Here is a 53,280-nt window from a genome sequence, read left to right on the forward strand (position 1 = left end):
GCGCGGCGGGAGAAGGATGGCATGGACCGGGCGGTGAGGCTCGCGGCGGGCAGCGTGATCGTGGGCCTTGGCGTCCTGGGCCTGAAGGGCCTCGCCTGGTGGCTGACGGGCAGCGTCGCCCTGCTGGCCGATGCGCTGGAATCCATCGTCAACGTGGCGGCGGCGGGCGCGGCTTTGGTCGCCGTCACCCTCTCCGCCCAGCCTCCCGATGCCAACCACCCCTACGGCCATGCCAAGGCGGAGTATTTCTCCGCCGTGCTGGAGGGGGTGCTGATCGTCGTCGCCGCCCTGCTGATCCTGAACGAGGCCTGGGGTGCCTGGCGGAACCCCCACCCGCCGGAGGCGGTCGGGATCGGCCTGGCGATCTCCGCCCTGGCCACGGTGATCAACGCCGCCTGGTCGCGAGTGCTGTTCCGCGCCGGGCGCGAGATGCGCTCGCCCGCCCTGCTGGCCGATGCGCGGCACCTGCTGGCCGATGTGGTGACCTCGGGCGGGGTGATCCTCGGCGTCGGCGCGGTGGCCGCCACCGGCCTGCTCTGGCTGGACCCGCTGCTGGCGGCGCTGACGGCGCTGAACATCCTCGTCTCGGGCTTCCGCCTGCTGCGCGAGAGCGTCGGCGGGCTGATGGACGAGGCGGTGGAGCCGGGCCTGCTGAACCGGATCCGCGAGCTGGTCTCGCGCGAGGCGATGGGGGCGATCGAGGCGCATGACCTGCGCACCCGCCATTCCGGCCGCACCACCTTCGTCGAGTTCCATCTTGTCGTTCCCGGCGAGATGCGGGTGGCCGAGGCGCACGAGATCTGCGACCGGGTGGAGGCGGCGCTGAAATCCGAGCTTGGCGCCGCCATCATCACCATCCATGTGGAGCCGGAGATGAAGGCCAAGCACCAGGGGGTGCTGGTCCTCTGAACGCGCGGCGGCAAGGGAGGCGGGGATGGTGCGGCTGGATGTGATCACCACGCGCGGCGGCGATGGCGGCCAGACCTCGCTCGGCGACGGCAGCCGCGTGGCCAAGGATTCGGCGCGAATCGAGGCGATCGGCACGGTGGACGAGGCCAATGCGGCGATCGGCCTGCTCCGCCTGCACACGGAGGGCGGGCCGGACGCCATGCTGGCCCGCATCCAGAACGATCTCTTCGATCTCGGCGCCGATCTCTGCGTGCCCGGCGGCGGCGAGGCGGCGGAGCGGCCGCGGCTGCGGGTGACGGATGCCCAGTGTGCCCGGCTGGAGGCCGAGCTGGCGGCGATGAATGCCGGGCTGCCGCCGCTGCGCTCCTTCGTGCTGCCCGGCGGCACCCCGGCCGCGGCGCACGCGCATCTGGCGCGGACGCTGGCCCGCCGGGCCGAGCGCGCCGCCGTCGCCCTGGCCGCCGCCGAGGCGGTGAACCCCGTCGCCATCCGCTACCTCAACCGCCTGTCGGATCATCTCTTCGTGCTGTCGCGCGCCCTGAACGCGGGGGGCGACGTGCTCTGGGTACCCGGCGGCGGGGCCACGCCGGGCGGAGAGGCCTGACCCGCGCGCTTCGCCCCTTGCGCGCCGCGCCGGCACGGCGATCCTGGCCGCGGCGAGGCGATCGGGGGGATACGCGATGCAGGATGCCGGATTGCGCCGGCCGGGCCTGTCGGAGCTGTTCACGGGCTTCCTGCTGCTCGGGCTGACCGGCTTCGGCGGCGTCCTGCCCATGGCGCGGGCCATGATGGTGGAGCGGCGGCGCTGGCTCAGCGAGGCCGGGTTCACCGACCTGCTCGGCCTCTGCCAGTTCCTGCCCGGCGGCAACATCATCAACATGTCGGTCGCCGTGGGGCTCCGCTTCCAGGGCGCGCGGGGGGCGGTGGTGGCGCTGCTGGGGCTGATCCTGGCGCCCAGCGCCATCGTCATCGGCCTGGGCAGCCTCTATGCCCGCTTCCAGGACCACCCGACGCTGCGCCATCTCTTCGCCGGCCTCGCCGCCGCCGCCGCGGGGCTGCTGATCGCCACGGCGGTGAAGATCGCCCGACCGATCTGGGGCAGGGCGGTGCCCATGGTCATCGCGGGGCTGTTCTTCCTGGCCATCGCGGTGCTGCGCCTGCCGCTGCTGCCGACCATCCTGGTGCTGGCGCCGCTCGGCATCCTGGCCACCTGGTGGGCGGGGCGCCGGAAGGAAGCGGGGCGCGCGGCATGACCGGCACGCTCCTCGCCCTGGCCCTGATCTTCACCCAGCTCTCGCTGCTGGCCTTCGGCGGCGGCAACACCATTCTGCCCGAGATGCAGCGGCAGGTGGTGGAGGTGCACGGCTGGATGTCGGCGCGCGACTTCACCGCCCTCTTCGCCCTGGCCCAGGCGGCGCCGGGGCCGAACATGATGGTGGTGACGCTGGTCGGCTGGCAGGTGGCGGGCTGGCCCGGCCTGCTGGTCGCCACCCTGGCCAAGTTCGGCCCTTCCTCCCTGGTCACCGCCCTGGTGCTGGGGGTGTGGGACCGCTTCCGCGACCGCCCCTGGCGCAAGGTCGCGCAGGCCGGTCTGGCGCCGATGACGGCGGGGCTCGTGGCGGCCAGCGCCGTGCTGATCACCGAGGCCTCGGTGCGGGACTGGGCGCTGGGCGCCGTGACCGGCGCGGTGGCCCTGGCGGCGCTGACCACGCGGCTGCATCCGCTCTGGCTGCTGGCGGGCGGCGCGCTGTTCGGGCTGAGCGGCATCGGCCAGGGGTAGGGCCGGAGGTGAGGCCGGGGGTGGAACGGGAGGTGGCCTCAGCCGCCGAAGCGGGGCGTCCTGTAGACGATCGGCACCTGCAGGGAGAGGTGGTCCCCGCCCTCCAGCGCGAAGTCCGGCGGCGGCGGCAGCGGGCTGGTGTTCAGGACGGTGGTGAGGGCGGCGGCATCGAGCAGCGGGCTGCCGGACCCCTCCACCACCCTCGGCGTATAGAGGCGCCCGTCACGGTGGACGCTGAATTTCACCAGCACCCGCCCCTCCGGCACCAGCATCGGGTTCCGGTCCGGGTCCCGTGGGTAGTAGCGCTTCTCGTTCAGCTTGCGCACCACCGCGCCATGCCAGGTGGCGAGTTCGGCGCGCTGTGCCGGGGTCAACGGCCCTGATGCCGCGCAGCCGGCCAGGATCAGCAGGGAGAGGGCGATCAATCCTCGGCGCATCATCAGCTCCCGGTTGAGAAGGCGATGATAGCCAGGCCCAGGCCTGCCGCAAAGCCATGCCCGGTTGCCCCGGACCGTTCCCGGGGCCGGTTCCTCGGAGCCTCAGAACATCAGCCCCAGCGCGCGAACGCCGAACCAGGCGAGCGCGCCCAGCACGCAGAGGGCGAAGAGGCAGCCCGCCAGGGTCAGCCCCAGCCCCAGCCCGACCACCCGGTTATCCTGCTCCACCACGCCCAGCGCCATGACGATGGTGCCGAAGGCGGGCGGCCCGTTGGTGCCGGGGCCGGGCAGGATCAGCATCAGGGCGGCGAGCGCGGTGGACCAGCCGACCAGCCGGTCTCCCGCCGGGCCGGTGAACCAGCCCGGCCGCGGCCGCACCACCTTCTCGACCAGCCGCAGCCCCTTGCCCGAGGCCGAGGCGAGGCGCAGCAGATCGGTCCGCTTCACCGTGCGGTCGGCCAGGAAGCGGGGCAGCACCGGCACATGCCGCCCGAGCCCCATCTGCACGCCCAGGATCAGCATCGGCAGGCCGAAGACGCTGGCCATGCCGGGCAGCAGGCTGGGCAGGCAGAGCAGCAGGATCAGCAGGCCGAAGGCGCGGTCGCCGAAGGCCTCGGCCATCTCGCCCAGGCTGATGCGCTCGCCCGGGAAGGTCGCCGCCACCTCGGCGATGATGCGCGTGATCGGGGCGTGGACATCCCCCGGCAGGGGGGGCGTGTGGTCCGGGGCGGGATTCAGCCTGGCCTCGCCCGGTGCGACGTGTGGCGCGGAAGCACCGGCAGTTCCATCCATCATTCAGCCTCGCTGTCACGCACGTGCCGCCCGCCGCCCATTCCCCACGCGCCGCCCCCGCGCGCCGTCCGGGGCGGCACGGGGCAAGGGAGCAGCTTTCCGGCACCGAGGCAAAGGAAAGCCACGGGGCGCGGAAGGACCGGGCCCGGAAGCGGCACGGCACGGCCTTCGAGATGAGGACGCGGCGGGCGGGATCAATGGGCGGCGCCGGACCGGCCGCCGCTCAGCTGGCCGGAGGCCGCTTCACGCCGGGCAGGGGCTCCGCCTCCGGCAGGCGCTCGGCGGGCACGACGCTCAGCGTGCCCTCCGTCTCCAGCACCACGGCGGCGGCCTGCTCCGCCCGCGCCAGGCCCTGCCCGCGCAGGGCGGCCAGGACATCCTCCCGTGTCACCCGCTGGGCCCGCAGCGCCCTGTCGAGGAAGCGGCCCTGGTGCAGCAACAGGACCGGCTCGGACTTGACCAGCGCATCGAATCGCGGCGAGCGCACCGAGAGCCAGGCCACCCCGAACTGCAGCCCCGCCAGGAGGATGATGGCCAGGATGCCCTCCAGCAGCGCCACCGACTTGGTCAGCAGGACCGTGGCCAGGATGGAGCCCAGCGCCACGGTGACGACCAGGTCGAAGGCGTTGAGCTTCGCCAAGGTGCGCTTGCCGGAGGTGCGCAGCAACAGCACCAGGGCCGCGTAGGCCAGGGTGCCGACGACCAGCACGCGGGCCAGTCCGGTCCAGGAATCGAAGAACACCGGTCAACTCCCGCGGATTGTGGGCAGGACGGGGATGGCGTCCTCCCCGGCGGGGAAAGCGCGGCGCCTCGCCGTTGCGGGCAGAACGGGCCTCGCCGCGGATGGTTCAGGTCCGGACCCGATTTTTGCCCGCCTTGCGCCCTGGCCGGTCTCCGGGCCTGATGGCGTCCCCGATGGGGGCGCCCCCGATGAGGAGGGAGGAGCTCATGCAGCCCGTGGACCTGGCCCTTGGCCTCGCCGTCGATGTCTCGGCCAGCGTCGATTTCGACGAGTTCGGCCTGATGATCGGCGGCCTGGCGGGCGCCTTTCGCGAGCCCGACATCGCCGCCGCCTGCGCCGCCGGGCCGCGCGGCGCGGTGGCGGTGGCGGTGCTGTTCTGGTCGGCCGCGCAGGACGTGGCCGTGTCCTGGCGGCGGATCGACGGCGGCGAGGCCGCGGCGGCGCTGGCGGCGGCGATCGAGAACGCGCCGCGCCTGCCGCAGCCCGGCGCCACCGGCCTCGGCCCGGGCATGGCGGCGGGGCTGGCGCTGCTCGGGCGCTGCCCGGCCGAGGCGGCGCGGCTGGTGCTCGATGTCTCGGGCGACGGGCGGCACAATCTGGGCCGCGCGCCCGGCCCGGTGCGCGATCTCGGCGTGGCGGCGGGCGTCACCTTCAACGCGCTGGCGGTGCTGAACGAGGAGCCCGACCTGCTGGCGCATTACGAGGCCGAGGTGATCGGCGGCCCCGGCGCCTTCGCCATGAGCTGCGCCGACTATGCCGACTTCGCCGAGGCGATCCGCCGCAAGCTGCGGCGCGAGATCGGCGGCGGGCTGATCGCCTGAGGCCGGGAGGCATCAATCCCGTTGATGGCGCCGTCAGAATTTTTGCGGCCCGCGCAGGGCTGTGGCGCCCCCGGCGGGGGTTTCCTTTCCCCGGGCGGCGGTGCAGCCTGCGGTCGGCTGTTTGTGCAGAGGCGCGGACCGGGAGAAGGGAAGCCCGGGCGGCTTCCGGGCGGCCTTTACCGAAGAGTGCGTCAGGAACCGTCCACATGCTGCTGTTGATCCCCGGCCCCGTGCAGACCCGCCCCGAAGTGCGGGCCGCCATGGCGGTCGACATCGCCCCCTGGGACCGTGACTTCGCGCCCGAATACGCCGCCATTCGCGACAAGGTCCGGGACCTGGCGGGCGGCGAGGCCGGGCGCCACGCCTGCCTGCCGCTGCAGGGCGCCGGCCATTTCATCACCGAGGCGGCGCTGCGCACCTTCGTCCCGCCCGGAACCGGCCGGATCCTGATCCCGATGAACGGCGCCTATGCCGAGCGCATGGCGCGGCTGGCGCGCGAGGCCGGGCGGCAGGTGGTGACGCTGCCGGCGCCCGACACCCAGGGCGTGCCGCCGGCGGCGGTGGCCGCGGCCCTGGCGGCCGATCCCGCCATCACCCATGTCGGCGTGGTCTATTCCGAGACCGGCAGCGGCATCGTCAACGACGTGCCGGCGATCGGCGCCGTGGTGCGCGCGGCCGGGCGGCGGATGCTGGTGGACGCCGTCTCGGCCTTCGGCGCGCTGCCCTTCGACCTGAAGGCGCAGCCCGAGGTGGATGCGGTGGTCTTCACCTCGAACAAGTGCATCGAGGGGCTGCCGGGCATCGGCTTCGCCATCTGCCCGATCGACCGGGTGGAGGCGGCGGCCGGCCAGGCCGGCTCCTGGTCCTTCGACCTCGCCGACATCTATGCCCACGCGCTGCGCAGCGGCTGGGGCAGCTTCCGCTTCACGCCGCCGGTGCAGGCGCTGCACGCCTTCGGTGTCGCGCTCGACATCTTCCTGGCCGAGGGCGGCCAGCCGGCGCGCCTCGCCCGCTACCGCGAGAACTGCCGCATCCTCCACGAGGGCGCGCGCGCCCTGGGGCTGCGGCCCTATCTCGACTGGAAGGACCAGGGCCCGATCATCGCCCTGTTCCACCAGCCGGAGGCACCGGGCTTCACGCTGCAGGGCTTCGTCGACGCGCTGAAGCGGCGCGGCGTGCTGATCAGCAACTTCTTCAACACCGGCGCGCCCACCATGCGCATCGGCTGCATCGGCCATGTCGGGCCGGACGAGATGCGCTTCGCCCTCGGCGCCATGCGCGGCGCCCTGGAGGAGATGGGCGCGCTGCGCCGCGACGCCGCCTGAGGCGGCGCCGCTCCGGCCTCAGACCGCCGGCATCCCGGTCTCGTCCTGCCGCCGCTTGTCCAGCTCCTCGCTGTACCGGCGGAGCAGGAAGGCGACCGTGAGCAGGCCGACGACGCGCGAGGTGTCGCGCTGGTCGACGACGGCGAGCGCCTCGGCATCGGCCGCGTCGAACACCGCCATCGCCTCCTTGGCGTTCCAGGCGGGCAGCAGCACCTGGTCGCGGAAGTGCAGCAGCCGCGCCACCGGCTCCTCCGGCGCCAGCTCGCTGCCATGCGCCTCGGCCACCAGGATCAGCCCGGCGTAGCGCCCGGCGGCGTCAAGGGCCACGACATGCGTCGTGGCGCCGAGCGGGAAGTCGCGGCGGAAGGCGGAGAGGCGGGTGTCGTCGCGCACGGTGCGGACATCGCGCCGCATCAGCCGGCCCACCGAGAGATCGCGCAGCCAGCCGATGTCGTGCGCGCTGCGGATCGCCTCGCCACGCAGGTGGAAGCGCCAGGTGGCGAAGGAATAGCCGAAGAGACGCCGCACCGTGACGGCGGAGACGATGACCGCCATCAGCACCACCCCGGTGATGTTGAAATCGCGCGTGGTCTCCAGCGCCATGAAGCTCATGGCCAGCGGGGCGCCGATCACCGCGGCGCCGAAGGCGCTCATGCCGACCAGGGCGGCGAGCAGCGGGTCCGTGACGATGCCCGCCATCGCCATCGGCACCGCCGCCAGCTTGCCGAGCAGCGCGCCGAGCAGCAGCGAGGCGAAGAACAGGCCGCCGCGGAAGCCGGCGCCGATCGAGATGGCCGAGGCCGTGGCCTTCAGCAGCAGCAGCCCCAGCAGCGGCAGGGCGTCGCCCTCCACCACCAGCGTCAGGTGCAGCGCGCCATGGCCGGCGGAGAGCACGGCCGGGGTGATCAGCGCCAGGGCGCCGACCAGCAGGCCGCCCACCGCCGGGCGCAGCGGCGCCCAGGGCATCAGGCGGCGCATCCCGGCCTCGGCATAGGTCACGCCGCGCATCAGCGCGATGCCGGCCAGGCCGCAGAGCAGGCCGATCGCCAGGGAGAGCAGGCCGTTGTTCCAGTCGAGCGGCGACAGGCCGGCGGCGTTCAGCACCGGCGTGCCGCCGCCGAGCAGCTCCGCCACCAGCGCCCCGGCCACGGCGGCGCCCAGCACCGGCGCCAGATGGGCGATGGCATAGCTGCCGATCACCAGCTCGAAGGCGTAGAAGGCGCCGGTCAGCGGCGCGCTGAAGGCGGCGGCGATGGCGCCCGCGGCGCCGCAGCCGACCATCAGCCGCAGGTCGCCGCGCCGCAGGCGGAACTCCCGCCCGAGATGCGAGGCGAGGCCGCCGCCCATCTGCGTATAGGCCGCCTCCAGCCCGACCGAGGCGCCGAAGCCGTTGGAGAGCAGGGTCTGCCCGGCCACCACGGCGGCATCGTTCATCGACATGCGGCCGCCATGCAGCGCATTGGCCTCGATCGGGTCGATCGGCGCGCGCGGCCGCCAGCGCGCCAGGGCGAGGCCGAGCAGGCCGAGCAGCAGCCCGCCCCCGGCGGGGACCAGCAGCAGGGCCAGCGGCGCGGCCTCGCGCAGCGCGCTGAGGCCGTGCCGCCCCTCGGGGCCGAAGAAGGCGGTGTGCAGCAGCCGCGCGGCATGGCCGAGCCCGGCGGCCAGCAGGCCGCTGACCAGCCCGGCCAGCACGCCGAGCAGGATGATGCCGATCTCGCTCTGCCGCACCCGCTCGCGGAAGGAGCGCGGGCCCCGGCGCTCCAGCAGCCTGCGGGGCAGCAGCCTCACGCCGCCTCCGTCCAGCCGCAGGCGGCGAAGGCGGGACGCAGCGCGGCGGGGACCGGGGCGGTGACCTCCAGCGGCGGGTCGAGCGGCAGGGCGATGGCGCGGGCCAGCAGGTGCAGCCCCGCCGGATGCGGCCTGCCGTAGACGGGATCGCCCAGGATCGGCCAGCCCTGGCTGGCGCAATGGACGCGGAGCTGGTGGGTGCGCCCGGTCTCCGGCCGCAGTTCCAGCCAGGCGAGATCCCCGCCGGCGCCCGTCCCGCGGCCTCTCACGCGCCAGCGGGTCAGGGCCGGCTGGCCCTCGGGGTGCGCCTCCATCCGCCAACCGGCGGCGGCGGAGCTGACCTTGCGCAGCGGCGCGTCGATGCGCCCGGACCGGGCCGCCGGGCCGCCGGCGACGATGGCCCAGTAGGTCTTGCGCGCCCGCCCCTGGGCGAAGATCGCCCCTAAGCCGGCCAGGGCAGGCCGGGTGCGGCCCAGCACCAGGCAGCCGGCGGTGTCGGTGTCCAGGCGGTGGGCGGGCTGCGGCGGGCGCTTCCGGCCCGGCGCGAGAAACGGCAGCAGGTCCTCCAGGCTCGGGCCGCCGCGTGGCCCGGCATGCACCGGCAGCCCGGCCGGCTTGTCGATGACCAGCACATCGTCGCGGCACAGCAGGATGGGGGGGAGGGCCAGGGGAGGGACCAGGGGAGGGGCCAGGGGAGGGGACGCGGCGGCGGGGCGGGCCCCGCCGGGGGCGGCCTCGCGGGACACCCGGCGGGGGGCAGGATGGAAGGCCGGGCGGCCGCCCCTGGCCATGCCGCGTCAGGCGGCCCGGGGCAGCAGCCGGCTGGTGCGCTCGGCCCAGTCGAAGTAGAGCTGCCGCGCCTTCTGGCCGAGCGGCCCGGCCGGCAGGGCGCGCCCCTCGAAATTGGTGCAGTACTGCACCTTGCCGAAATTGCCGGTCGAGAAGATCTCGTCCGCCTCGTGCAGCATCTGCGGCGTCACCACCGCCTCGCGCGCCTCGATTCCGGCCTCGCGCAGCAGGGTCAGGACGCGGTGGCGGGTGACGCCGGCCAGGAAGGTGCCGTTGGCCTTCGGCGTCAGGACCACCCCGTCCTTCGCCAGCATCAGGTTGGAGGTGGCGAACTCGGCGACATTGCCCTCGAAGTCGCGCATCACCGCCATGTCGAAGCCCTTGTCGCGCGCGGCGGCGGCGGCGCGGGAGGAGTTCGGGTAGAGGCACGAGGCCTTGGCGTTGGTCGGCGCCATGTCGGGCGCCGGGCGGCGCAGCGGCACCAGGCAGGCGGTGAAGCCCTTGGCGGGATCGGGCAGCGGCGCCTCATAGATCGAGAGGATGAACTCGGTGCTTTCCGGGTCGGGGAAGGCGGCGCCGATGCCGCGGCGGACGAAGAACATCGGCCGGATGTAGAGCTCGGCATCGGCCGGCAGGCGCGCCACGCCCTCGCGGCACAGCGCCTCGATCGCGTCGGCGGGGAGCGTCGGCTTCATCATCATCGCCTCGGCGCTGCGCACGGCGCGCTGGCAGTGCAGGTCGAGGTCGGGCACCAGGCCGCGGATGGCGCGGGCGCCGTCGAAGATCACCGAGCCGAGCCAGAAGGCGTGGTCCATCGGGCCAAGCACCTTCGGCTCCTCGGTCAGCCACTTGCCGTCGTGCCAGAAGATGCCTGCCATGGGGATGATCCTTCGTCGGTCGCGGGAGAGAACGCGGCGCCAGACTGGCACGGGCGCCGCCGGCTTTGAAGGGCGGGCGCCTCAGCCCGCCGCGCCGAAGGTCGCCGGATAGCCGAACAGCCCGACGGCGCCGCCGGTGTGCAGGAAGACCACATTCTCGTCCCGGCCGAAATGGCCCTTGCCGATCAGGTCGATCAGCCCGGCCATGCCCTTTCCGGAATAGACCGGGTCGAGCAGGATGCCCTCCTGCTCGGCCAGCAGCCGCACCGCCTCGACCATGCCCTCCGTCGGCACGCCGTAGCCCTGGCCGACATAGTCGCAGTTGGCCACCACATGCTCCGCGCGCAGCGTCTCCTCCGGCAGGCCGAGATGGGCCGCGGTGCGCCGCGCCAGGGCCAGCACATTGGCCTCCTGCCGCTCGCGCGGGGCGCGGACGCCGATGCCCAGCACCGGGATGCCGCTGTTCAGCGCCACCAGCCCCGTGACCAGCCCGGCCTGGGTGCCGGCGCTGCCGGTGGCATGCACCACGTGGTCGATGCGCAGCCCGGCCTCGGCGGCCTGGTTCACCAGCTCCAGCGCGGCGTTGACATAGCCCAGCGCGCCCACCGGGTTGGAGCCGCCGCCGGGGATGACATAGGGCCGGCGCCCGGCCGCGCGCAGCTCGGCGGCCAGGGCCTCCATCTCCGCCTGCATGTCGGCGCCGCCGGCGCGGTGGGAGATCCCGGCGCCATGCAGCCGGTCGAGCAGCACATTGCCCGACCGCGTGTAGGCCGGGTCGGTCGAGCCGGTGCGGTCCTCCAGCAGGATGTGGCAGGCGAGGCCGAGCCTGGCCGCCGCCGCCGCCGTCTGCCGGGCGTGGTTGGACTGCGTCGCGCCCTGGGTGATGACGGTGTCGGCGCCCTGGGCGAGCGCCTCGGCTACCAGGAATTCCAGCTTGCGGGTCTTGTTGCCGCCGGTGGAGAGGCCGGTGCAGTCGTCGCGCTTGATCCAGAGCCTCGGCCCGCCGAGGTGGCGCGTGAGGCGTTCCATGGGCTCGAGCGGCGTCGGCAGGTGGCCGAGGCGGATGCGCGGGAAGCGGCCGAGATTCATGACTTTCCTCCGTGCGGGCGGTGCCCTTGCGGCGATTGTCCGGGCCGGGCGGCGGATTGGCAACCGCCGCGCGGATGCGCGCCGCCGCCGGCGGTGCTATCGGGCGGCGCATGCAGCCGCCCCGCCCGTCCCCGCCCGAGCCGGACCGCCTCTGCGGTCCCGCGGCCGTCGCCGCCGCCTTCGCGCACCGCCCGGACGCGATCCTGCGCCTGTTCCACACCGCCTCGCGCCGCGCCGAGGCGGGCGGCTTCTGCGCCCGGCTGGCGCGCGAGCGCAAGCCCTACCGCGAGGTGCCGCCGGAGGAGCTGGCGCGCATCGCCGGCACCACCCATCACGGCGGCATCGTCGCCATCGCCACGCCGCGCCGCGTGCCGGTGCTGCCCGACCCGCTGCCCGCGACCCTGCCGGAGCCGATGTTCCGCGGCGGGCTGCTGCCGGTGCTGGATGGCATCGGCAATCCGCACAACCTGGGCGCCATCGCCCGCTCGGCGCCTTCCTCGGCTGCGGCGCGCTGATGCTCTCGGGCGATCCGCGCCAGGCGGGGCTTTCGGACGCCGCCTGGCGCACCAGCGAGGGCGGGCTCGAGGCGCTGGGCCTGGTCCGCGCGCCGGACCTGCCGGCCGCCCTGGCGCGCCTCGCGCCGCACTGCCTGACGGTCGCGGCGGTGGCGCGCGGCGGCGAGCCGCCGGAGGCGGTGCTGCGGTGCCGCGCCGGGCGGCCCGTGGCCCTGGTGCTCGGCAACGAGGAGCAGGGCCTGCCGCAGCCCACCCTCGCCGCCTGCGCCGCGCGGGTGACGCTGCCGGGCTCGGGGGCGGTCGAGAGCCTCAACGTTTCGGTGGCGGCGGCGGTGCTGATCCACAGCCTGGCGCGGGGCGGCTGAGACCGGGCCATAATGAGACCGGGCCATAACGCGCTTGCCGCCGTGCCCGCCACGCGCCAGAACCCGCCGCGGACCGTACCGGAGGCTCCCAAAACCATGACCATCCGCCGCCGCGCCCTGCTGGGCACCGCCGCCACCTTCCCCGCCCTTCCCGCCCTCGTCGCGCCGCGGGATGCGCGGGCGCAGGACACCTTCCCCTCCCGCACCCTGCGGCTCGTCGTGCCCTTCGCGCCGGGCGGCTCGGTGGACATGACGGGCCGGCTGATGGCGCAGATGCTGCAGCCGGTGCTGGGCCAGACCGTCGTGGTGGACAATCGCGGCGGCGCCGGCGGCAATCTCGGCGCCGCCGAGGCCGCCCGCTCGGAGCCGGATGGCCACACCATGCTGCTCGCCTCCGCCTCGATCCTCGCGGCCAACAAGTTCCTCTACACCAAGTCGATGCCGATCGACCCGATGACCGACCTCGCCCCGGTGACCCGCGTCACCACCGGCACCGTGTTCATGACGGTGAAGGCCGACAGCCCCTACCGCACCTTCCAGGACGTCATCGCGGCGGCGAAGAAGGACCCGGGCGGGCTCACCATGGGCTCCTCCGGCACCGGCACGATCAGCCACCTGACCATTTCCAAGGTCTGCCGCGCCACCGGCGCCGATATCACCCACGTGCCCTATCGCGGCGGCGCGCCGGCCCTGCAGGACCTACTGGCCGGCAATATCGACATGATGTTCGACGTCATCCCCCTGGCCATGGCGCATGTGCGGGAAGGCCGGCTGCGGGTGCTGGCCGCCGCCAGCGCCGAGCGCGTGACCTATGTGCCGGAGCTCAGGGACGTGCCGGGGATGAAGGAGCTGCTGCCCGGCGCCGGCATCGACATGCAGTCCTGGTACGGCATCAACGTGCCCGCCGGCACGCCGGAGAACCGTATCGCGGCGCTGCACAAGGCCATCGTCTCGGTGGTCGATACGGCGGAGTTCCGCGAGAAGATGGAGCCGAACGGCTTCACCACCATCGTCGATGCCTCGCCGGCCGCCTATGGTGCCTACACCCGGTCGCAGGAGGCGGTGTGGAAGGCGCTGGTCGCGGAATCCGGCGCCAGCCTGGACTGAGGGCGCGGGGCCCCTCTTTCCCCGGCGCCCTTTCCCGCTCAGGCTGCCGCCCGGATATCCAGCCGGGAAAGACGCCTCCATGACCGCACGACGATCCCTCCTCTCCCTGCCCCTCCTGGCGGCGGCCGCGCTGCCGGCCGCCGCCAGGGCGCAGGCGGTGGCGGAGGGCCGTCCCCTCCGCCTGATCGTGCCCTTCCCGCCGGGCGGCGCCATCGACATCCTCGGCCGCCTGCTGGCCGAGCGCCTGGGCGCCGCGCTAGGACAGACGGTGGTTGTGGAGAACCGCGCCGGGGCCGGCGGCGTCATCGGCGTCGACGCCCTGGCCAAGGCGCCGCCGGACGGTTCGACCATCGGCGTGCTGGGGCTGACCACCTGGACCGCCATGCCCTCGATGTTCAGCAGCCTGCCCTTCGAGCCGGCGCGGGACCTGCAGCCGCTCAGCCTGGTGACCGCCGGCGCGCTGCTCTGCGTGGTCAATGCCGAGACGGCGCGGCGGCGCGGCTGGACCGACTTCCGCGCGCTGGTCGAATGGGCCCGCGCGCATCCCGAGCAGGTGACGATGGGCTCCTCCGGCACCGGCACCTCCTCGCATCTCTGCATCAGCGCGGTGAACCAGGCGACCGGCGCGCGCATCCTGCACGTGCCCTACCGCGGCGGCGGCCCGGCCATCCAGGACCTGCTCTCCGGCACCATCGACATGATGTTCGACGTCATGCCGGCGCTGATGCCGCATGTCCGCTCCGGCGCCTTCAAGGCCCTGGCCGTCTCCTCGGCGCGGCGCGCCGGCGGGCTGCCGGAGGTGCCCGGCATGGCCGACTTCGCCGATCTGGGCCTGGACCAGGTCGACATCGTGACCTGGAACGCGGTGGCCGGCCCGGCCGGCATGCCGGCGGAGGCCGTGGCCCGGCTCGCCGCCGCGATCCGCGCCATCGTGGCGCAGCCCGGTTTCGCCGAGCGGCTGACGCCCCTCGGCTACGACCCGGTCTCCAGCGAATCCCCCGAGGCGCTGGCGGCCCTGATCGCGCGGGAGACGCCGGTCTGGGCGCGGCTGGTGGAGATCTCGGGCGCGAAGCTGGACTGAGCGGCCGCAACCGGATGGAAATCCCGGAGCGGTTCCATCCGGCCGGGCGCTGCTCTAGCATCGGCGGAAACCGCCGGAGGACTCGCCCGATGCGCCGCGCCCTGTTCGCCGCCGCCCTGATGGCTCCGCTCGCCGAGGGCGCTCCGCCGGCCTCCGCCGCGGCCGCCAGCCCGCCCGCCGCGCTGACCTGCCCGGACGACGCGGCGATGCAGGCGATGGCCTCCTCGCTGCTGGCCCGCGCGCCGGTGCAGGCCTTCGGGCGCGAGCTGAGCCTGGAGGACGGGCTCTGCGCCCAGGGCAAGCTGGTGCCGGCGCTGAGCAGGCAGCTCGGACCCACCGTCGGCTGGAAGGTCGGACTGACCAACGAGGCGGCGCAGAAGCGCTTCGGCGTCAGCCACCCCCTGGCCGGGCCGATCTACGCGGCGACGGTGCGGGCGAAGTCCGGCGCCACCCTGCCGGCGGACTTCGCCGCCGTGCCCGTGGTCGAGGCCGATCTGATCGTGCGGGTCAGGGATGCCGGCATCAACGAGGCCGGCGCGGACCATGTCGAGATCCTGAGGCATCTCGACCAGGTCATCCCCTTCATCGAGATGCCGGACCTGGCCCTGGCCGAGATGGGCCGGATGAACGGGCCGAACCTGCTGGCCATCGGCGTCGGCGCGCGGCTGGGCGTGGTGGGCGAGCCGATCGCGCCGGAGGCGACCGAGGATTTCGCCCGCCGCCTGGGCAGCATGGAGGTGCGCTTCACGGCGCGGAAGGGCGAGGCGGAAAAGGAACTGGCCAAGGCCCCCGGCAGCGCGCTGCTCGGCCATCCGCTGAACGTCATCCCCTGGCTGGTGAAGGATCTCGCGGCGCGCGGCACGGCGCTGAAGCCGGGGGACCTGATCTCGCTGGGCGGCTTCTCCCCCGCCCTGCCGGCCGAGGCCGGCACCACTTACGCGACCACCTACACCGGCCTGCTGGCCGAGCCGGTCGCGGTCAGCGTGACGCTGGAATAGCCGGGCCCCCGCTCCGACGCCTGATCCTGGCCCCTTGACCCTGGCCGCGACCCGGCGCATCGCACAACGGTATCCATTGCAGCCTGAGGTGATGCCCCGATGCTTGCCCTGCGCGTCATCCCCTGCCTCGACGTCAAGGAAGGCCGCGTCGTCAAGGGCGTGAACTTCGTCGCCCTGCGCGATGCCGGCGATCCGGTGGAGCAGGCGCGCGCCTATGACGCGGAGGGCGCGGACGAGATCACCTTCCTCGACATCGGCGCCACGCACGAGAATCGCGATACGATGTACGATGTCGTCTCGCGCACCGCCGCCGAGGTCTTCATCCCGCTCACCGTCGGCGGCGGCGTGCGCTCGGTCGAGGATGTGCGCCGCCTGCTTCTGGCCGGCGCCGACAAGGCCAGCATCAACAGCGCCGCGGTGAGCGACCCCGATCTGGTGCGCCGCGCCGCGCAGGCCTTCGGCAGCCAGGCCATCGTCGTCGCCATCGACGCCCGCGCCGTCGGTCCCGGCCGGTGGGAGATCTTCACCCATGGCGGCCGCAAGGCCACCGGCATCGACGCCATCGCCTGGGCCGAGCGGATGGCGAGCCTTGGCGCCGGCGAGTTGCTCGTCACCTCGATGGACCGGGACGGCACCAAGTCCGGCTTCGATCTCGACCTGCTGCGCGCGCTACGCGCCCGCGTGCGCCTGCCGCTGGTCGCCTCGGGCGGTGTCGGCCAGGCGCGCCACTTCGTCGAGGGCGCGCGCGCCGGGGCGACCGGGCTGCTGGCCGCGAGCGTGTTCCATTACGGCGAGATGCGGATCGGCGAGGCCAAGGCGGCGCTCGCCGCCGCCGGCCTGCCGGTTCGTCCCTGCCCCGATCTGAAGGTTGCCTGAGCGTATGGCCAAGGAAGTGAAGAAGAAAACGGCGAAGGCCAAGTCGAAGCCCGTGGCCGCCAAGAAGCCGGCCGCGAAGGCCTCGCCGCGCAAGGCGCTGCCGCTGCCGGACAGCATTCCGGCCGGCGCCAAGCCGCGCAAGGCGGCGCTGAAGGCGGAGGCCCGGCACCTGGAGCCCCTGCATGTCGCGGCCAAGGGCGATGTGGCGGTGCTGCGGCGGCTGTGGGACACGGTGGAGGCGCGCCGGCAATCGGGCGACGCCGCCCAGTCGCATTCGGCCCGCCTGCTCGCCCGCGGCACGCCCAAGGTGGCGCAGAAGCTCGGCGAGGAGGCGGTGGAATGCGTCATCGAGGCGATCCAGGGCAACCGCGCCGCGACCGTCCTGGAAAGCGCCGACCTGCTCTATCACCTGATCGTCGTCTGGGTGGATGCGGGCATCGCGCCGGAGGAGGTCTGGGCCGAGCTGGAGCGCCGCGAGGGCATCTCCGGCATCGTCGAGAAGGCGTCCCGTCCGAAGGGCATCGTCCGCGCCGCGGAGACCACCAAGCTGCCCTGAGAGCGGGGCGGCGCAGCAGCAGGAGAGGAAGCACCATGCCCGTGTCCGGCATGCCGCCCTACGACAACGGCAATATCTTCGCCCGCATCCTGCGGGGCGAGATCCCGGCCAAGAAGGTGCATGAGGACGAGCATGCCCTGGCCTTCCACGACATCGCGCCGCAGGCGCCGGTGCATGTGCTGGTGATCCCGAAGGGGGCCTATGTCTCGGTGGCGGATTTCTCCGCCGCCGCCAGCCCGGAGGAGGTGGCCGGCTTCTGGCGCGCCGTCGGGCTGACCGCCCGGCTGCTCGGGCTGGAGGACCAGGGCTACCGGGTGCTGACCAACATGGGGAGCGATGCCGGGCAGGAAGTGCCGCATTTCCACGTTCACATCTTCGGTGGGCGGCGTCTCGGCCCGATGCTGGCCAGGCCCGACGCGCAGTGAGCGCTTGACCCGGCGGGAGCCGCTCGCCATGCCTTCATCCCATGGAGGACCTTTCATCCGCCGCTGAGGCACGCACCGCTTTGGAGGCCGCCGGCGCCCTGCCGGATGCCGAGCTCGATCTCGCGGCGGTGGCGCTGCAATTCGCCCGGATCGACGCCCCGGCGGCCGACTGGCGTGCCGCGGAGCATCACCTCTCGGACCTCGCCCGCGCCGCGGTGGCCGCCGCCGCGGCCGATCCGGCGGCCGATGGCGGCGAGGTGGCGCGCCGCGTCGCCCTGCTCGCGGCGCTGCTGCATGAGCGCTTCGGTTATGCCGGCGACGGCGAGACCTACGATTCCCCCGCCAACGCCAACCTGATCGAGGTGATCCGCCGCCGCCGGGGCCTGCCGGTGGCGCTCGGCCTGCTCTGGCTGCATGCCGCCGGCGCGGCGGGCTGGCCGGCGCACGGGCTGGACTTCCCCGGCCATTTCCTGATCGGCCTCGAGGGCGCCCGCGGCATGGCGGTGGTCGATCCCTTCCATGGCGGGCGGCTGCTGGAGGCGCCGGAGCTGCGCGCCCTGCTGAAGCGGATGGAGGGCGAGGCCGCCGAGCTGCGGCCCGCCGTGCTGGAGCCGGTGTCGCGCCGCGCCGTGCTGCTGCGGCTGCAGAACAACATCAAGCTGCGCCGGCTGCAGGCCGGCGACCTGCCGGCCGCCCTGACCTGCACCGAGGATATGCTGCGCATGGCGCCGGAGGCCGCCATCCTGTGGCGCGAGGCGGCGGTGATGAACCAGCGGCTGGACCGCATCGGCGCCGCCCTGGCCTGCATCGACCGCTTCCTCGCCCTGGTGCCGCGTGGCGAGGCCGCCCAGCGCGCCCGCGCCCTGGCGGTGGAGCTGCGTCAGCGGCTGAACTGAGGCCGCGCCGGCGCCAAGCCCGGAGGCCGGGCCGGGGGCGGCCGGCTCAGTTCACTTCCTCGCCCGCCTGGAGGCCCCAGATCGCGCTGCGCTGGATATAGCCGCGGTGCCCTTCCACCTGCACCTCGCACCAGTTGCTGCCCGCCTTGCAGCTGCGGATGCGCCCGACCACGCCCGGCATCAGCCGCGCCACGACCGCGCTCGCCTCGCCCTCGGCGCTGTGGAGGCTGCGCTCCTCGCCGCGCACCAGGAAGGTGCGGCGGCCGGCCAGGGTGGACTGGTGCACCCAGCCCTCGGTGCCGTCCATGTCGCGGATGCGGCGCCACTGGTTGTATTCGCGCAGGATCTCCACCGGCAGGTCGCGGCGCTGATAGGTCCACTCGATCGGAAAGCGCGTGTCGGGGCCGATGCGCAGATTCACCTCGTCGCTGCGCAGCGAGACGAAGCGCGGGATCGGCAGGCCGGTGGCGCTGCCCAGGCTGGGCTGCTGCAGCTCCTGCGGGCTGGGAGCGGGGGAGGCGGGCGGCGGCGGCGCGCTTCCCGCCGCGCCCGTGGCGGCGGCGCCGGCCGCGACACCCGCCGCCGCGCCGGCGGCCCGGGCGGCGGGCGGACGTTTCACCGGGGTCGGCGGCGCGGCCTGGGTCGGCGGGGCGCGCCGCGGGGTCGGGGTGGCCTGTGGACGGTTCGGCTGGGCCGGGCGGGCCTCCGGGACGGGGCGGGCCGGCGCCGGCCGCGTGGCCGGCGGCGTGGCGGGCCGTGTGGCGGACCCTTGGGGCGCCGCGCCGGCCGGCGGCCGCAGGACCTGATCCGGTGCCGGCCGGAGCGGCGCGGGCTGCGCCGGGCGCGGCGGCTGCAGCGTGCCCGGCCCGCCGGAACCGCCGCCCGTACCCTGGGCGCCGCCGAGGCTGGACTGGGCGGCGAGGGGTGTCGAGACGAGAAGAAGAAGCAGGGCGGAGGCAGCGGGGCGAAGCCGGATCATGCGTCGATCTGGCCCGTATTCCCTGCCCCTGGTCAAGCACCCGCTTTGCATCGCAGCATCGCCTCCTGCGGTCGTCCTCATGCGCGTTGTCATGGCGGTGGCCTCCGCCGTCGGGGCGGGGAGCGGCGCCGGAAGCGGGCCTCAGAGGGCGAGCATCTGCCCCTCCGCCACGGCGGACAGGAAACTGACCACCCCGGCCACCTCGACATCGGGCGCCAGGGCCTCCGGCGCGATGCCCTCGGCCCGGAGCCCGGCCTCGCAGGCCATGCGGCGGATGCCGAGATCGCAGGCCGCGGCCAGCAGCGATTCCAGGCCGGCGACGCCGCGCCGGCCCAGCAGCGCCTCGCGCGGGTCGGCCCTGAGCGGCGTGTCGCGCAGCAGCAGGGCGCAGCCCGCATTGGTGGCGAAGAGCAGCACCGGGCGGCCGATGGCGGCGGCACCGGTCGCCAGCACCAGCGCGTAGTGCGCCGCCTCATGCCCGCCGGAGCGCAGCAGGATACCAAGGGGCCTTCCGCTCATGGCAGCGCGCAGGCGGGGGCGGGCGCGGCGGCGGCATGGGCCGCGAGGTCATGGATGCGCGGCGCGTCGCCGCAGAGCGCGCAGGCAGGGTCGCGTTTCAGCCGCACGGTGCGGAAGCGGCTGTCCAGCGCGTCCCAGAGCAGCAGGCGCCCGGCCATGCTCTCGCCGATGCCCAGGATCTCCTTCAGCACCTCGGTCGCCTGCAGGGTGCCCATCACGCCGGTGATGGCGCCGAGCACCCCCGCCTCCGAGCAGCTCGGCACCAGGCCGGGCGGCGGCGGCTCCGGATGCAGGCAGCGATGGCAGGGGAAATGGGGGCCGAGATGCGACTTGAAGACCGCGAGCTGCCCCTCGAAGCGCAGCACGGCGGCCGAGACCAGGGGGCGGCCGAGCAGGTGGCAGGCATCGCCGAGCAGGAAGCGCGTCGGGAAATTGTCGGTGCCGTCGCAGACCAGGTCGTAGCGCGGGATCAGCGCGGCGGCGCTGCCGGCGTCGAGCCGGTGCGGATGGACCTCCACCCGCACCTCCGGGTTGAGGCGCCGGATGGTCTCGGCCGCGCTCTCCGCCTTGTTGCGGCCAAGGCGCGCCGTGTCGTGCGCCACCTGCCGCTGCAGGTTGGACAGCTCGAGCCGGTCGTCGTCGATCAGGCCGATGGTGCCGATGCCGGCGCCGGCGAGGTAGAGCGCCAGCGGCGAACCCAGCCCGCCGGCGCCGACCAGCAGCACCTTCGCCGCGCGCAGCTTCGCCTGGCCCACCGCCCCCACCTCCTGCAGCAGGATGTGGCGCGAGTAGCGGTGCAACTCGTCATCGGTGAAGTCGAGGTCCATGGGCCGACATATGGGCGCGGCGAGGGGGGCGGCGCAATGCCCCGGCGCGGCGGGCGGCGGCCCAACGACGGTCCAATGGCGGCCTGGCGGCAGGCAGGAAAATGGGCCGTGGCGGGGGACTGCCACGGCCCATGGCTGGGACCGGTTTCTCCTGGGGGGAAGGAGGCGGCCGCGGCCCCGGGGGAGGAGGCGGCGGCCGGCCAGTCCCGGCGTCTCGTCAGCCGACGGGGAAGGCGTCGTGCCCGTCGAAGCGCCCGAACTGCAGGTAATGCAGCAGGGGGTCGATGCCGGCCTCGGCGACATCCGCATGGGCCTGCAGGTACTTGGCGGTGGAGAAGGCGGCGCTCGGGTCGCGGCCCTCCTGCCAGCCGAACTCCATGTAGTGCAGCAGCGGGTCGATGTCGGCCTTCCTCACGTCGTCATACCGCGCGAGATAGTAGCTGACGTCGAAGAAGGCGTTGGGGTCGCGCCCTTCCTGCCAGCCGGAGGCGGCATAATGCTGGCCGGCGTCCATGCCGGTCCGCGCCACATCCGCATTGGCGGCGTAGTAGAACCCGGCATCGACCAGCGGATTCGCCGTGCTTGTCGCATGCGGCGTGGCGGCGGCGATGGCGCGGTCCTCGCCCTGTCCGTAGAGCAGGTAATGGAGCAGGGGGTTCATGCCGACCTCGGCCACATCCCCGTTGAGCGCCAGATACGCCTTGCTGTCGAAGTCGAGGCTGGCGGCGCGGCCCTCGCCGCCGCCGTTTTGCAGGTAATGCAGGAGCGGATTGATGCCGGCCGCCGCCACATCGGTGTTCTGGTTCAGGTAGTAGGTCGTGTGGAAGAAGGCGTTCGGGTCGCGCTGTTCCTGCAGGCCGAACTGCATGAAGTGGGTGAAGGCGTCCACCCCGGCCCGCGCCACGTCCTGGTAGGTGCTGAGGTAGAAGGCGCTGTCGAACAGCGGCATGGCGGCGGCGAAGTCCGCCAGGTCGCGCGGCGCGGTCACGGTGAAGTCCAGCGCCACCGCCTCCGAGACATTGCCGGCGCGGTCGGTGGCCAGGGCCGTGACGGTGTGGCTGCCGGCCTCGAGCGCCTGCTGCAGCGTGAAGGACCACTGGCCCTCCGCATCCGCCGCCACGGTGCCGAGCGCCTCGCCCTCCAGGTGCAGCGTGATGCTGCTGCCGGCCTCGGCGGTGCCGCTCAGCATCGGCGTGGTGTCGCGCGTGGCGCCATTGCCCGGGGAGGGCGCGTCGCTCGACGGGTCGAGCCGCAGCGTCATCTCCGGCGCGACGGTGTCCACCGTCATCACCGCCGCCCCGGAGCGGGCGGAGACCAGGCCGTGCGGGCCAACCGCCTCGGCGGTGAAGCGGTGCTCGCCCTCGGCCAGCGCGCTGGCGGTGTAGCTCCAGTGGCCGTCGGTGACGGCGATCCCCTGCGCCAGCAGCGTGCCGTCCAGGTAGAGCGAGACGGTGCTGCCGGCTGCCGCCGTGCCGGTCAGGGACAGGTCGGCATGGCTGGTGATGCCGTCGGTCGCGCTGACGCCGCTGTCCTGGCCCTCGGCGAAGCCGATCAGCGGCGCGGCGGGCGCCTCCGCCGTGGCGGTCACCGCCTCGGAGGTGGAGAGGGCGACATGGTGCCAGATATCCTCCGCCGGGACGTTCGTGCTCTCGCCCGCGACGTTCCACTTGGACTGCGTGGAGGAGACGGCGTAGCGGTGCGGCCCGTCGCCGGTGACGCCGGTGACCTCGTAGGTCCAGCTGCCATCGGCCTTCACCTCGGCATAGCCGATGATGTTGGCGCCCTGCATCTCCGGATCGGGGATGGAGAGGTCGCGGATGGCGACGAAGACCAGATCCTTCCGCGCGGCGGTATCGACCGCGTCCGGATAGATCTCGCCGGTGCCGCTGAGCAGGACGCGGGTGGCGCCGCCCTCGGTGGCCAGGCGGGCGCCGGTGATGGCGGCGCCGTAGTCGAAGTCGTGGTGGTCGAGATCGGCGAGGCTGAGCGGGATGGTCCGGCCGTCGGCGTCCTGCAGGCCGGAGCGCAGCACCAGGGTCTGGCCGTCGCCCAGGTCGATGCGGATCTTGCCGTCGATCACCTCGGCGCGCGCCAGCACGTCGGAAAGCTGGCGGAAGCTGTCGCCGAAGCCCACCAGGCGGATCACGTCGCCGCCATTCGCCCCGGTGGCGTTCAGGTTGGCGCCGGGCCGGAAGTCGGTGATGACGTCATTGCCGTCGCCCTTGCGGATGACGAAGGTGTCGCCGACCGGGGCGAGGTGGCCGGCCTGGTAGTCCGAGCCGCCGCCGGTCAGGATGTCGTCGCCCTTGCCGCCGTCGATCACGTTCGACCGGATATTGCCGGTGATCATGTTGTCGAGGTCGTTGCCGGTGGCGCGCAGCCAGCCTTCGCCCTCCAGCACGAGATTCTCGACATTCTCCGGCAGCACATAGTCCTGCAGCCAGGTGCGGACGGTGTCGATGCCCTCGCCGGCCTTCTCGACGACGGTGTCGCCGGTGCCGATCGAATAGGTGTCGTCGCCCAGGCCGCCGGCCAGCACGGTCTCGGCGTCGTGGCCGAGGAAATGATCGTTGAGGGTGGTGCCGGTCCACTCGGCCTTGCTGCCATCGACCGTGATGTAGCTGACCGGCTGGCCGCCCGGATGCGCGCCCTCGACCGGCGCGACGGTCAGCCTGAAGGGCTCCGTGACCTGGTTGCCGAGGGCATCGAGGGCGACGATGCTGAGCGCGTGCTCGCCCGCCGCGAGGCCGGCCGCGAGCGGCGCGGTCCAGCTGCCGTCCGCGCCCGCCGTGGCGGTGGCGATGGTCTGGCCCTCGGCGTCCAGGATGCGGATGCGCGCGCCTTCCTCGGAGACGCCCGAGATGCTGGCCTGGCTGCCGGACTGGCGGCTCGCGAGGCCGGAGAGCGGCGGCGGCGTCAGGTCGGCCTCCGGATCGGCCACGATCTCGAGCGGGAAGCTGCCCTCGGCCTCGTCCATCAGCGCGGCCTGGATGTAGTAGACCCGGCCCTCCTCCGCCCGGAAGGAGACCGCCGGCAGGAAGTCGCCGCTGACCTGGTTGTTGGTGACGTTGCGCAGATCGGCATGGGTGATCTCGCCCGCCGGAATCGCGGCCTCGGCCCATTGCACGATCAGCGTCGTGTTCGCGCCGGTCTTCAGCGTGACCACGCCATCGGCCGCCGGCGCATAGCGGTACCAGACGGTGCGCGCGCCGAACCAGCCGACCTCGCCCGCCTCGGCATCGGCGCCCGTGGTGCTGCCGGTGACGGCGACGCCCAGCGTGAGGGCCTGGGCCTGGGCGATGTCGTCATTGACGGGCGTAACCGGCACCGCCGGCGTCTCGGGCCCGGTGGGCACTTCCGGCTCGGTGGGCGTCTCGGGCTCGGTCGGCGTGACCGGATCGGCCGGCGCCTGCCCGGACTGGTCGGCGGGAGCGTTCCCCGCAGTCTGCTCGGATGACGCGAGGGTCTCGGGCGCGTTTGTGGCGTCGGTCGCGGGCATGGGCCGCTGCCTCTTTATCGGTTGTGAAGACACCTCCATAAAGTCTGAATGGGACGTTTCAGTCAACGAGGCATGGGTTATTTTAGAGACAATTCCTACGTAAAGAAAGCGTTACTGGAACACGCGCAAGGCGTGCGACGCGGTGGACCGCGCGCCCCGCGCGTATCGAATTCCGGAAAGAGTCTGTCGCGCCGCAGCCGGGCGTCCAGGGCGTTTTCCGTTCGCAGCGGCGCACTGCAAACGCTCTGGCCGCTTGTTTTCGCGAGTATCTTCACCCGATCCGGTGAATCCTACCGGATCGGGATCTGCCCTAGCGCTGGCCCGTGCTGCCGAAGCCGCCGGCGCCCCGTCCGGTCTCGGGCAGGGTTTCGACCTCGCGCCAATGCCCGCGCATGACGGGGGCCAGCACGCCCTGGGCGATGCGCATGCCGCGTTCCACCGTGAAGGGCGCCGTGCCGGTGTTGAACAGGATGACCTGGACCTCGCCCCGGTAGTCCTCGTCGATCGTCCCCGGGCTGTTCGGCAGCACGATGCCATGCTTCAGCGCCAGACCCGAGCGCGGCCGGACCTGCAGCTCGTGGCCTTCCGGCAAGGCCATGCAAAGGCCGGTCGGCACCAGGGCGCGGCCGCCGGGGGGGATTTCCAGCGGCGCCGTCACCGCCGCCAGCAGGTCGAAGCCGGCGGCGCCGGCGGTGGCATAGGCCGGCAGCGGCAGCCCCTCGGCATGCGGCAGGCGCCGCACCGCGATCTCCCGGCTCATGGCGCCGTCACCGCGCGGGCGATGCGCGCCGCCAGGCGCCGGGCCACCTCGGCCTTGGGCAGGCGGGGCCAGTCCTCCACCCCCTCCGCGCTGACCAGATGCACCGTGTTCTCGGCCCCGCCCATCACATCCCCCGAGACGTCGTTCGCCACGATCCAGTCGCAGCCCTTGCGCTGCCGCTTCGCCATCGCGTTCTCCACCACCGTCTCCGTCTCCGCCGCGAAGCCCACCACCAGCGCCGGCCGCCGCGCGTGGCGCGACAAGGTGGCCAGGATGTCCGGGTTCAGCGCCAGCTCGAGCGGCGGCGGCGGCTCGCCCGGCACCTTCTTCAGCTTCCGCCCCGCCTCCCGCGCGGTGCGCCAATCGGCCACGGCGGCGGCGCAGACCGCGATCTCGGCCGGCAGGGCGGCCTCGCAGGCGGCGAGCATCTCGCGCGCGCTCTGGACGCGTACCACCGCCACCCCCGCCGGGTCGGCGATCGTCACCGGGCCGGAGACCAGCGTCACCCGCGCGCCCAGCGCCGCCAGGGCGCCGGCGATGGCGTGGCCCTGCTGCCCGCTGCTGCGGTTGGCGATGTAGCGCACGGGGTCGATCGGCTCGTGCGTCGGGCCGCTGGTCACCAGGGCGTGCCGTCCGGCCAGGGGGAGGGCCGGGGGAAGGGTCAGGGGGAGGGCCAGGGGAGGGGCCAGAAGAAGCCCCTCGCCGGCGGCCGTCAGCGCGGCCTCGATCGCCGCCAGGATCTCCGCCGGCTCGGAGAGGCGGCCGGGGCCGCTTTCCGCCTCCGCCATGGCGCCCACGGCGGGGCCGACCACCCGGACGCCGCGCGCCGCCAGCGCCGCCATGTTGGCCACCGTCGCCGGATGCCCCCACATCGCCCAGTTCATCGCCGGCGCCACCAGCACCGGGCGGTCGGTGGCGAGCAGCAGGGTGGTGGCGAGGTCGTCGGCCAGGCCATGCGCCATCTTCGCCAGCAGGTCGGCCGAGGCCGGCACCACCGCCACCAGGTCCGGCAGGCGGGCGAGGCGGATATGGCCGATCTCGGCCTCCGCCTGCAGCGACCAGAGATCCTGGTGCACCGCCTCGCCGGCGATGGCCTGCAGGGCGTGCGGCGTGACGAAGCGGGCGCCGCCCGCGGTCAGCACGGGTGTCACCCGCGCCCCCGCCTTGCGCAGCAGCCGGATCAGCTCCAGCGCCTTGTAGGCCGAGACGCTGCCGGAGACGACGAGGAGGATACGCTTGTCGGCGAGCATGGGTGACAGGCTAGACCGGCCGGGGCCCAGCCGGAAGCGGGGTCGGAAGCGGGGTCGGAAGCGGGGTGTGCGCTGTCACCGAAGCGTCATCATCCGCATCGATACCCGCCATCAGGCCAGACAATTGGCCAAACCGGTCCGCGGCCGCCATCTCTCTCTCCGGAAAGACGGCCATTCCAGCCGCCAGTCGACAACAAGGACAAGAACAATGCTTCGCAAGATCCTGCTCTCCAGCATGCTCATCGCCGGGATGGCCGGTACTGCCATGGCGGCGCCGCTGACCGTGACGTCCGAGGGCGAGAACTTCCACGTCGAGTATTCGAACGACGGCGGCAACATCCTGGGCGGCGGCCCGGTGCAGGTGATCGGCCGGGGCCAGACCGCGCGCTACCTGCACGCCCCCGACGCGCCGGCCCAGCGCGGCTGGTACGCCGAGTTCCAGGGCCAGGGCGAGAGCGGCGCCATCGTCTATGTGCCCGCCCCCGGCACCGACATGGCCACCAACCCGCATCCCCAGGGCTGATACGGGCTGGGCTGATACGGGCTGGGCTGATACCGGCTGGGGCGGGGCGGCGCGCCTCAGCCGCGCCGCACGTTCCAGAACAGGGACGGCCCGCCCTTGAGGACGCCGGTGATGCCGCGGCGGTAGGCCTGCTGCGGGCGCTGAAGTCCCAGGGGGATGAAGGGCGCCTCCTCCCACACCGCCTGTTGCAGCGCCTCGGCGATCCGCTTCTCGGCCGCCGGGTCCGTGGCCTCGAACCACGCGTCGCGCAGCGCCTCGCGCCGCGGGCTGGTGGGCCAGCCGGACCAGGCGCCGGCGCCGTTGCCCCGCAGCGGCTGGTGGCTGCCGGGGACCGAGGTGTCGAGCCCTTCCCAGGTGGTGCAGAAGGCGCTGAAGCCGCCCTGCTCGACGGGGCCGCGATTGGTGCGGCGCTGGATCTGCGTGCCCCAGTCCATCGCCACCAGATCGACGTTGAAGCCGACGCGCCGCATGACGTCCGCGGCGACCTCCGTCATGGCCTGGAGGTTGGGGAGGTCGGTGGCCGAGAGCAGGACCACCCGCTCGTTGCGGTAGCCGGAGGCGCGGAGCAGTTGCCGCGCCTTCTCCACATCCCGTGGGCCGGACAGGATCTCCAGCCCGGCGTCATTGGCCAGCGGCGTGCCGGGGGTGAAGGCGCCGGCGGGGATCTGGTACAGCGCCGGATCGGTGCCCATGGCCGCCTGCATGAAGGCTTCCTGGTCCACCGCCGGGAACAGGGCGCGCCGGACCGCCGGATTGTCGAAGGGCGGATTCAGGTGGTTGAAGCGCAGCACCCCGAAGGCGCCGAAGGTGTTGATCGTCTCGACCACGATCTGCCGGTTGCCGCGGAGAACCGGCAGCAGGTCGGGCAGCGGCGCCTCCCACCAGTCGGCCTCGTTGTTCTGGAGCGCGGCGGCGGCGGTGGCCGCGTCCGGCATCACGCGCCATTCGACACGGTCGAAATGCACCGGCTTGCCGCCGGCCAGCAGGTCCGGCGCCTCCTCGCGCGGCTGGTAGGCGGCGTTGCGCGCGAAGGCGGCGAGGCTCCCCGCCACCCACTCGTCGCGCAGGAAGCGGTAGGGGCCGCTGCCGACGATCTCGGTGATCTGGGTGAAGGGGTCCGTCCGCGCGACGCGCTCGGGCATGATGGCGCAGATATTCGCGCCCGCCTTGCCGAGCGCCCAGGTGAGCCCGCTCCAGGGCCGCTTGAGGGCGATGGTGAGGCGCTCGTCCGAGACCGCCACCATCTCGTTCAACAGGAGGTCGAGGCGCTGGCCCAGAACGTCCCGCTTCGACCAGCGGCGGATCGAGGCGATGCAGTCGCGGGCCCGGACCGGCTCGCCGTCATGGAAGCGCAGGCCGGGGCGCAGGGTGACGGTGTGGGTCAGCCCATCCGCCGACACCGCGTGCGCCGCCGCCATCTGCGGCCGGACCTGGAAGTCGGCGCCGATGCCGAAGAGCGTGTCATAGACCATCAGCCCGGCATTGCGGGACAGGACCGAGGTGCCCCAGATCGGGTCCATGCTGGCGAGGTTGCCCTGCGGCACGAAGCGCAGGGTGCGCGCCGCGCCGCCCTGCGCCAGGGCCGGCGCGGCCATCCGGCCCGCCGCCAGGGCCGCGGCGGTGCCGGCCGCGGCCGTTCTCAGGAGCGTCCGGCGAGAGGCCATGCCCGGTTCCCTTCTCAGAGTTTCCAGCCGGTGTGGATCGCCACCACCCCACCCGAGAGGTTCTGCCACTTCACCCGCTCGAAGCCGGCCCGCTCCATCATGCCGGCCAGCGTCGGCTGGTCGGGGAACATGCGGATGCTCTCGGCCAGGTACTGGTAGCTCCCGGAATCCTTGGCGATGCGCGCGCCGATCGCCGGCAGCGCCTTGAAGGACCAGGCATCGTAGAGCGGCCGCAGCGCGTCGATCTCGAGGCGCGAGAATTCCAGCACATGCATCCGCCCGCCGGGGCGCAGCACGCGGAAGCCCTCGCGCAGCACCGCGTCCTTGTCGGTGCAGTTGCGCAGGCCGAAGGCCATCGAGACCTTCTCCACGCTGCGGTCGGGGAAGGGCAGGCGCTCGGCGTCGCAGCAGACATAGGCGAGGCCCTCGGCCAGCCCCTTCTGCAGGGCCCGGCCCTGGCCGACGCCCAGCATGGCGGCGTTGATATCGGCCAGGATGACCCGGCCGGCGCCGCGCCGCTTCGCCAGGAAGGCGACGTCGCCGGTGCCGGCGGCGAGGTCGAGCAGCGTCTCGCGCGGGCCGGCGCCGATGGCGGCGACGAAGGCCTGCTTCCAGGCCCGGTGCAGGCCGAGCGACATCAGGTCGTTCATGACGTCGTACTTGGGCGCGACGCTGTCGAAGACCTCCCGCACCATCGACGCCTTGGCGTCGCGGGGCACTTCGCGGAAGCCGAAATCCGTGGTCTGGGTCATGCGCGCAGGATAGCGGCTTGCGGCCCTCCGGGAAGAGGCCTTGAAGAGGCCTTGAAGAGCCCCTGGGAAGAGGCGCCGCCCGGCTCTCAGCCGCGGCGCATCCGCCGCAGATCCTGCAGCCGTAGCGCGCCGAGCGCCTGGGTGGCGCCGAAATAGGTCACGAGCCCGGCCCCCACCAGCAGGCCGAGCGCCAGCAGCTGCCACAGCCCGCGCGCCGGGAAGAGCAGCGGCGCCAGCACCGCCAGCACCGCCGCCATCAGCAGGGTCGCCGCCGCCAAGCGCCAGAGGTTGCGCCGCAGCCGCCGGTCGGCGATCCAGTGGCCGCGCCGCGCCAGGATGCCCAGCAGCAGCAGGGCATTGGCCCAGGCCGCGGTCGAGGTCGCCATGGCGATGCCGACATGGCCGAAGCCCAGGCCCAGCACCAGCGTCAGGCTGGCGGCGAGGTTCAGCGCCACCACCGCGATGCCGATCTTGACCGGCGTCGCCGTGTCGCCGCGGGCGAAGAAGCCGGGGGCGAAGGCCTTGATCAGCACGAAGGCCGGCAGGCCGGCGGCATAGGCGACCAGCGCATCCGCCACCGCATGCGCCTGCGCCACCGTCAGCGCGCCCCGCTGGAACAGCACCAGGACGATCGGCTCGGCCAGCACCATCAGCGCCGCCGCCGCCGGCAGGGCCAGCGCCAGGGACAGCTCCGCCGCCCGGTTCATGCTGCGATGGGCCGAGAGCGCCTTGCCGCTCCGCAACTGGCGCGACAGCACCGGCAGCAGCGCCGTGCCGATGGCGGCGCCCACCACGCCGAGCGGCAGCTGCGCGACCCGGTCGGCATAGTTCAGGTAGCTCACCGCGCCCGCCGGCAGCAGCGTCGCGATGAACATGTCGATCGCCAGGCTGAGCTGCGAGATGCTGGCGCCCAGGATGCCCGGCAGCATGGTCCGCACCACCCGCCGCGTCTCCGGCGTCAGGCGCGGCCAGGTGAACAGGCGGAAGCCCATCCCGGCCCGGTGGCAGGCGAGGGTGACCATGGCGAGCTGGGCGAGGCCCGAGGCCATGCTGCCCCAGGCCAGCGCATGCGCCGGCGTCGCGACGAAGGGCGTCAGCGCGAAGAGCGAGACGATGGCGAAGAGGTTGAACAGCAGGGGCGCGCCGGCGGCGAGGGCGAACTTGTCGATGGCGTTCAGCACGCCCGAGACCAGCGCCGTGAGGCAGATGAACAGCAGGTAGGGGAAGGTGATGCGCGACAGCTCGACGACGAGGTCGAAGCGCAGCGGCTCGTCGATCAGCCCCGGCGTCAGCACCGACATGACCTGCGGCATGAAGACCATGCCCAGCACCACCAGCAGCGTGAGCCAGAGGCCGAGCAGGGTGGACATGTGCTCGGCCAGCTCGCGCGCCTTCCTCGGCCCCTCCAGCGCCAGCGTGCCGGCGAAGGCGGGGACGAAGGCGGCGTTGAAGGCGCCCTCGCCGAACAGGCGGCGGAACAGGTTGGGCAGGCGGAGCGCGATGAAGAAGGCATCCGCCAGCGGGCCGGCGCCGATCATGGCGGCGATCAGCATGTCGCGCAGGAAGCCCAGGATGCGGCTGGCGAAGGTCCAGCTGCCGATGGTCAGGATGTTGCGCAGCATGCTCGGGGCCTGATCACGGCGGCGGGGAGGGGCGGCGCGGGGCGGCCGGAAGGCTCCGGGGCCCCGCGCCGGTCAGTCAGGCATTGGCCACGGGGGGCTGCGGCTGGCCGGCGGCCTGGGCGCCGCGCCGGCTCTGCCACAGCGCCACGAAGTCGATCGGCGAGAGCAGCACGGGCGGGAAGCCGCCGTCGCGCGTCACATCGGCCAGGATGTTGCGGGCGAAGGGGAAGAGCAGCCGCGGGCACTCGACCAGCAGCAGCGGCTCCAGCAGGTTCGGCTCCACGTTCACCGTGAAGATGCCGCAATAGACCAGCTCGGCGATGAAGGCCGTCTGGGTGGCGCCGTCCTGCGTCGGCGCCTGGGCGTCGGCGCGGATCTGCAGCGACACCTCGAAGACGTTCTGCCCCTGCGGCAGCGGCCGCGCCTGGACGTCGAGCGCCAGGTCGATGCGCGGCTGCTCGCGCAGCGTGGCGAAGATCTCCGGCGCGCCGGGCACCTCGAAGGAGAGATCCTTGGTGTATTGCAGGTTCAGCAGCAGCGGGCCCTGGGGCGCGGCCCCGTTGGGGGCGCCGTTCTGCGGCGGGAGGGCGTCGGGTGGAAGGGTGTCGGACATGCGGGCCCCTGGATGCGGTTCCGGTTTGGGCGCGGGGTAGCACGCCCGGCCCGGCCTGTCACAGCGCGCCGGCGGCGGCGGGCCGGCGATCGCCGCCTCAGCGGTGCTTCCAGCTGATCCGCTCCGGCGCCGCCGCCTCCAGGTCGCAGCGCAGCCACTGTCCGTTCGCCACCGACTCGCCGGTCATCGACAGGATGAAGCCCCAGTGCGAGACCACCACCGTGTGGCGCCAGTCCGCCAACGCCGCCATCTCGGCGCGGAACAGCCTCGCCCGGCCCTCCACCTGGTCCGCCGGCTCCTCGACCGCGGGCCACCAGACCTCCTCGACATGGGCGAGGTCGAGGTCGGGCCATTCCAGCTTCAGCGTCGTGCAGGGCGAGCCGATGTCGCAGCTGAAGGCATAGCGCTCGCGCACCAGCGGGTGCACCAGCACCGGCAGGCCGAGGCGGCGGGCCAGCGGCGCCGCGGTCTGCAGCGCCCGCGTATAGGGGCTGGCGATGATGCGGCGGATGTCCTCCCCGGCCAGGGCCTGGGCGGCGGCCTCCGCCTGATGCTGCCCGAGGATGGTCAGCTTCGGGTCGTGGATGCCGGGGTCGCGCCGGGTGGCGGTGAAATGCAGGTTGAACTCGCTCTGGCCGTGGCGCAGCAGGATCATCGGGGACTCCGTGGCGGGGCGGCGGCGCCGCGCTCCCCGCCTTTTGCGGCAGGCCGCGCCGTCGCGGCAAGGGCGCCGCGGCGCCGGCCCCCTCCGCGCCCGCCCGCGGGACGGTCCCCGATGGCATTGCGGTGACGGGCTGCCGCCCCTAAGTGTTGCACATGAGGAGAATGCAATGTCCGGCGGCTTTCCGGTCGATCTGATCCTGTTCGCCATGGTCGCGGCCTTCCTGGTGCTGCGGCTGCGCAGCGTCCTGGGCCGCCGCCAGGGCTACGAGCGGCCGCCGCAGGAGCGCCAGGCTGCCGCCCCGCCGTCGCACGGGCCGGTGGAGGCCGAGCCGCAGCCGGGGCCCGCGCCGGAGCATGCCCGCCCGGTGGTGCCGGATTCGCGCACGCCGACGGGCCAGGTGCTGGAGCGGATGCGGCAGGCGGATCCCGCCTTCGACCCGCGCGGCTTCCTGGCCGGGGCGGAGGGGGCCTTCCGCATGATCGTCGAGGCCTTTGCCCGGGGCGACCGCCAGACGCTGCGCGACCTGCTGGCCGAGGAGACCTATGCCGGCTTCGAGCAGGCGATCGCCGCGCGCGAGGCCGCCGGCGAGCGGCAGCGCACCGAGATCCGCGCCATCCACGAGATGCGGATCGAGAGCGCCGATCTGCGCGGCACGGTGGCCGACATCACGGTGCGCATCGTCTCCGATCAGGTGAACGTGACCAGCGGCGCGGGCGGCGAGATCGTGGCCGGAGCCGAGGCCGTCACCGAGCTGAACGACATCTGGACCTTCCAGCGCGACCTCAGCAGCGGCGACCCAGCCTGGAAGCTTGTCGGCACCCGCTCGGCCTGACCACCGCCTTGCCATCCACCGCCAGGACCCGGCGGGGCGCCGGTCGCGCCGCGTTGCTCGCCCTCACCCTCCTGGCCGGCTGCGGCGGACCGCCGCAACGGCCGGCCGAGCTGCCCGGCTGGGGCGAGGACCGGCTGTCGCAGGCGATTCCGCCCTTCGTCGCCGGCTGCCGCCCGCCGGCCTTCCCCGAGCCTCTCTGCGCCGAGGCCGCCGCGCTGCCCGAGGATGACGACGTCGCGGCGCGGGCCTTCTTCGAGCGCCGCTTCGGCCTGCGCCATGCCGGCGAGGGGCTGATGACCGGCTATTTCGAGCCCGAGCTGCGTGGCGCCACAACCCCCTCGCCGGATTTCGCCACGCCGCTGCGGGGCCGGCCCTCGGACCTGGTGGAGGTGGATCTCGGCCGCTTCTCCGAGGAGCTGCGCGGGCGGCGCATCGCCGGGCGGGTGCGCGAGGGCCGGCTGCTTCCCTATCCCGACCGCGCCGCCATCGAGGGCGGCGCCAGCGATGCCCCGGTGCTGCTCTGGGTGGATGATCCGGCGGGCAAGTTCTTCCTGCAGATCCAGGGTTCCGGGCGGGTCGTGCTGCCGGACGGCTCGGTGCGGCGGATGGGCTACGCGGCCCAGAACGGCCGCGCCTATGTGCCGATCGGCCGCCTGCTGGCCGAGCGCGGCGAGATCCCGCGCGAGCAGGTTTCGATGCAGAGCATCCTGGCCTGGCTCCAGCGCGCCGGCCCCGAGCGGGCCGCGGCGCTGATGGAGGAGAACCCCTCCTACGTCTTCTTCCGCGAAACCCCGGCCCGGCCGGAGCAGGGGCCGACCGGCTCGCAGGGCGTGCCGCTGACGCCGCTGCGCTCGATCGCCGTGGACCGGGAGCACATCCCGCTGGGCAGCCCGGTCTGGATCGTCACGCGCCATCCGGTGAGCGGGGTGCCGCTGCGCCGGCTGGTGCTGGCCCAGGACACCGGCGGCGCCATCCGCGGCGAGGCGCGGGCCGACCTCTTCTGGGGCTGGGGCGAGGAGGCCGCCGAGGCCGCCGGCCGCATGAAGGAGAGCGCCGACCTCTACGTGCTGGAACCCTTGCGGGAGGCCGGCGGCCCGTCCTGAGGCGACTCCTCCTCCAGCACGGCGCGCAGCCGGGCGACGGCTTCGGGCGGGAGCTGGCGGATGCGCGTGGCCAGCAGATTGGCCAGCTCCGTCGCGGCGGGGGACAGGCCCGAGGTGTCGAGGATCACCCGGGGATGCGAGAGGCGCGCCAGCCGGACCATCTCCTCCGCATCGTCCCAGATCAGCCCGAAATACTCGTTCACCTGATGCACCAGACCGGCCGTCGGGCGGCCGCGCCGGCCATGCTCCAGCGCGGAGAGATAGGCGGCCGACACATGAAGCGCCTCGGCCATCTGCCGCAGCGTCACGCCCCGCGCCCGGCGGAGGGCCCGCAGCCGCGCACCGAAGGGTGTCACGCGGCGCGGCGGCGGCGCAGCAGCAGATGCACCACGCCCTGGTTGGGGGCCGGATGGGCGGCGCCCAGCAGCAGCGGGCGCAGCTCCGGCGCGTTCAGCCAGTGCGGCAGCTCCCGCCGCAGCACCCCCCCCTCCGGCGCCGGGCCCTTGCCGGTCACCACCGCGACGCAGCGCACCCCATCGGCATGGGCGGAGAGGAGGAAGCGGCGCACGGCCAGCCACGCCTCCTGCGCGCGGCGGCCGTGCAGGTCGAGCGTCCGCTCGGGCCTGGTCAGGCCCCGGCGCAGCTCCTTCCAGCGGCGGTGGTCGAGACCGCCGGGCTGGTGGCCGACATGCAGGGAGGCCGCGGCGCGGGGCGCCCGTGGCGCGGGCGGGGAAGGGTCCGGACCGCGCGGCGCGGGCGGCGCCTCGGCCGGCGGCGATGCGGTGGGGGCGAGCTCATGCCCGGGCAGCGGCGTCACCGTGGCGGCATAGGCGCGCCAGAGGGCTGCGTCGGCGGGGGTGAGCGAACGGCCGCGGCGGGATGGCATGGCCGCTCTGATGGCATCGGCCGGAAGGGAAGGCCAGGGTGAACTGTCGGGGAACTCACGATCGGATCGGAGCGGGCGGCCCGGCCTCCGGTGAGACCGGGCCTGGCTGGGCTCAGCGGGTCGGCGGCACGGGCTGGTCGCGGCCCTGCATCGGCCCCGAGCCGGCGGTCGGCGCGCCGGGACGGGCGGTGACGGAGGGCAGCAGGCCGGCACTGGTCGGCGCATCGGTCGAGCCGCGCTCGCGCGCTCCGCTGCCGGCGGCCGGCACATCGCCCTGCAGGGTGTTCGACTCCCGGATGGTCTGGCTGGTGCTGGTCGGCGGATCGGTCCTGGCGTCCGGCGGAACCGGCGCGGGGCGCTGGCCGGGGCCGCCGCAGGCTGCGAGGGCGAGGGTCAGACCGGTGATGGCAACGGCGGCCATGGGTTTACGCATCGGCGATGCCTTTCCTTGTCGGGCGCTCGTGAGCCGGCCAGGCAGGAAGGCCGATCGGCGCCGTGCCGATGACAAAGCACGGACAAGCCAAAGGTTGCCAGAGCTTTCTTTCCGGAAATTTATGATGCCGGAATGATATGGCGGAACGTCGGGCACGACGTCGTCGATCACCTCGGATCGCGTGTTTTCCGCCGTGGGCCGAGCCTCCCGGCAAGGTTCCACGGCGGATGTCAGGATCGGAGAGGTTTCAGCGGCCCTGCATCGGCCCGGTGCCGGCGGTCGGCCGGCCAGGCATTTGGCTCAGGGCGTTGGGCAGGGTCGTCGCGCTGGTCGGCGCATCGGTCGAGCCGCGCTCGCGCGCTCCGCTGCCGGCGGTGGGGACGCCCGGGATGCGGGCCAGCGTATTCGGTGCCAGGGTGGCGCTGGTCGGGTCGTCCGTGGTCCCCCGCTGGCGCGTTCCGGTGCCGACGGTGGGGGCGTTGCCGGGAAGGCTGGAGGATTCCCGGATGGTCTGGCTGGTGGTGGTCGGTGGATCGGTCCTGGCCTCCGGCGGAACCGGCGCGGGACGTTGACCGGGACCTCCGCAGGCCGCCAGGGCGAGGGTCAGACCGGTGATGGCAACGGCGGTCATGGATTTACGCATCTTTGGACGTCCTTCCTTCGCGGGCGGACCGGAGACGCCCGGAGGAACGCCCTGCCTGTTTCAAAAGCATGGACAAGGCGAAGGTTGCCAGCGGTTTGCGGCCATCAGCTCATGGCGGAAGTTGCCGTCGGACGGCGGCTCAGTTCGCGTCCTCGGCGCCGGGGGGGGTGAGGGCGGCCAGAAGCGCCGCGCGAAGTCCCGCCAGCTTGCGCTCGTTCTCGATCTTCAGCCCGAACACGTCCTTGACGTAGAAGACGTCCACCGCCCGCACGCCATAGGTGGTGATGTGGGCCGAGGCGATCTGCAGCCCCTGCTCGCTGATCGCCGCCGTGACATCGTGCAGCAGGCCCGGCCGGTCGCGCCCGTTCAGCTCGATGACGGTGTGGGTGTTGCTGGCGAAATTGTCGATCACCACGCGCCCCGGCACCTGCACGGCGCGCAGCCGCGCCGGCTCGCGGCGCACCTTGCGGATCTCCTGCGGCAGGTTCAGCCGGCCGGAGAGCGCCTGCTCGATCAGCACCGAGAGCTTCGCCAGCTTGTGCCCGGCCTCGAAGGCGCCGCCGACATTGTGCGCCTGCGCGTCCTGCACCCAGAGGGTGTCGAGCGCCATGCCGTTGGTCATGGTGTGGATGCGCGCATCGACGATGGTGGCGCCCGCGACCGCCAGCGCGCCGGCGATGCGGCTGAACACGCCCGGATGGTCGGAGCAGTAGACCGTCACCTCGGTCACGGCGCGGGCTTCCAGCACGCGGGTGGAGATGGTGAGCGGCGCGCCGGTCGCCTCGGCCTCGCGGATCATCGCGGCGTGGCGGGCGTGGCTCTCGGGATCGAAGGAGAGCCAGTAGCCGGGATAGCCGAGGCTGAGGAAATGCTCGACGCCGGCCCTCGGCTGGTCGGCCAGCATGGCGGCGGCGGCCTGCTTGGCGCGGGCCACGCGCACGTCCCGCTCCGGCACGGAGAGGCCGCCGGCCAGGACCTCGGCCACGCGCCAGTACAGCTCGCGCAGCAGTGTCGCCTTCCAGGCGTTCCAGACCTTGGGGCCGACGGCGCGCATATCGGCCACGGTCAGCACCAGCAGCAGCCGCAGCCGCTCGGGCGATTGCACCACCTCGGCGATGTCGAGGATGGTCTTGGGGTCGTCGATGTCGCGCTTGAAGGCGGTCTGGCTGACCAGCAGATGGTTCAGCACCAGCCAGGAGACGGTCTCGGTCTCCTCGGGCGAGAGGCCGAGGCGCGGGCAGATCTCCTGGGCGATGCCGGCGCCGAGCTCGGAATGGTCGCCGCCCCGGCCCTTGGCGATGTCGTGCAGCAGCACGGCGACATAGAGGGCCCGGCGGGAATGCAGCTGGCCCACCACCTCGCTGGCGACCGGCACGGCCTCTTCCAGCTCGCCCCGCTCCAGCTGGTTCAGCACCTCGATCGCCTCGATCGTGTGCTCCTCCACGGTGAAGACATGGTAGGTGTCGAACTGCATCAGCCCGACGATGCGGGCCCAGTCGGGAATGAAGCGCGAGAGGAAGCCGACCTCGTTCAGCACCCGGATCCAGCGCGCCGAATCGCGCCCGGTCAGGATGTCGAGGAACAGGGTGTTCGCCTCGTCCTGGCCCCGCAGCGCCTGGGCCAGATGCGCGCTGCGGATCAGCGCCCGGTGCGCCAGCGGGTGCAGCTCCATGCCGCGGTCGCGCGCGGCGCGGATCAGCCGCAGCATGATCACCGGATCGCGCTCCACCGGCCGGTCGGGCGCGAAGAGCAGCTTGCCGTCGGCCACCGCGATGCCGGCGGCGGTCAGCGTCGGGTCGGCGGCGCGACTCAGCGCCGGCAGGCCGAGCGTCGCGCGCTCGATCGCCGGCTCCAGCAGGCGCGACAGGCGCACCACGTCGCGCGCCGTCAGGAAGAGGTGCTTCATGAAGCGCTCCACCCCGTCCTGCTTGCCGTGCCGGGTGTAGCCCATGCGGGCGCCCACCACGGGCTGCAGGTCGAAGGTGAGCCGCTCCTCGGCGCGGCCGGTGACGTAGTGCAGGTGGAAGCGGACGGTCCAGAGGAAGTCCCAGGCGCGGCGGAAGGCGCGCGCCTCGCGCGCCGTCAGCAGGCCGCCGCCGGGGCTGTCGGGGCCGACCAGCTCGGGCATGCGGCGCGCCCCGAAGGCGTAGCGCGCCAGCCAGTACATGGTCTGCACGTCGCGCAGGCCGCCGCGCCCCTCCTTCAGGTGCGGCTCGACCAGGTAGGGGCTGTCGCCATAGCGCTTGTGGCGCGCCGCGCGCTCGGCGCGCTTGGCGGCCAGGAACTGGCCGACGCCCCATTCCTGCCGCGCGCGGGCGAACTCCTCCTCGAAGCGGGTGAAGACCGCGAGATCGCCGGCGATGAAGCGGCCGTCGAGCAGCGCGGTCTGGATGGTGGCGTCGCCACGCGCATCCTCCAGGCATTCGCGGATGCTGCGCGTCGCGTGGCCGACCTTCAGCCCGAGGTCCCAGAGCAGGTAGAGCATGAACTCCACCGCCCGCCGCCCGCGCGGGCCGAGCGGCCGGTCGGACAGGAACAGCAGGTCGATATCGGAATAGGGCCCGAGCACGCCGCGGCCGTAGCCGCCGGTGGCGGCCAGGGCGAAGGGCGGCTCGGTGGTGGCGGCGAAGGCGTTGCCGCCACCCTCGGCCTGTTCCGGGGCCACCTGGGCCAGGGTATAGGCATGGATGGCGGAGATCAGCCCGTCGGTCAGCTCGCCCAGCATGCGGGCGGCGGTCAGGCCGGAGAGGGCATGCGCCTCGAAAACCTCCTGCACGCGCGACTGGATGCGGCCGAGCTGCCGGCGCAGCAGCGTCAGCGCGACCTCGCGGGGCACCGGTTCGCCGGGGCGGGGGATCAGGTCGAGGGCGACATCGGGAAGGGGGCGCAGCGGTGCCTGAGGCACCGGGGCCTGTTCCGCTTCATCCATGTGGGCATCTGGCAGATCGCCGGAGCTTCTCATTCGACCGATGTTATCCCGCACTGCGCCGCAGCAACAGCGCCGTCATGGGTTTTGTTGACATCATTTTGATCGCGCAGGGACTTGAGGCGATAAAGCGCCTCCAGAGCCTCGCGTGGCGTGAGTCGATCCGGGTCCAACGCATCGAGCGTTGAGAGGATGCGGCGGTCCTCCATGTCCGGTTGGGCCGGGCGCGCCGGCGGAGGGCGGAACAGCGGCAACTCGCCGGCCAGCGGGTCCAGGCCCCGCGCCCGCTCCTCCAGCGCGCCGAGCACCGCCTGCGCCCGCGCCACCACCTCGCGCGGCACGCCCGCCAGCCGGGCCACGTGCAGCCCCCAGGACTTCTCCGCGGCGCCCGGCCCGACCAGGTGCTGGAACACCACCGCGCCCCGGTGCTCGCGCACCCGCATGGTGGCGAGCTGCAGCTCCGGCAGCCTGGGCTCCAGCGCCGTCAGCTCGTGGAAATGCGTGGCGAAGATGGCGCGGGCCCGGATGCGGTCGTGCAGCGCCTCCAGCACGCTCCAGGCGATGGCCAGCCCGTCCCAGGTGGCGGTGCCGCGGCCGACCTCGTCCAGCACCACCAGCGAACGCGGCGTCGCCTGGTTCAGGATCGCCGCCGTCTCGGTCATCTCCACCATGAAGGTGGAGCGGCCGCCGGCAATGTCGTCCGCCGCGCCGACGCGGGAGAACAGCCGGTCCACCAGGCCGAGCCGGGCGGCCTCGGCCGGGACGAAGAGCCCGGCCTGGGCCAGCACCACCATCAGCGCGTTCTGCCGCAGGAAGGTGGATTTGCCGGCCATGTTCGGCCCGGTCAGCAGGCAGAGCCGGCGGCCGGGCGAGAGGTCGGCGTCGTTCGGCACGAAGGCGGGGCCATGGGCACGGGCGAGCGCCGCCTCGACCACCGGATGGCGGCCCTGGCGGACGACGAAGTCGGGCCGCTCGACCATCTCCGGGCGGCACCAGCCGCCCTCGGCGGCCAGCTCGGCGGCGCCGGCCTGCAGGTCGATCTCGGCCAGGGCGGCGGCCGCCTCGTCGATCGGCCGGGCCGCCGCCAGGCAGAGGCCGCGCAGGTGCCGCACCACCATGGCCTCGCGCCGCGCCGCCTGCTCCCCGGCCGCGGCGAGCCGCCGGTCCAGCTCCGCCAGGGCGGGGCAGGTGAAGCGGTGCGCATTGGCCATGGTCTGCCGGTGCACCGGCGCCCGCGGCGTGCCCTCGAGGCCGCCGGGCGGCTCGCGCAGCAGCCTCTCGCCCGCCGCCGCCGGCATCTCCGCCAGGAAGCCGAACTGCTGGTGGTGGCGGATCTTCAGGGCGGCCACGCCCCAGGCCTGGGCCAGCTCCATCTGCAGGGCGGCGATGGCGCCGCGCGCGTCGTCGCGCAGCCGCTTCAGCGCGTCCAGCTCGCCATCATAGCCGGGGGCGATCAGGTTGCCGTCCTCCAGCCGCGCCGGCAGGTCGGCGGCCAGGGCGCGCTCCAGCTCGGCGCGCGGCGAGCCGGCCGGGCGCAGCGCGGCGCCGGCGGCCTCCAGCAGCGCGGGGAGCGGCCGGCCCGCCTCCAGCGCCGCCGCCATGGCCTCGGCGCGGCCGAGCCCCTCGCGCAGCGCGGCGAGGTCGCGCGGCGCGAAGCGGTCCAGCGCCAGCCGGGCCAGGGCGCGGGCCATGTCGGGCGCGCCGCGCAGCCGGCCGCGCAGCGCCGCGCGGAGCGCCGGCGCCGCCAGCAGGGCGGCCACCGCGTCGTGCCGGGCGGCGATGGCGGCGGCCTCGGTCAGCGGGGCGGCCAGGCGGGCGGCCAGTTCGCGGCAGCCGGCGGCGGTCAGGCCGCGGTCCACGGCGGCGAGCAGGCAGTGCCGCGTCTCGCCATGCTCGCTCCGCAGGATCTCCAGGCTGCGCCGGGTGGCGGCGTCCATGCGCAGCGTCCCGCGCCCGCCCTGCGGCTCGGGCGGGCGCAGGCGCGGCGCCGCCTCGCCCTGGGTGCGCCGGATGTAGTCCACCGCCAGCGCGGCGGCGGCGCATTCGGCCGGGGTGAAGCGGCCGAAGCCATCCAGCCCGGCGGTGCCGAAGAAGCCGGCGAGCAGCCCCGCCGGATCGCGCGGCGGCACGGCCCTGCTCGGCCGCCCGGGCAGCGCCGCCAGCGGAACACTCTCCGCCGGATCCTCGGGCAGCTCCTCGGGCAGGACGACCTCGGCGGGGTCGAGCCGCGCCAGCAGCGCCGGCAGCTCGGCCTCCGGCAGCGCCTCGCAGGCGAAGGCGCCGGTGGTGAGATCGGCCCAGGCCGCGCCCCATTCGCCGCCCACGGGGGCGAGCGCCAGCAGCCAGGCGGAGCGGCCGCCCTCCAGCAGCGCCTCCTCCGTCACCGTGCCGGGGGTGACGAGGCGCACCACCTCGCGCCGCAGGGTGGGCGCCTTCCGCGCCCGGGCCTGCTCCGGCGTCTCGCGCTGGTCGCAGATGGCGACGCGGAAGCCCTGGCGGATCAGCCGGGCCAGGTAGTTCTCCTGCGCATGGGCGGGGACGCCGGCCATCGGCACCGGCCGCCCCTGATGCTCGCCGCGATGCGAGACGGCGAGGCCGAGCGCCGCCCCGGCGGTGACGGCGTCCTCGAAGAACAGCTCGAAGAAATCCCCCATGCGGAAGAAGACCAGGGCGTCGGGATGCGCGGCCTTGGCGGCGAACCATTGCGCCAGGGCTGGGGTGGCGCCCTCGGCCGAGGGCAGGGTTCCGGCGGGCGGCGGGGCGGCGGGGCGGCGGCTCATCGGGCCTTCCTAGAACAGGATCCGGCACGGCGGTATGGCCGAAAGCCCGCCATGCGCCGCCCGGGGGGCAGGGGGTTGCCCGGACGGCCGGCCTCGCGCAACGTCCGCCGCCCGAAAGATCCGAGGAGGCCTTCATTGTCGATGCACCGCCGCAGCCTGTTGAAGACCGGGGCCCTGGGTGGCGCCGCCCTGCTGGGTGGCGCCGTCGCGTCTCCCCTGGCGCGCCCCGCCCTGGCGCAGGATGCCCGCGCGGCCACGCTGCGCTTCGTGCCGCAGGCCAATCTCTCGGCGCTCGACCCGGTCTGGACCACCGCCACCGTCACCAGCAACCACGGCTACTACGTCTTCGACACGCTGTATTCGCTCGATGCCACGCTGCAGCCGAAGCCGCAGATGGCCGAGGGCCACGAGGTGCTGGAGGATGGCCGGCTCTGGCGCTTCCGCCTGCGCGAGGGGCTGCGGTTCCACGACGGCGAGCCGGTGCGGGCACGCGACTGCGTGGCCAGCCTGAAGCGCTGGATGGCGCGCGACGCCTTCGGCCAGCTCGTGGCGGCGATCATCCGCGACTGGCGCGTGGTGGATGACCGCAGCTTCGAGATCCGGCTCGACCGGGCCTTCCCGCTGCTGCTGACCGCGCTGGGCAAGACCGAGGCCTCGGTGCCCTTCATCATGCCCGAGCGCCTGGCGCAGACCGATCCGGGCAAGGCGGTGACGGAGATGATCGGCTCCGGCCCCTATCGCTTCCTGGACGGCGAGTACAATTCCGGCAGCCGCGTGGTCTACGAGAAGTTCGACGGCTACGTGCCGCGCCAGGAGGCGCCGGAGCGGGCCACGGGCGGCAAGGTGGCGCATTTCCGGCGCATCGAATGGCTGATCATCCCCGATGCCGCCACCGCCGCCGGCGCGCTGATGAACGGCGAGGTGGACTGGTGGGAGCGGCCGATGGCCGACCTGCAGCCGATGCTGGCGCGCAACCGCCAGATCCGCCGCGAGGTGACGGACAAGGCCGGGCGGCTGGCGCTGGCGCGGCTGAACTGCCTGCACGCGCCCTTCAGCGACGTGAGGCTGCGCCGCGCCGTGCTGGCCTCGGTCATCCAGGAGAACTACATGCGCGCCTCCCAGGGGGACGATACCTCCGTCTGGACCGGGACGCGCAGCATCTGGCCGAAGCACACTCCCTATTACCAGGACCACCCGGACCTGATGCCGGGCGACCTGGACCGCGCCCGCGCCATGCTGAAGGAGGCGGGCTACACGGGCCAGAAGGCGGTCATCATCAACCCGACGGACTTCCCCGACATCGGCCCGCTCGGCCAGGTGACGGCGGATGCGCTGCAGCGCATCGGCATGAATGTCGAGCTGGCGGAGAGCGACTGGGGCACGGTGATCCAGCGGCGCAACTTGCGCGAGCCGGTGGAGAAGGGCGGCTGGAGCATCTTCCACACCACCGGCCCGGCCAACTTCTACGGCAGCCCGGCGATGTCGCCGCTGATCCGCGGCCAGGGCGAGGCCGGCTGGTTCGGCTGGTGGAAGAACGACCGCGCCGAGGCGCTGACCCAGGAATGGCTCTTCGCCGCGGATGAGGCGGCGCAGCGCAAGGCCGCGCTGGAGCTCGGGCGGCTGGGGCTGGAGGAGGTCTCCACCATGCCGCTCGGCCAGTTCACGCTCCGCACCGCCTTCCGCAGCGACCTGACCGGCATCCTGGACGGCACCGCGCCCTATCCCTGGAACGTGCGCCGGAGCTGATCGGGCGGCGCCGCGCGGCCGGCCCCTGACCGGGCCGCGCGCCGCCCCCCATCCGCCGGCGCCGCGGCCGGATGTCTCACAGGGTGAAATTTCCTTTCACCGAACGAGAGTTGCGCGACCTTATCTCGCAGTCGCGAAGCGGCCGGCTTTCCACTTCCTGCTTCCCCGCTCATAAAGAGGCGATCACTGCGGTAGCCGGGGAATGGTTATGGACGACGCGAAATCGATTGCACCGGGGGATACGCGCACGGCGCGCATCACCGCCGAGGAGGCGCTCGCCCTGCATGCCGAGGGCAAGCCCGGCAAGCTGGAGATCCGCCTCACCAAGTCGCTCGCCACGGCGCGCGACCTCAGCCTGGCCTATTCGCCCGGCGTCGCCGAGCCGTGCCTGCACATCCACCGCGACCCGGCGCTGGCCTATGACTACACGGCCAAGGGCAACATGGTGGCGGTCATCTCCAACGGCACGGCGGTGCTCGGCCTCGGCAATCTCGGCGCGCTGGCCGGCAAGCCGGTGATGGAGGGCAAGGCGGCGCTGTTCAAGCGCTTCGCCGACGTCGATTCCATCGATCTCTGCATCGACACCGAGGATGTCGACCAGTTCGTCAACGCCGTGCGCTACCTCGGGCCCTCCTTCGGCGGCATCAACCTCGAGGACATCAAGGCCCCCGAGTGCTTCGTCATCGAGCAGCGCCTGCGCGAGCTGATGGACATCCCGGTCTTCCATGACGACCAGCACGGCACGGCGATCGTCGCCGCCGCCGGGCTGATCAATGCCTGCCACCTCACCGGACGGGCGCTGTCGGAGACGAAGCTCGTCATCAACGGCGCCGGCTCGGCCGCCATCGCCTGCGCCGAGCTGGTCAAGGCGATGGGCATGCGGCCCGAGCACATCCTGATGTGCGACACCAAGGGCGTGCTGTGGCGCGGCCGCACGGAGGGCATGAACCAGTGGAAGTCGGCCCATGCCGTCGCCACGGACCGCCGCACGCTGGCCCAGGCGCTGGAGGGCGCGGACGCCTTCTTCGGCCTGTCCGTCAAGGGCGCGGTGACGCCCGAGATGGTGCGGTCGATGGCGAAGGACCCGATCATCTTCGCCATGGCCAATCCGGACCCCGAGATCACCCCGGACGAGGCGCGCGCCGTGCGCCCCGACGTCATCATCGCCACCGGCCGTTCGGACTATCCGAACCAGGTCAACAACGTCCTCGGCTTCCCCTTCATCTTCCGCGGCGCGCTTGACGTGCGCGCCAGCACGATCAACGAGCCGATGAAGATCGCCGCGGCCGAGGCGCTGGCCATGCTGGCGCGCGAGGACGTGCCGGAGGAGGTGGCGGGCGCGGGCGGCGGCAAGGGGCTGCGCTTCGGGCCGGACTACATCATCCCGCACGCCTTCGACCCGCGCCTGATCGCCCGCGTCTCGCCGGCGGTGGCGAGGGCGGCGATGGAATCGGGCGTGGCGCGCAAGCCGCTGATCGACCCGCAGCGCTACGCGCGAGAGCTGGCCGGGCGCTTCGATGCCGGGATCAACGCGCTGGAGACCATCACGGAGCGGGTCAAGGCCAACCCGAAGCGCGTGGTCTTCGCCGAGGGCGAGGAGGAGAAGATCATCCGTGCCGCCATCGCCTACCGCAACGCGGGCTACGGCACGCCGGTCCTGGTCGGGCGCGAGGACCGCATCACGGCGACCGTGGCCGCGCTCGGCATCCCGCTGCCGGAGGGGATCGAGATCCACAACGCGCGGCTTTCGGGCAGCAACCGGCGCTACGCGGAGTTCCTCTATGCCCGCAAGCAGCGCCAGGGCTTCCTGTTCCGCGACTGCCAGCGGCTGGTGAACCAGGACCGCAATGCCTTCGCCGCCTGCATGGTGGCGATGGGCGATGCGGACGCCATGGTCTCCGGCGTCACCCGCTCGACCGGCGCGACGCTGGAGAACGTCATGCTGGCGATCGATCCGGCGCCGGAGACGGTGCTCTTCGGCCTGACGCTGATGCTGGCGCGGCGCTCCGGCACGGTGCTGATCGCCGATACCGCCGTCCATGAGCGGCCGAGCGCCGCGACCCTCGCCTGCATCGCCCGGCAATCGGCGACGGAGGCGCGCAAGCTGGGGCTGGAGCCGCGCGTCGCCTTCCTCTCCTTCTCCACCTTCGGCGATCCCGGCGGCACCATCACCGGCCCGGTGCGCGAGGCGGTCCGGCTGCTCGACCAGCAGGGGGCGGACTTCGAGTATGACGGCGAGCTGGCGGCGGATGTGGCGCTGAACCCGCAGCTGCGCGCGCTCTATCCCTTCTGCCGCCTGACCGGGCCGGCCAATGTGCTGGTCATGCCCGGGCTGCACGCCGCCCATATCCTGACCAAGGCGGTGCCGCACCTGACCAGCGCGACGACCATCGGGCCCCTGATGGTCGGGCTGTCGCAGCCGGTGCAGCTCATCAACCTGGGCAGCAGCGTCGCGCAGATCCTCGACATGGCCTGCTTCGCGGCGCATGGCGCGGTGACGCGCTAGAGCAGATCCCGATCCGGTGGCATCACCGGATCGGGCGAGCCGGCGCGAACGGGAAGCGCGCCGGCCTCGGATGGGCCGGGCCCCAAAGGGAGCGCCCCCTGGGGCCCGGCCGCGACTCACTCCGCCAGGCCGAGCCCCGTCAGATAGGCCGCGCCCTCGCGCAGCGTCGCCGGGTCGCGCAGTTCCAGGATCAGCCGCGCCGCCGGGGCGGACTGGGCCAGCGCCTCGAACAGCGCGCCCCAGCGGATGGTGCCGCGCCCGGGCGGCCAGTGGCGGTCGGCATACCCTTCGGTGTCCTGCAGGTGCACATGGTGCAGCGCCTGGCCGGCCAGGCGCACATGCACATCCGCCGGCGGGCCGCCGGTGCTGCAATGGGCGTAATGCGCGTGGCCGGTGTCGAGCGAGACGCGCACCGCCGTGCTGTCCAGCGCCGCCGCCAGGGCGATGCGGTCGCGCGGGTCCTTGTCCTCGATATTCTCGATGACCAGGGTGCAGCCCTGGGATTCGGCGCGGGCGATCACCTCGCGCAGCGTCAGCCGCACCCGCTCCAGGAGCTGCTCCCGGGCGCCCTCGAAGGCGTCGAGGTTGTTGTGGTCCCAGGTGGTGAAGGGCGAGTGCAGCACCATCTGGTCGGCGCCCACCGCCTCGCAGGCGGAGAGGCCCTGCAGCAGCCGGCGGGTGACCACGGCGCGGATCTCGGGGTCGTGGGAATCGATCTTGAAGCCCCAGAAGGGGCCGTGCAGGCCGCGCCGGCCGGTATGCCCGTCGAGCGCCGCGCGCACCCGCCGGGCGACCTCGAGCCAGTCGCCGTCCAGCACCTCGGCCCTGTGCAGGTCCTGGATCTCGATGTCGCGCTGGCGCTCCAGCAGCCAGTCGCGGTGCAGGGCGATGCCCTTCAGGCTGAGGGCGGCGCCCAGCAGGGGGCGGGTGGGGGATGTCATCGGCGGTCTCCTGGCATCACGCGGTGCGCAGCCGGGCCTAGAACGGCCGTGCTACGCCCCGGTGACGCTTCGGAGGCGGGAGGATGACGATTCCGGTGTCCTACCCCCGCCGCGCCTCGGCCGCGTCCACCGTGTTCTCCAGCAGGCAGGCGATGGTCATCGGGCCGACGCCGCCGGGCACCGGGGTGATGGCGCCCGCCCGCCCGCGCGCCGCGGCGAAATCGACATCGCCCACCAGCCGGCCGTCGGGCAGGCGGTTGATGCCGACATCGATCACCGTGGCGCCCTCGGCGATCCAGTCGCCCTTCACCATCTCCGGCCGGCCGGCGGCGGCGACCAGGATCTGCGCCCGGCGGCATTCGCCGGCCAGGTCCAGGGTGCGGGAATGCACCACCGTCACGGTGGCATCGGCGGCGAGCAGCAGCGCCGCCATCGGCTTGCCGACGATGTTGGACCGCCCCAGCACCACCGCCCGCGCCCCCGCGAGCGGCGTGCCGGCGGCGGCCAGCAGGTGCATCACCCCCTTGGGCGTGCAGGGCACCAGCCCCTTCTGCCCGGTGGCCAGCCGGCCGGCATTGACGGCGTGGAACCCGTCCACGTCCTTGGCCGGGTCGATCGTCTCCAGCACGGTGGCGGCGCGGATCTGCGCCGGCAGCGGGAGCTGGACCAGGATGCCGTCCACGGCCGGATCGGCGTTGAGCCGCCGCACGACATCGAGCAGCGCCGCCTCGCTGGTGTCCTCCGGGAGCTGGATCGTGGCGCTGTCGAGCCCCGCCTGCTGCGCCGCGCGGTCCTTGTTGCGGACATAGACGCCGCTGGCCGGGTCGTCGCCCACGCGGACCACCCGCAGGCCGGGAGCATAGGGCAGGGCGGCGACCCGGGCGGCGATCCGCGCCCGCAGCGCCGCGGCCACGGCCTTGCCGTCGATGATGCGCGCGGTCATTCGATTCTCTCCAGTTGCTCGGCCAGTCGGAGGGGGTCGCCCTCGATCCGGCAGGTCTTCTCGCGCGATGCCGCGCCGTGCACCACCGCGATGGCGGAAGGGGGGACATGCAGGGCGGCGGCGAGCAGGGCGCAGATCGCCCGGTTGGCGCGGCCATCCTCCGGCGCGGCATTGACCGCCACCCGCAGGCGCGGTCCGCCCAGGGCCTCCATCCAGCCCTGGATGCCCTCCCGCCGGGCCCTGGGCTGGGCCTTGACCCGCAGCTCCACTCCGCCGGGGAGGCCGCGCCAGCCCTTCGGCGGTTCCGCCCCTGCCTCCGCCCCTGGCACCGCGGCCGTCAGGCGGCCACCAGCGGCCAGAGGGTGGTCCAGAGGAAGATGCGGAAGGCATAGAGCAGCAGGATCAGGATCATCGGCGAGATGTCGATGCCGCCGAGATTGGGCAGGAAGTTCCGGATCGGCCGCAGCGCCGGCTCGGTGATCTTGTAGAGGAAGTCGCCCACCGCCCAGACGAAGCGGTTGCGGGTGTCGAGCACGTTGAAGGCCACCAGGAGGCTGAACACCGCCGCGATGATCAAAGCCCAGACATAGAGACCGATCGCCTGATCGAGGAACCAGAACACCGCGTACATCGCCATCCCCTTGTGGTGAGGCCTCCATCTACGAAGCCCGGGGGGCGGCGGCAAGCGCCGCTTGACTTGTTCTGCGACCTCCGCGATAAGCCCGCCACTGCGCGTGTGGGGCTGTAGCTCAGATGGGAGAGCGCCTCGTTCGCAATGAGGAGGTCAGGGGTTCGATTCCCCTCAGCTCCACCACCGCGCGCTCTATTCTATTGTTTTCCAAGACAATATGCCTTCCAGTTGGCTACCGGATCGCACTCCGGTAGCCAACGCTCGTTCAGGTTTCGGTCCTGGCGGGCCTCGCAAGCCGCGCCACGGTGCGCGCCGCCATCCGGCGCTGGTTCACCTCCCTCGTGTAGTGCTCCACCATTTTCAGGCTCTGCCCGGTGATGGATGCGATCTCATGCGGCGTGCAGCCGGCCTCGGCCAGGCGGCAGCAGGTGGCTTTCCGCAGGCCATGCGGGGGCAGCTTGAGCCCGGCCTTCTCGGTCACCTCGCGGAACCAGTTGTAGAAGGCGGTCTGTGACGCGAAGGGGGCGCCGAGCTGGGTCATCAGGAAGGCCAGATGGCCGCCCGGATGCGCCGCCAGCGCCTCAGCCAGTTCTCCGTGCATGGGGATGGCCATCTCCTTCCCGGTCTTCTGCTGGCGCACCAGGATGGCGCCCTGGCGAACGTGCTGGGGGCCCATGCGGATCACGTCGCCCGACCGCTGCCCGGTATAGAGCAGCAGGGCCAGCGCCAGCCGCGCCCGGGTGCCCAGGGGGTGGGTGGCCTCGAAGGCGGCGATATCCTCCTCGGTCCAAGTCGGATGCGGCTTGGCCTGATACTTGGGCGGGCGCACGTCCCGGGTAGGCAGGTCGTCCCGCATGCCGGTATCGAAGGCATGGCGCATGGCCTGCCGGATGACGTTCAGCAGGGCGCGCGCCGCGGCCGGGGTCTTGGCCTTGCTGGAGAGGATGGCCCGGACGTGCGAGGGCTGTAGCTCGCGCACCAGGTCATCGGCGTAGTCCTTCAGCAAATCCTCGAAGATCCGCCGGTAGCGGAGCTGGGTGGCCTCGGCCATCGCCTCGAAGCGGGGCGAGCCGTACCAGGACGCCGCCAGGGCGGCCATGCTGCCCGGCCGGGTGCGGCGCTCACCGATCGGCGGCGGTTTCCCTTCCAGGGCCTTCTGGTAGGCCGTCATGAACTCGGCCGAGCCGGGCTGCCCACGGAGACGGATCTTCACCGTCCCGCGCCGGAAGTAGTGATAGGTCACACGGCCTTTGCGGAACTCGTGGACGTAGGGCAGCCTCAGCTTGGTCATTGCGCCAGAACCCGATCCCAGGACGAACCGCCATCCTTGCCCTTACCGCCGCGCCGGGGGAGGAGGTTCACCGCCGATCGGATTTCCTCCGTGTTCCACAGCACGCGCTTGTCGATGGTCCGGGGCTCGGGCATGCGGCCGTCCAGGACCATCTCATCGAACTTGGTCGTGGAGACGCCGACCAGCGCCGCCGCGGCTTCCCGGGCGACCAGGAAGGGCAGGATGCCGGGCGGGAGGTGGTCGTAGCCCGCCATCACGCCACCACCGGACCGTCGTTGTCAGGCTTCGGCTTGGTGGGGCGAGGGTTCCAGCCCTCGATTTCCCGGATCTCGTCGGGATCGAGGATGCCGGCATCCACCGCGATCTTATGAGACTGCCACCGGGCCTCTGCGTCGGCCCGCATCAGACCCGACATATCGAGCTCGATCAGGCAATCGGCACTACTTGCTCCGAAGACGCTGCGCTCGAACTCGGCTTCGATCTTCCGGGCTAGCGGTGCCAGGCTGAACTGGGCGAACCAGCGCCCGGCCTCGCGGCTATTGGTGAAGGTGCCGTGGCTCAGATCCTGCACGATCGGCGGCGGCACCTGGAACAGGCGGCACAGCTCCTCAACGGTAAAGCGCCGGCTGGCCAGCACCTCGGCATCCTCGGGGCTCACGGAGCAAGGGGTCCAGGCCAGGCCGTCCCCGAGAACCATGATCTTCTTTGCGTTATGAGCCCCGGCCCAGTTGATCTGAGCCTGGGCTTTCAAACGTGCGGCGGTGTCGGGCGAGATAGCTCCCGGTGCCGATAGGACGCCGCTGGGGGTGGCTTGGTTCTGCCAGACCGCTCCGGACCATTCCTGGAGAGAAGCCGCGTTGCGCAGAACATCCGGCGCCCGGCTAATGCGGGAGCGACCGACAATCCCGTCATCGCTCCGGTCGCGGACGTGCAGCACCTCACCTTCAAGAAGGCGGCGCGTCGGCCCCCGATCGGTCAGGACGTCATACGCAATGCGGCCCGATGGCAGGACGACGACGGCGACGCTGAGCCAGGGGACAGGCAGGAGCGCGGTCGGGCGGCCTGCGCCGTCATACGCGATCTCCGCCATGCCATTCCCGTACAACAGCACCTGGGCCACCAGCCATTCCACGAAGTCCGGCCAAGTGAGACGACCATCGCTCGGATTGCGCACCAAACGGGCCACCGGATGGTCGTACAGTTCTGTGCGGCCATTGGGCTTCCGGCGGTACACATAGGCCGGCAGGCTGGCCATGACGCTGCTGACAGCGCTGACGCAAGCGGTAACGGTCGCCAGGTTCTCCGCCAGGATCGGGCTCACGGCACCTGGCCCATGGGTGGGCGCGACGCCGAAATACTGACCGAAGCTGCCCCAATCCAGGGCCCTTGTTTCCGCCTTGCCGAAGAAGCGAGAGAGGATGCCCATCAGATCGTCTCCAGCCAGCGGCGGCGGGACGCGGCGCCATCGAAGCCCTGTTGCTGGCTGCGGGCCTGGATGGAGGTGGCGGCATAGGCCGGATGGGCATGGACCACGCTCACCTCGACGAGTTCCACCGCGCGCAGTTCACGCTGATCGCGGCTCGACCACGCCTCGTCCGTGACACGGAAGCCGAAGGACATGCCGCCCAGATCCCGGCGCTCGGCCAGGGCCAGCACGTCGCGGCCGAGCTGGGTGTCGGGCACATCCAGCTCGAAGCGCAGGCCCTTGGCATCCTCCTCCAGCCGCAGCGTGCCGGAGCTGGTGCGGGCCAGCAGGCGGCCGGGATCGTGATCCACCAGGGCCAGCACGTCCTTCTTTGCCAGCAGCGAAGCCCGGAAGGCACCGACGCGGATCGTCTCGGAGAAGCCGCCGATCCTGGCGGCCACCCCGAACGTCGCCGCGTAGCCTTCCAGGCGGCGCCCGGAGGCACGCAGCTCGACGGCCGCGCGCCTTTCCATCCCGTCAGGGAACCGGGCCGCGCTCATCAGGCCACCGCGTCGGTGATGGCGGCGAAGCTCTCCGGGTGACGCACGGCGATATCCACCGTCATCATCGCCCGGATCTGCACATTGCCCTTCGCGTAGGCTGTGCTCTCGTAGGGGTTCACCAGAATGTCGAGCTCGGACCAGACGCCGATAATGAGATCCGACCAGTTGCCATAGATCAGCGCCGACAGGTTGTTGCCGGTGCCCTTGCTCAGGTTGCTCGGCACCAGGTTGCTGACGGCGACCGTCTGGCCCTGGAACACCGTGGCGAGGCCCAGCGGAACGCCCGTGGTATCCTTCAACTTCGCGGCGGCGCGGCGCACCTTTGTGTTGATCAGGAAGCCCGTGCCGGCAGCATTCGCGTCGTCCACCAGCCCGACCAGATCGGCCACCGCGTCATAGGTCAGCGCGCCGCCGTTCGTGCCGAGGGACACGGTGCCGATGCCCGCGGTGTTCAGGATGCCGCGCGGCTGGTTGCTGGTGCCCGTGCCGGCGATGGCGGCCGTGTCCAGCTTCTCGGCCAGTTCCAGCGCCATATCGTTCCGGGCGAGCTGCTCGACGTCCGGGCTGCTCTGCAGCACCATGTTGCGCGACCATTCGCTGATCACGCCGGCATGCTTCGGCGTCAGGGTAATCGCCTCGAACTGCGGATCGCTGTTCGGCAGGGGGCTGTTCTCGGCCACCCACCCGGCGGTCACGCTGGCCTTCCGGCGCGGAATGGAGAGATTGCCGGTCAGGCCGGTGAGCACCGTCGCGCCCAGCGAGCGGACGCGCGTGGTGCTGCGCAGGCGGTCGATGAACAGGTCCGGGCGATGCTCGGTCGCGATCAGGTTGCCGCCGGGGCCGCCCGCCGGGGCCGCCGTGGTCAGCACGCGCTGCTCCATGGGCTGGCCCATGTGCCAGTAGAGACCCTGCGCCTTGCGGCCGGAGCGGCGCTCCAGCTCGGCGCTGATCTCGCGGGCGCGGCCGGCGGCGTGGTCGGTACCCCCCATGCCGGCCCGCACTACGTCGAGCAGGCCGACGCGGGCCGCCTCGCGATCCAGGTTGGCATCGCCGGTGCCGTTCAGGGGCTGGCCCTGCATGCGGCGTTCGGTATCGTCCAGTGTCACCTGCCGGCTGATGCGCTGCTCCAGCGTGTCCAGATCAGCTTTGAGAGCATCCCAGCGGCTGCGCTGGTCCAGGCTCAGTTCGCCATTCTCGGCCGGCTTGTCGTTGATGGCGCGCAGCTCAGCAGCGATGGCCGCGCGGCGCTCCAGCATCTCGCGAAGGGTCATGGTTGTTGTCCACGAAGGAAGCCGTCGCGAGCGGCGTATCAGCGGGGTCGCGGCCGGTCAGGGCGCGATATGCTTCGATGGCCGCGGTACGAGACCGCTGCCGAATGTCAGGATCAATGCAGAGGATGCGCTGATCTCGATTGAAGCGCGGCAGCCACAGAACGACTTCGCCGCGCTCAATCTTCGTGAGCCGCGCACCGATGATCAGCAACGGACCAAGCTGGAGATTAAGCCTGGCATAGATGGTTCCGCCGCCCGTCTGTTGCGGCGTGCTGAACACATCCATGGAGGTGATGGCGATGGTGAAGGTCATCACGCCGTGGCCGTACCACCGTCCAGGACCGTCCGGACATGCGCGACAACGGAGCTCACATCGACGATCGTGGCGGAAGGGCTGAGCAGCGCCAGAAGGCGCGTCGCCCCGTCCGAAGCCTTGATGTTCCGCAGCCGCACCTTGCTATCCGTCGCGCTGTGCGACGGCATGACCACGAGCAACGTGCGGCCTTCCTGGTAGAGCTGACCAGGCAGCCGCTTTCCGA

55 protein-coding genes and 1 tRNA gene (1 of these 56 only partly in view) are annotated in these 53,280 nt (G+C 72.9%); 21 read left to right on the forward strand and 35 right to left on the reverse strand.

Going from position 1 to position 53,280, the window contains the following annotated elements:
• Positions 1–21: 21 nt before the first annotated feature.
• From D9598_RS03685 to D9598_RS03700, 4 genes are all read left to right on the forward strand, one after another.
• Positions 22–909, forward strand: a complete 888-nt coding sequence (locus D9598_RS03685) for a cation diffusion facilitator family transporter (protein WP_198365066.1) — start codon at positions 22–24, stop codon at positions 907–909.
• 25 nt (positions 910–934) lie between these two features.
• The gene (locus D9598_RS03690) at positions 935–1,513 is read left to right on the forward strand and encodes a cob(I)yrinic acid a,c-diamide adenosyltransferase (protein ID WP_198365067.1); all 579 of its coding nucleotides are present in this window, start codon (positions 935–937) and stop codon (positions 1,511–1,513) included.
• 76 nt (positions 1,514–1,589) lie between these two features.
• On the forward strand, positions 1,590–2,162 hold the full coding sequence (locus tag D9598_RS03695; RefSeq protein ID WP_198365068.1) for a chromate transporter: 573 nt from the start codon (positions 1,590–1,592) through the stop codon (positions 2,160–2,162).
• A complete protein-coding gene (locus tag D9598_RS03700) occupies positions 2,159–2,689 on the forward strand; it encodes a chromate transporter (RefSeq protein ID WP_198365069.1) in 531 nt (176 codons plus the stop codon). The genes D9598_RS03695 and D9598_RS03700 overlap by 4 nt, the downstream gene beginning before the upstream one ends.
• Before the next feature lie 38 nt (positions 2,690–2,727).
• On the opposite strand, the gene D9598_RS03705 is transcribed toward D9598_RS03700, so the two are convergent.
• The 3 genes from D9598_RS03705 to D9598_RS03715 form a co-directional block, all read right to left on the reverse strand.
• Positions 2,728–3,126, reverse strand: a complete 399-nt coding sequence (locus tag D9598_RS03705) for an energy transducer TonB (RefSeq protein WP_198365070.1) — start codon at positions 3,124–3,126, stop codon at positions 2,728–2,730.
• A gap of 102 nt (positions 3,127–3,228) precedes the next feature.
• Positions 3,229–3,921 carry an exopolysaccharide biosynthesis protein gene (locus tag D9598_RS03710; protein WP_232476890.1) on the reverse strand — a complete coding sequence of 231 codons (693 nt, stop codon included), beginning with the start codon at positions 3,919–3,921 and terminating at the stop codon, positions 3,229–3,231.
• 220 nt (positions 3,922–4,141) lie between these two features.
• The gene (locus tag D9598_RS03715) at positions 4,142–4,660 is read right to left on the reverse strand and encodes a YetF domain-containing protein (RefSeq protein ID WP_198365071.1); all 519 of its coding nucleotides are present in this window, start codon (positions 4,658–4,660) and stop codon (positions 4,142–4,144) included.
• A gap of 206 nt (positions 4,661–4,866) precedes the next feature.
• On the opposite strand from D9598_RS03715, the gene D9598_RS03720 reads away from it, so the two are divergent.
• Together D9598_RS03720 and D9598_RS03725 are read left to right on the forward strand one after the other, a co-directional pair.
• Positions 4,867–5,481, forward strand: coding sequence for a DUF1194 domain-containing protein (locus D9598_RS03720; RefSeq protein WP_232476891.1), 615 nt, complete (start codon positions 4,867–4,869; stop codon positions 5,479–5,481).
• Between the two features lie 206 nt (positions 5,482–5,687).
• Positions 5,688–6,806 (forward strand): 2-aminoethylphosphonate--pyruvate transaminase, encoded by a 1,119-nt coding sequence (locus D9598_RS03725; RefSeq protein WP_198365073.1) that lies wholly within the window; start codon positions 5,688–5,690, stop codon positions 6,804–6,806.
• 18 nt (positions 6,807–6,824) lie between these two features.
• Here the strand turns inward: D9598_RS03725 and D9598_RS03730 are convergent, their stop codons facing one another.
• The 4 genes from D9598_RS03730 to D9598_RS03745 all read right to left on the reverse strand — a co-directional run bounded on the left by D9598_RS03730 (position 6,825) and on the right by D9598_RS03745 (position 11,350).
• Positions 6,825–8,594, reverse strand: a complete 1,770-nt coding sequence (locus tag D9598_RS03730) for a chloride channel protein (protein WP_370591928.1) — start codon at positions 8,592–8,594, stop codon at positions 6,825–6,827.
• The gene (locus D9598_RS03735; protein WP_198365074.1) at positions 8,591–9,385 is read right to left on the reverse strand and encodes an RluA family pseudouridine synthase; all 795 of its coding nucleotides are present in this window, start codon (positions 9,383–9,385) and stop codon (positions 8,591–8,593) included. The genes D9598_RS03730 and D9598_RS03735 overlap by 4 nt, the downstream gene beginning before the upstream one ends.
• 6 nt (positions 9,386–9,391) lie before the next feature.
• On the reverse strand, positions 9,392–10,261 hold the full coding sequence (locus tag D9598_RS03740) for a branched-chain amino acid aminotransferase (protein ID WP_198365075.1): 870 nt from the start codon (positions 10,259–10,261) through the stop codon (positions 9,392–9,394).
• 81 nt (positions 10,262–10,342) lie between these two features.
• Positions 10,343–11,350 carry a D-cysteine desulfhydrase gene (locus D9598_RS03745; RefSeq protein ID WP_198365076.1) on the reverse strand — a complete coding sequence of 336 codons (1,008 nt, stop codon included), beginning with the start codon at positions 11,348–11,350 and terminating at the stop codon, positions 10,343–10,345.
• A gap of 110 nt (positions 11,351–11,460) precedes the next feature.
• Here D9598_RS03745 and D9598_RS20935 point away from each other — a divergent pair, with 110 nt between their 5' ends.
• The 9 genes from D9598_RS20935 to D9598_RS03785 all read left to right on the forward strand — a co-directional run bounded on the left by D9598_RS20935 (position 11,461) and on the right by D9598_RS03785 (position 18,169).
• Positions 11,461–11,865 (forward strand): RNA methyltransferase substrate-binding domain-containing protein, encoded by a 405-nt coding sequence (locus tag D9598_RS20935; protein WP_232476892.1) that lies wholly within the window; start codon positions 11,461–11,463, stop codon positions 11,863–11,865.
• Complete coding sequence (locus D9598_RS20940; RefSeq protein ID WP_232476893.1) at positions 11,865–12,230, forward strand: RNA methyltransferase; 366 nt, start codon at positions 11,865–11,867, stop codon at positions 12,228–12,230. The genes D9598_RS20935 and D9598_RS20940 overlap by 1 nt, the downstream gene beginning before the upstream one ends.
• A 96-nt stretch (positions 12,231–12,326) precedes the next feature.
• Positions 12,327–13,337, forward strand: coding sequence for a tripartite tricarboxylate transporter substrate binding protein (locus D9598_RS03755; RefSeq protein ID WP_198365077.1), 1,011 nt, complete (start codon positions 12,327–12,329; stop codon positions 13,335–13,337).
• Positions 13,338–13,416: 79 nt separating this feature from the next.
• Positions 13,417–14,418, forward strand: a complete 1,002-nt coding sequence (locus D9598_RS03760) for a tripartite tricarboxylate transporter substrate binding protein (RefSeq protein WP_198365078.1) — start codon at positions 13,417–13,419, stop codon at positions 14,416–14,418.
• A gap of 89 nt (positions 14,419–14,507) precedes the next feature.
• A complete protein-coding gene (locus D9598_RS03765; protein WP_198365079.1) occupies positions 14,508–15,416 on the forward strand; it encodes a 2-keto-4-pentenoate hydratase in 909 nt (302 codons plus the stop codon).
• Between the two features lie 99 nt (positions 15,417–15,515).
• Entirely contained in the window at positions 15,516–16,292 is a 777-nt protein-coding gene (gene hisF / locus D9598_RS03770; protein WP_198365080.1) for an imidazole glycerol phosphate synthase subunit HisF, read from the forward strand.
• Positions 16,293–16,296: 4 nt separating this feature from the next.
• Complete coding sequence (locus D9598_RS03775; protein WP_198365081.1) at positions 16,297–16,848, forward strand: phosphoribosyl-ATP diphosphatase; 552 nt, start codon at positions 16,297–16,299, stop codon at positions 16,846–16,848.
• A 35-nt stretch (positions 16,849–16,883) separates the two neighbouring features.
• Positions 16,884–17,273, forward strand: a complete 390-nt coding sequence (locus D9598_RS03780; RefSeq protein WP_198365082.1) for a histidine triad nucleotide-binding protein — start codon at positions 16,884–16,886, stop codon at positions 17,271–17,273.
• A gap of 80 nt (positions 17,274–17,353) precedes the next feature.
• On the forward strand, positions 17,354–18,169 hold the full coding sequence (locus D9598_RS03785; protein WP_232476894.1) for a SirB1 family protein: 816 nt from the start codon (positions 17,354–17,356) through the stop codon (positions 18,167–18,169).
• A gap of 46 nt (positions 18,170–18,215) precedes the next feature.
• On the opposite strand, the gene D9598_RS03790 is transcribed toward D9598_RS03785, so the two are convergent.
• The 6 genes from D9598_RS03790 to D9598_RS03815 form a co-directional block, all read right to left on the reverse strand.
• Positions 18,216–19,148: an SH3 domain-containing protein gene (locus tag D9598_RS03790; RefSeq protein ID WP_198365084.1), complete on the reverse strand. Its 933-nt coding sequence runs from the start codon at positions 19,146–19,148 to the stop codon at positions 18,216–18,218.
• 141 nt (positions 19,149–19,289) lie between these two features.
• A complete protein-coding gene (locus D9598_RS03795) occupies positions 19,290–19,667 on the reverse strand; it encodes a DsrE family protein (protein WP_198365085.1) in 378 nt (125 codons plus the stop codon).
• Positions 19,664–20,494: a HesA/MoeB/ThiF family protein gene (locus D9598_RS03800; RefSeq protein WP_198365086.1), complete on the reverse strand. Its 831-nt coding sequence runs from the start codon at positions 20,492–20,494 to the stop codon at positions 19,664–19,666. Before D9598_RS03800 ends, D9598_RS03795 begins: the two co-directional genes overlap by 4 nt.
• A gap of 217 nt (positions 20,495–20,711) precedes the next feature.
• The gene (locus tag D9598_RS03805; protein WP_198365087.1) at positions 20,712–23,993 is read right to left on the reverse strand and encodes an Ig-like domain-containing protein; all 3,282 of its coding nucleotides are present in this window, start codon (positions 23,991–23,993) and stop codon (positions 20,712–20,714) included.
• 310 nt (positions 23,994–24,303) lie between these two features.
• Positions 24,304–24,753: a dUTP diphosphatase gene (dut, locus tag D9598_RS03810; protein ID WP_198365088.1), complete on the reverse strand. Its 450-nt coding sequence runs from the start codon at positions 24,751–24,753 to the stop codon at positions 24,304–24,306.
• A complete protein-coding gene (locus tag D9598_RS03815; RefSeq protein ID WP_198365089.1) occupies positions 24,750–26,003 on the reverse strand; it encodes a phosphopantothenate--cysteine ligase family flavoprotein in 1,254 nt (417 codons plus the stop codon). The genes dut and D9598_RS03815 overlap by 4 nt, the downstream gene beginning before the upstream one ends.
• Positions 26,004–26,211: 208 nt before the next feature.
• Here D9598_RS03815 and D9598_RS03820 point away from each other — a divergent pair, with 208 nt between their 5' ends.
• Positions 26,212–26,526, forward strand: a complete 315-nt coding sequence (locus tag D9598_RS03820; protein ID WP_198365090.1) for a hypothetical protein — start codon at positions 26,212–26,214, stop codon at positions 26,524–26,526.
• A gap of 56 nt (positions 26,527–26,582) precedes the next feature.
• Here the strand turns inward: D9598_RS03820 and D9598_RS03825 are convergent, their stop codons facing one another.
• From D9598_RS03825 to D9598_RS03845, 5 genes are all read right to left on the reverse strand, one after another.
• A complete protein-coding gene (locus tag D9598_RS03825) occupies positions 26,583–28,190 on the reverse strand; it encodes an ABC transporter substrate-binding protein (protein WP_198365091.1) in 1,608 nt (535 codons plus the stop codon).
• Between the two features lie 14 nt (positions 28,191–28,204).
• Positions 28,205–28,942 carry a class I SAM-dependent methyltransferase gene (locus D9598_RS03830; RefSeq protein ID WP_198365092.1) on the reverse strand — a complete coding sequence of 246 codons (738 nt, stop codon included), beginning with the start codon at positions 28,940–28,942 and terminating at the stop codon, positions 28,205–28,207.
• Between the two features lie 86 nt (positions 28,943–29,028).
• Positions 29,029–30,564, reverse strand: coding sequence for a murein biosynthesis integral membrane protein MurJ (gene murJ, locus D9598_RS03835; RefSeq protein WP_198365093.1), 1,536 nt, complete (start codon positions 30,562–30,564; stop codon positions 29,029–29,031).
• A gap of 76 nt (positions 30,565–30,640) precedes the next feature.
• Positions 30,641–31,177, reverse strand: a complete 537-nt coding sequence (secB, locus tag D9598_RS03840; protein ID WP_198365094.1) for a protein-export chaperone SecB — start codon at positions 31,175–31,177, stop codon at positions 30,641–30,643.
• Positions 31,178–31,274: 97 nt separating this feature from the next.
• The gene (locus D9598_RS03845) at positions 31,275–31,832 is read right to left on the reverse strand and encodes a histidine phosphatase family protein (protein ID WP_198365095.1); all 558 of its coding nucleotides are present in this window, start codon (positions 31,830–31,832) and stop codon (positions 31,275–31,277) included.
• 175 nt (positions 31,833–32,007) lie between these two features.
• On the opposite strand from D9598_RS03845, the gene D9598_RS03850 reads away from it, so the two are divergent.
• On the forward strand, positions 32,008–32,673 hold the full coding sequence (locus tag D9598_RS03850) for a Tim44/TimA family putative adaptor protein (protein WP_198365096.1): 666 nt from the start codon (positions 32,008–32,010) through the stop codon (positions 32,671–32,673).
• A gap of 8 nt (positions 32,674–32,681) precedes the next feature.
• Positions 32,682–33,776, forward strand: a complete 1,095-nt coding sequence (locus D9598_RS03855; protein WP_232476895.1) for a murein transglycosylase A — start codon at positions 32,682–32,684, stop codon at positions 33,774–33,776.
• On the opposite strand, the gene D9598_RS03860 is transcribed toward D9598_RS03855, so the two are convergent.
• From D9598_RS03860 to mutS, 6 genes are all read right to left on the reverse strand, one after another.
• Positions 33,734–34,132 (reverse strand): helix-turn-helix domain-containing protein, encoded by a 399-nt coding sequence (locus tag D9598_RS03860; RefSeq protein ID WP_198365097.1) that lies wholly within the window; start codon positions 34,130–34,132, stop codon positions 33,734–33,736. The two genes, D9598_RS03855 and D9598_RS03860, sit on opposite strands and share 43 nt — an antisense overlap.
• On the reverse strand, positions 34,129–34,662 hold the full coding sequence (locus D9598_RS03865) for a Smr/MutS family protein (protein WP_198365098.1): 534 nt from the start codon (positions 34,660–34,662) through the stop codon (positions 34,129–34,131). The genes D9598_RS03860 and D9598_RS03865 overlap by 4 nt, the downstream gene beginning before the upstream one ends.
• Positions 34,663–34,774: 112 nt before the next feature.
• A complete protein-coding gene (locus tag D9598_RS03870) occupies positions 34,775–35,095 on the reverse strand; it encodes a hypothetical protein (RefSeq protein WP_198365099.1) in 321 nt (106 codons plus the stop codon).
• Positions 35,096–35,342: 247 nt separating this feature from the next.
• Entirely contained in the window at positions 35,343–35,726 is a 384-nt protein-coding gene (locus D9598_RS03875; protein ID WP_198365100.1) for a hypothetical protein, read from the reverse strand.
• A gap of 151 nt (positions 35,727–35,877) precedes the next feature.
• Positions 35,878–38,700 carry a [protein-PII] uridylyltransferase gene (locus D9598_RS03880; RefSeq protein ID WP_198365101.1) on the reverse strand — a complete coding sequence of 941 codons (2,823 nt, stop codon included), beginning with the start codon at positions 38,698–38,700 and terminating at the stop codon, positions 35,878–35,880.
• A complete protein-coding gene (gene mutS, locus D9598_RS03885) occupies positions 38,697–41,444 on the reverse strand; it encodes a DNA mismatch repair protein MutS (protein WP_198365102.1) in 2,748 nt (915 codons plus the stop codon). The genes D9598_RS03880 and mutS overlap by 4 nt, the downstream gene beginning before the upstream one ends.
• Positions 41,445–41,585: 141 nt before the next feature.
• Between mutS and D9598_RS03890 the strand changes: the two genes are divergently transcribed.
• On the forward strand, positions 41,586–43,190 hold the full coding sequence (locus tag D9598_RS03890; RefSeq protein ID WP_198365557.1) for an ABC transporter substrate-binding protein: 1,605 nt from the start codon (positions 41,586–41,588) through the stop codon (positions 43,188–43,190).
• Positions 43,191–43,398: 208 nt separating this feature from the next.
• Positions 43,399–45,696 carry an NADP-dependent malic enzyme gene (locus D9598_RS03895; RefSeq protein ID WP_198365103.1) on the forward strand — a complete coding sequence of 766 codons (2,298 nt, stop codon included), beginning with the start codon at positions 43,399–43,401 and terminating at the stop codon, positions 45,694–45,696.
• 116 nt (positions 45,697–45,812) lie between these two features.
• Here the strand turns inward: D9598_RS03895 and D9598_RS03900 are convergent, their stop codons facing one another.
• The 4 genes from D9598_RS03900 to D9598_RS03915 form a co-directional block, all read right to left on the reverse strand.
• Positions 45,813–46,637 carry a sugar phosphate isomerase/epimerase gene (locus D9598_RS03900; protein WP_198365104.1) on the reverse strand — a complete coding sequence of 275 codons (825 nt, stop codon included), beginning with the start codon at positions 46,635–46,637 and terminating at the stop codon, positions 45,813–45,815.
• A gap of 100 nt (positions 46,638–46,737) precedes the next feature.
• The gene (gene folD / locus D9598_RS03905) at positions 46,738–47,580 is read right to left on the reverse strand and encodes a bifunctional methylenetetrahydrofolate dehydrogenase/methenyltetrahydrofolate cyclohydrolase FolD (RefSeq protein WP_198365105.1); all 843 of its coding nucleotides are present in this window, start codon (positions 47,578–47,580) and stop codon (positions 46,738–46,740) included.
• Positions 47,577–47,849, reverse strand: coding sequence for a DUF167 domain-containing protein (locus D9598_RS20945; protein WP_370591929.1), 273 nt, complete (start codon positions 47,847–47,849; stop codon positions 47,577–47,579). The genes folD and D9598_RS20945 overlap by 4 nt, the downstream gene beginning before the upstream one ends.
• Before the next feature lie 68 nt (positions 47,850–47,917).
• Entirely contained in the window at positions 47,918–48,211 is a 294-nt protein-coding gene (locus tag D9598_RS03915; protein WP_198365107.1) for a YggT family protein, read from the reverse strand.
• A 107-nt stretch (positions 48,212–48,318) separates the two neighbouring features.
• On the opposite strand from D9598_RS03915, the gene D9598_RS03920 reads away from it, so the two are divergent.
• Positions 48,319–48,394, forward strand: a tRNA-Ala gene (locus tag D9598_RS03920).
• An 82-nt stretch (positions 48,395–48,476) separates the two neighbouring features.
• Here D9598_RS03920 and D9598_RS03925 read toward each other — a convergent pair.
• The 7 genes in view from D9598_RS03925 to D9598_RS03955 are tightly spaced (at most 26 nt apart) and all read right to left on the reverse strand, a layout consistent with a single transcriptional unit that may run on beyond the window.
• Positions 48,477–49,502 (reverse strand): tyrosine-type recombinase/integrase, encoded by a 1,026-nt coding sequence (locus D9598_RS03925; protein WP_198365108.1) that lies wholly within the window; start codon positions 49,500–49,502, stop codon positions 48,477–48,479.
• Positions 49,499–49,756, reverse strand: a complete 258-nt coding sequence (locus D9598_RS03930) for a hypothetical protein (protein WP_198365109.1) — start codon at positions 49,754–49,756, stop codon at positions 49,499–49,501. The genes D9598_RS03925 and D9598_RS03930 overlap by 4 nt, the downstream gene beginning before the upstream one ends.
• Entirely contained in the window at positions 49,756–50,928 is a 1,173-nt protein-coding gene (locus tag D9598_RS03935; protein ID WP_198365110.1) for a phage portal protein, read from the reverse strand. The genes D9598_RS03930 and D9598_RS03935 overlap by 1 nt, the downstream gene beginning before the upstream one ends.
• Positions 50,928–51,440, reverse strand: coding sequence for an HK97 family phage prohead protease (locus D9598_RS03940; RefSeq protein ID WP_232476896.1), 513 nt, complete (start codon positions 51,438–51,440; stop codon positions 50,928–50,930). The genes D9598_RS03935 and D9598_RS03940 overlap by 1 nt, the downstream gene beginning before the upstream one ends.
• Positions 51,441–51,466: 26 nt before the next feature.
• The gene (locus tag D9598_RS03945; protein WP_198365112.1) at positions 51,467–52,741 is read right to left on the reverse strand and encodes a phage major capsid protein; all 1,275 of its coding nucleotides are present in this window, start codon (positions 52,739–52,741) and stop codon (positions 51,467–51,469) included.
• Positions 52,695–53,054 (reverse strand): hypothetical protein, encoded by a 360-nt coding sequence (locus D9598_RS03950; protein ID WP_198365113.1) that lies wholly within the window; start codon positions 53,052–53,054, stop codon positions 52,695–52,697. The genes D9598_RS03945 and D9598_RS03950 overlap by 47 nt, the downstream gene beginning before the upstream one ends.
• Positions 53,054–53,280: the 3' portion of a hypothetical protein gene (locus D9598_RS03955; protein ID WP_198365114.1), read on the reverse strand. 310 nt of this gene lie beyond the right edge of the window; 227 of the gene's 537 nt are visible here — the last part of the coding sequence; the start codon falls outside the window, past its right edge; the stop codon is at positions 53,054–53,056. The genes D9598_RS03950 and D9598_RS03955 overlap by 1 nt, the downstream gene beginning before the upstream one ends.

This window comes from Roseomonas sp. KE0001 (genome assembly GCF_016107285.1).
GTDB lineage: Bacteria > Pseudomonadota > Alphaproteobacteria > Acetobacterales > Acetobacteraceae > Pseudoroseomonas.

What these genes read in the sequence shown, in the direction of transcription:
- D9598_RS03685 (WP_198365066.1), top strand. Translation starts at nt 22, where the DNA reads ATGGACCGGGCGGTGAGGCTCGCGGCGGGCAGCGTGATCGTGGGCCTT.
- D9598_RS03690 (WP_198365067.1), top strand. Translation starts at nt 935, where the DNA reads ATGGTGCGGCTGGATGTGATCACCACGCGCGGCGGCGATGGCGGCCAG.
- D9598_RS03695 (WP_198365068.1), top strand. Translation starts at nt 1,590, where the DNA reads ATGCAGGATGCCGGATTGCGCCGGCCGGGCCTGTCGGAGCTGTTCACG.
- D9598_RS03700 (WP_198365069.1), top strand. Translation starts at nt 2,159, where the DNA reads ATGACCGGCACGCTCCTCGCCCTGGCCCTGATCTTCACCCAGCTCTCG.
- D9598_RS03705 (WP_198365070.1), bottom strand. Translation starts at nt 3,126, where the DNA reads ATGCGCCGAGGATTGATCGCCCTCTCCCTGCTGATCCTGGCCGGCTGC.
- D9598_RS03710 (WP_232476890.1), bottom strand. Translation starts at nt 3,921, where the DNA reads ATGATGGATGGAACTGCCGGTGCTTCCGCGCCACACGTCGCACCGGGC.
- D9598_RS03720 (WP_232476891.1), top strand. Translation starts at nt 4,867, where the DNA reads ATGCAGCCCGTGGACCTGGCCCTTGGCCTCGCCGTCGATGTCTCGGCC.
- D9598_RS03725 (WP_198365073.1), top strand. Translation starts at nt 5,688, where the DNA reads ATGCTGCTGTTGATCCCCGGCCCCGTGCAGACCCGCCCCGAAGTGCGG.
- D9598_RS03735 (WP_198365074.1), bottom strand. Translation starts at nt 9,385, where the DNA reads ATGGCCAGGGGCGGCCGCCCGGCCTTCCATCCTGCCCCCCGCCGGGTG.
- D9598_RS03740 (WP_198365075.1), bottom strand. Translation starts at nt 10,261, where the DNA reads ATGGCAGGCATCTTCTGGCACGACGGCAAGTGGCTGACCGAGGAGCCG.
- D9598_RS03745 (WP_198365076.1), bottom strand. Translation starts at nt 11,350, where the DNA reads ATGAATCTCGGCCGCTTCCCGCGCATCCGCCTCGGCCACCTGCCGACG.
- D9598_RS20935 (WP_232476892.1), top strand. Translation starts at nt 11,461, where the DNA reads ATGCAGCCGCCCCGCCCGTCCCCGCCCGAGCCGGACCGCCTCTGCGGT.
- D9598_RS20940 (WP_232476893.1), top strand. Translation starts at nt 11,865, where the DNA reads ATGCTCTCGGGCGATCCGCGCCAGGCGGGGCTTTCGGACGCCGCCTGG.
- D9598_RS03755 (WP_198365077.1), top strand. Translation starts at nt 12,327, where the DNA reads ATGACCATCCGCCGCCGCGCCCTGCTGGGCACCGCCGCCACCTTCCCC.
- D9598_RS03760 (WP_198365078.1), top strand. Translation starts at nt 13,417, where the DNA reads ATGACCGCACGACGATCCCTCCTCTCCCTGCCCCTCCTGGCGGCGGCC.
- D9598_RS03765 (WP_198365079.1), top strand. Translation starts at nt 14,508, where the DNA reads ATGCGCCGCGCCCTGTTCGCCGCCGCCCTGATGGCTCCGCTCGCCGAG.
- hisF (WP_198365080.1), top strand. Translation starts at nt 15,516, where the DNA reads ATGCTTGCCCTGCGCGTCATCCCCTGCCTCGACGTCAAGGAAGGCCGC.
- D9598_RS03775 (WP_198365081.1), top strand. Translation starts at nt 16,297, where the DNA reads ATGGCCAAGGAAGTGAAGAAGAAAACGGCGAAGGCCAAGTCGAAGCCC.
- D9598_RS03780 (WP_198365082.1), top strand. Translation starts at nt 16,884, where the DNA reads ATGCCCGTGTCCGGCATGCCGCCCTACGACAACGGCAATATCTTCGCC.
- D9598_RS03790 (WP_198365084.1), bottom strand. Translation starts at nt 19,148, where the DNA reads ATGATCCGGCTTCGCCCCGCTGCCTCCGCCCTGCTTCTTCTTCTCGTC.
- D9598_RS03795 (WP_198365085.1), bottom strand. Translation starts at nt 19,667, where the DNA reads ATGAGCGGAAGGCCCCTTGGTATCCTGCTGCGCTCCGGCGGGCATGAG.
- D9598_RS03800 (WP_198365086.1), bottom strand. Translation starts at nt 20,494, where the DNA reads ATGGACCTCGACTTCACCGATGACGAGTTGCACCGCTACTCGCGCCAC.
- D9598_RS03805 (WP_198365087.1), bottom strand. Translation starts at nt 23,993, where the DNA reads ATGCCCGCGACCGACGCCACAAACGCGCCCGAGACCCTCGCGTCATCC.
- dut (WP_198365088.1), bottom strand. Translation starts at nt 24,753, where the DNA reads ATGAGCCGGGAGATCGCGGTGCGGCGCCTGCCGCATGCCGAGGGGCTG.
- D9598_RS03815 (WP_198365089.1), bottom strand. Translation starts at nt 26,003, where the DNA reads ATGCTCGCCGACAAGCGTATCCTCCTCGTCGTCTCCGGCAGCGTCTCG.
- D9598_RS03820 (WP_198365090.1), top strand. Translation starts at nt 26,212, where the DNA reads ATGCTTCGCAAGATCCTGCTCTCCAGCATGCTCATCGCCGGGATGGCC.
- D9598_RS03825 (WP_198365091.1), bottom strand. Translation starts at nt 28,190, where the DNA reads ATGGCCTCTCGCCGGACGCTCCTGAGAACGGCCGCGGCCGGCACCGCC.
- D9598_RS03830 (WP_198365092.1), bottom strand. Translation starts at nt 28,942, where the DNA reads ATGACCCAGACCACGGATTTCGGCTTCCGCGAAGTGCCCCGCGACGCC.
- murJ (WP_198365093.1), bottom strand. Translation starts at nt 30,564, where the DNA reads ATGCTGCGCAACATCCTGACCATCGGCAGCTGGACCTTCGCCAGCCGC.
- secB (WP_198365094.1), bottom strand. Translation starts at nt 31,177, where the DNA reads ATGTCCGACACCCTTCCACCCGACGCCCTCCCGCCGCAGAACGGCGCC.
- D9598_RS03845 (WP_198365095.1), bottom strand. Translation starts at nt 31,832, where the DNA reads ATGATCCTGCTGCGCCACGGCCAGAGCGAGTTCAACCTGCATTTCACC.
- D9598_RS03850 (WP_198365096.1), top strand. Translation starts at nt 32,008, where the DNA reads ATGTCCGGCGGCTTTCCGGTCGATCTGATCCTGTTCGCCATGGTCGCG.
- D9598_RS03865 (WP_198365098.1), bottom strand. Translation starts at nt 34,662, where the DNA reads ATGCCATCCCGCCGCGGCCGTTCGCTCACCCCCGCCGACGCAGCCCTC.
- D9598_RS03870 (WP_198365099.1), bottom strand. Translation starts at nt 35,095, where the DNA reads ATGCGTAAACCCATGGCCGCCGTTGCCATCACCGGTCTGACCCTCGCC.
- D9598_RS03875 (WP_198365100.1), bottom strand. Translation starts at nt 35,726, where the DNA reads ATGACCGCCGTTGCCATCACCGGTCTGACCCTCGCCCTGGCGGCCTGC.
- D9598_RS03880 (WP_198365101.1), bottom strand. Translation starts at nt 38,700, where the DNA reads ATGAGAAGCTCCGGCGATCTGCCAGATGCCCACATGGATGAAGCGGAA.
- mutS (WP_198365102.1), bottom strand. Translation starts at nt 41,444, where the DNA reads ATGAGCCGCCGCCCCGCCGCCCCGCCGCCCGCCGGAACCCTGCCCTCG.
- D9598_RS03890 (WP_198365557.1), top strand. Translation starts at nt 41,586, where the DNA reads ATGCACCGCCGCAGCCTGTTGAAGACCGGGGCCCTGGGTGGCGCCGCC.
- D9598_RS03895 (WP_198365103.1), top strand. Translation starts at nt 43,399, where the DNA reads ATGGACGACGCGAAATCGATTGCACCGGGGGATACGCGCACGGCGCGC.
- D9598_RS03900 (WP_198365104.1), bottom strand. Translation starts at nt 46,637, where the DNA reads ATGACATCCCCCACCCGCCCCCTGCTGGGCGCCGCCCTCAGCCTGAAG.
- folD (WP_198365105.1), bottom strand. Translation starts at nt 47,580, where the DNA reads ATGACCGCGCGCATCATCGACGGCAAGGCCGTGGCCGCGGCGCTGCGG.
- D9598_RS03915 (WP_198365107.1), bottom strand. Translation starts at nt 48,211, where the DNA reads ATGTACGCGGTGTTCTGGTTCCTCGATCAGGCGATCGGTCTCTATGTC.
- D9598_RS03925 (WP_198365108.1), bottom strand. Translation starts at nt 49,502, where the DNA reads ATGACCAAGCTGAGGCTGCCCTACGTCCACGAGTTCCGCAAAGGCCGT.
- D9598_RS03930 (WP_198365109.1), bottom strand. Translation starts at nt 49,756, where the DNA reads ATGGCGGGCTACGACCACCTCCCGCCCGGCATCCTGCCCTTCCTGGTC.
- D9598_RS03935 (WP_198365110.1), bottom strand. Translation starts at nt 50,928, where the DNA reads ATGGGCATCCTCTCTCGCTTCTTCGGCAAGGCGGAAACAAGGGCCCTG.
- D9598_RS03940 (WP_232476896.1), bottom strand. Translation starts at nt 51,440, where the DNA reads ATGGAAAGGCGCGCGGCCGTCGAGCTGCGTGCCTCCGGGCGCCGCCTG.
- D9598_RS03945 (WP_198365112.1), bottom strand. Translation starts at nt 52,741, where the DNA reads ATGACCCTTCGCGAGATGCTGGAGCGCCGCGCGGCCATCGCTGCTGAG.
- D9598_RS03950 (WP_198365113.1), bottom strand. Translation starts at nt 53,054, where the DNA reads ATGACCTTCACCATCGCCATCACCTCCATGGATGTGTTCAGCACGCCG.